Annotated in this window: 52 protein-coding genes and 1 tRNA gene (1 of these 53 running past the window's edge); 31 read left to right on the top strand and 22 right to left on the bottom strand. The window is 69.9% G+C overall.

What is annotated here, in order from left to right; translation table 11 throughout:
- The 5 genes from WG923_RS04955 to WG923_RS04935 all read left to right on the top strand — a co-directional run.
- Positions 1-1,107: the 3' portion of a sensor histidine kinase gene (locus WG923_RS04955; protein WP_340349835.1), read on the top strand. The gene continues 303 nt to the left of window position 1, outside the view; the window shows 1,107 of its 1,410 coding nt (coding positions 304-1,410); the start codon falls outside the window, past its left edge; the stop codon is at positions 1,105-1,107.
- A complete protein-coding gene (locus WG923_RS04950; RefSeq protein WP_340349834.1) occupies positions 1,108-1,539 on the top strand; it encodes an RNA-binding S4 domain-containing protein in 432 nt (143 codons plus the stop codon).
- A 233-nt stretch (positions 1,540-1,772) separates the two neighbouring features.
- Positions 1,773-2,726 carry a TAXI family TRAP transporter solute-binding subunit gene (locus WG923_RS04945; protein ID WP_340349833.1) on the top strand — a complete coding sequence of 318 codons (954 nt, stop codon included), beginning with the start codon at positions 1,773-1,775 and terminating at the stop codon, positions 2,724-2,726.
- 127 nt (positions 2,727-2,853) lie between these two features.
- The gene (locus WG923_RS04940; protein ID WP_340349832.1) at positions 2,854-5,076 is read left to right on the top strand and encodes a TRAP transporter permease; all 2,223 of its coding nucleotides are present in this window, start codon (positions 2,854-2,856) and stop codon (positions 5,074-5,076) included.
- Between the two features lie 109 nt (positions 5,077-5,185).
- A complete protein-coding gene (locus WG923_RS04935; RefSeq protein WP_340349831.1) occupies positions 5,186-5,371 on the top strand; it encodes a hypothetical protein in 186 nt (61 codons plus the stop codon).
- A gap of 42 nt (positions 5,372-5,413) precedes the next feature.
- On the opposite strand, the gene WG923_RS04930 is transcribed toward WG923_RS04935, so the two are convergent.
- The 3 genes from WG923_RS04930 to WG923_RS04920 form a co-directional block, all read right to left on the bottom strand.
- A complete protein-coding gene (locus WG923_RS04930) occupies positions 5,414-5,590 on the bottom strand; it encodes a hypothetical protein (RefSeq protein WP_340349830.1) in 177 nt (58 codons plus the stop codon).
- 96 nt (positions 5,591-5,686) lie between these two features.
- Positions 5,687-5,780 (bottom strand) — tRNA-Ser (locus WG923_RS04925).
- Between the two features lie 79 nt (positions 5,781-5,859).
- On the bottom strand, positions 5,860-7,128 hold the full coding sequence (locus tag WG923_RS04920) for an aspartate kinase (RefSeq protein WP_340349829.1): 1,269 nt from the start codon (positions 7,126-7,128) through the stop codon (positions 5,860-5,862).
- 545 nt (positions 7,129-7,673) lie between these two features.
- On the opposite strand from WG923_RS04920, the gene WG923_RS04915 reads away from it, so the two are divergent.
- Both WG923_RS04915 and WG923_RS04910 read left to right on the top strand, forming a co-directional pair.
- Entirely contained in the window at positions 7,674-10,307 is a 2,634-nt protein-coding gene (locus WG923_RS04915) for a cadherin-like domain-containing protein (RefSeq protein ID WP_340349828.1), read from the top strand.
- 159 nt (positions 10,308-10,466) lie between these two features.
- Positions 10,467-11,399, top strand: a complete 933-nt coding sequence (locus WG923_RS04910; RefSeq protein WP_340349827.1) for an SEL1-like repeat protein — start codon at positions 10,467-10,469, stop codon at positions 11,397-11,399.
- Between the two features lie 6 nt (positions 11,400-11,405).
- Here WG923_RS04910 and WG923_RS04905 read toward each other — a convergent pair whose 3' ends face one another.
- The 5 genes from WG923_RS04905 to cysS all read right to left on the bottom strand — a co-directional run bounded on the left by WG923_RS04905 (position 11,406) and on the right by cysS (position 16,527).
- On the bottom strand, positions 11,406-12,263 hold the full coding sequence (locus WG923_RS04905) for a DMT family transporter (RefSeq protein WP_340349826.1): 858 nt from the start codon (positions 12,261-12,263) through the stop codon (positions 11,406-11,408).
- A 190-nt stretch (positions 12,264-12,453) separates the two neighbouring features.
- Positions 12,454-13,443 carry a tRNA lysidine(34) synthetase TilS gene (gene tilS, locus WG923_RS04900; RefSeq protein ID WP_340349825.1) on the bottom strand — a complete coding sequence of 330 codons (990 nt, stop codon included), beginning with the start codon at positions 13,441-13,443 and terminating at the stop codon, positions 12,454-12,456.
- A complete protein-coding gene (locus tag WG923_RS04895) occupies positions 13,406-14,383 on the bottom strand; it encodes an acetyl-CoA carboxylase carboxyltransferase subunit alpha (protein WP_340349824.1) in 978 nt (325 codons plus the stop codon). The genes tilS and WG923_RS04895 overlap by 38 nt, the downstream gene beginning before the upstream one ends.
- Positions 14,384-14,420: 37 nt before the next feature.
- Entirely contained in the window at positions 14,421-15,071 is a 651-nt protein-coding gene (locus tag WG923_RS04890) for a DNA-3-methyladenine glycosylase family protein (RefSeq protein ID WP_340349823.1), read from the bottom strand.
- A 79-nt stretch (positions 15,072-15,150) separates the two neighbouring features.
- Positions 15,151-16,527, bottom strand: a complete 1,377-nt coding sequence (cysS, locus tag WG923_RS04885; RefSeq protein ID WP_340349822.1) for a cysteine--tRNA ligase — start codon at positions 16,525-16,527, stop codon at positions 15,151-15,153.
- Between the two features lie 155 nt (positions 16,528-16,682).
- On the opposite strand from cysS, the gene WG923_RS04880 reads away from it, so the two are divergent.
- The 6 genes from WG923_RS04880 to WG923_RS04855 all read left to right on the top strand — a co-directional run bounded on the left by WG923_RS04880 (position 16,683) and on the right by WG923_RS04855 (position 21,810).
- Positions 16,683-17,783 (top strand): nuclear transport factor 2 family protein, encoded by a 1,101-nt coding sequence (locus WG923_RS04880; protein WP_340349821.1) that lies wholly within the window; start codon positions 16,683-16,685, stop codon positions 17,781-17,783.
- Between the two features lie 33 nt (positions 17,784-17,816).
- On the top strand, positions 17,817-19,100 hold the full coding sequence (locus WG923_RS04875) for a L,D-transpeptidase family protein (RefSeq protein WP_445322898.1): 1,284 nt from the start codon (positions 17,817-17,819) through the stop codon (positions 19,098-19,100).
- Entirely contained in the window at positions 19,100-19,678 is a 579-nt protein-coding gene (locus WG923_RS04870; RefSeq protein WP_340349819.1) for a peptidylprolyl isomerase, read from the top strand. The genes WG923_RS04875 and WG923_RS04870 overlap by 1 nt, the downstream gene beginning before the upstream one ends.
- Positions 19,679-19,692: 14 nt before the next feature.
- Entirely contained in the window at positions 19,693-20,196 is a 504-nt protein-coding gene (locus WG923_RS04865; RefSeq protein WP_340349818.1) for a peptidylprolyl isomerase, read from the top strand.
- 64 nt (positions 20,197-20,260) lie between these two features.
- Positions 20,261-21,046 (top strand): UDP-2,3-diacylglucosamine diphosphatase, encoded by a 786-nt coding sequence (locus tag WG923_RS04860; protein WP_340349817.1) that lies wholly within the window; start codon positions 20,261-20,263, stop codon positions 21,044-21,046.
- The gene (locus tag WG923_RS04855) at positions 21,046-21,810 is read left to right on the top strand and encodes a M90 family metallopeptidase (RefSeq protein WP_340349816.1); all 765 of its coding nucleotides are present in this window, start codon (positions 21,046-21,048) and stop codon (positions 21,808-21,810) included. The genes WG923_RS04860 and WG923_RS04855 overlap by 1 nt, the downstream gene beginning before the upstream one ends.
- 112 nt (positions 21,811-21,922) lie before the next feature.
- Here the strand turns inward: WG923_RS04855 and WG923_RS04850 are convergent, their stop codons facing one another.
- A complete protein-coding gene (locus WG923_RS04850) occupies positions 21,923-24,700 on the bottom strand; it encodes a DUF349 domain-containing protein (RefSeq protein WP_340349815.1) in 2,778 nt (925 codons plus the stop codon).
- An 852-nt stretch (positions 24,701-25,552) separates the two neighbouring features.
- Between WG923_RS04850 and WG923_RS04845 the strand changes: the two genes are divergently transcribed.
- From WG923_RS04845 to nrdR, 3 genes are all read left to right on the top strand, one after another.
- A complete protein-coding gene (locus tag WG923_RS04845) occupies positions 25,553-26,371 on the top strand; it encodes a lytic transglycosylase domain-containing protein (protein WP_340349814.1) in 819 nt (272 codons plus the stop codon).
- A 241-nt stretch (positions 26,372-26,612) separates the two neighbouring features.
- A complete protein-coding gene (glyA, locus tag WG923_RS04840) occupies positions 26,613-27,857 on the top strand; it encodes a serine hydroxymethyltransferase (protein WP_340349813.1) in 1,245 nt (414 codons plus the stop codon).
- Positions 27,858-27,950: 93 nt separating this feature from the next.
- Positions 27,951-28,400, top strand: a complete 450-nt coding sequence (gene nrdR, locus WG923_RS04835; protein WP_340349812.1) for a transcriptional regulator NrdR — start codon at positions 27,951-27,953, stop codon at positions 28,398-28,400.
- A gap of 18 nt (positions 28,401-28,418) precedes the next feature.
- Here nrdR and WG923_RS04830 read toward each other — a convergent pair whose 3' ends face one another.
- From WG923_RS04830 to WG923_RS04795, 8 genes are all read right to left on the bottom strand, one after another.
- On the bottom strand, positions 28,419-29,051 hold the full coding sequence (locus tag WG923_RS04830) for a hypothetical protein (protein WP_340349811.1): 633 nt from the start codon (positions 29,049-29,051) through the stop codon (positions 28,419-28,421).
- A gap of 2 nt (positions 29,052-29,053) precedes the next feature.
- Positions 29,054-33,610, bottom strand: coding sequence for a PilC/PilY family type IV pilus protein (locus WG923_RS04825; protein WP_340349810.1), 4,557 nt, complete (start codon positions 33,608-33,610; stop codon positions 29,054-29,056).
- A gap of 25 nt (positions 33,611-33,635) precedes the next feature.
- Complete coding sequence (locus WG923_RS04820; protein WP_340349809.1) at positions 33,636-34,295, bottom strand: pilus assembly PilX family protein; 660 nt, start codon at positions 34,293-34,295, stop codon at positions 33,636-33,638.
- 5 nt (positions 34,296-34,300) lie between these two features.
- Positions 34,301-35,413, bottom strand: coding sequence for a PilW family protein (locus WG923_RS04815; protein ID WP_340349808.1), 1,113 nt, complete (start codon positions 35,411-35,413; stop codon positions 34,301-34,303).
- Positions 35,388-35,804, bottom strand: coding sequence for a type IV pilus modification PilV family protein (locus WG923_RS04810; RefSeq protein WP_340349807.1), 417 nt, complete (start codon positions 35,802-35,804; stop codon positions 35,388-35,390). The genes WG923_RS04815 and WG923_RS04810 overlap by 26 nt, the downstream gene beginning before the upstream one ends.
- Positions 35,805-35,815: 11 nt before the next feature.
- Positions 35,816-36,430 carry a GspH/FimT family pseudopilin gene (locus WG923_RS04805; protein WP_340349806.1) on the bottom strand — a complete coding sequence of 205 codons (615 nt, stop codon included), beginning with the start codon at positions 36,428-36,430 and terminating at the stop codon, positions 35,816-35,818.
- The gene (locus WG923_RS04800; RefSeq protein ID WP_340349805.1) at positions 36,424-36,894 is read right to left on the bottom strand and encodes a type IV pilin protein; all 471 of its coding nucleotides are present in this window, start codon (positions 36,892-36,894) and stop codon (positions 36,424-36,426) included. The genes WG923_RS04805 and WG923_RS04800 overlap by 7 nt, the downstream gene beginning before the upstream one ends.
- Positions 36,895-37,043: 149 nt before the next feature.
- Complete coding sequence (locus WG923_RS04795) at positions 37,044-37,589, bottom strand: GspH/FimT family pseudopilin (protein WP_340349804.1); 546 nt, start codon at positions 37,587-37,589, stop codon at positions 37,044-37,046.
- A 97-nt stretch (positions 37,590-37,686) separates the two neighbouring features.
- Between WG923_RS04795 and ribD the strand changes: the two genes are divergently transcribed.
- The 13 genes from ribD to sorU all read left to right on the top strand — a co-directional run bounded on the left by ribD (position 37,687) and on the right by sorU (position 47,901).
- Positions 37,687-38,796, top strand: a complete 1,110-nt coding sequence (gene ribD / locus WG923_RS04790) for a bifunctional diaminohydroxyphosphoribosylaminopyrimidine deaminase/5-amino-6-(5-phosphoribosylamino)uracil reductase RibD (RefSeq protein ID WP_340349803.1) — start codon at positions 37,687-37,689, stop codon at positions 38,794-38,796.
- A gap of 51 nt (positions 38,797-38,847) precedes the next feature.
- The gene (locus tag WG923_RS04785) at positions 38,848-39,477 is read left to right on the top strand and encodes a riboflavin synthase (protein WP_340349802.1); all 630 of its coding nucleotides are present in this window, start codon (positions 38,848-38,850) and stop codon (positions 39,475-39,477) included.
- The gene (gene ribBA / locus WG923_RS04780) at positions 39,474-40,604 is read left to right on the top strand and encodes a bifunctional 3,4-dihydroxy-2-butanone-4-phosphate synthase/GTP cyclohydrolase II (RefSeq protein ID WP_340349801.1); all 1,131 of its coding nucleotides are present in this window, start codon (positions 39,474-39,476) and stop codon (positions 40,602-40,604) included. Before WG923_RS04785 ends, ribBA begins: the two co-directional genes overlap by 4 nt.
- Positions 40,605-40,623: 19 nt before the next feature.
- Complete coding sequence (gene ribH, locus WG923_RS04775; protein ID WP_340349800.1) at positions 40,624-41,088, top strand: 6,7-dimethyl-8-ribityllumazine synthase; 465 nt, start codon at positions 40,624-40,626, stop codon at positions 41,086-41,088.
- Positions 41,085-41,564, top strand: a complete 480-nt coding sequence (nusB, locus tag WG923_RS04770) for a transcription antitermination factor NusB (RefSeq protein ID WP_340349799.1) — start codon at positions 41,085-41,087, stop codon at positions 41,562-41,564. The genes ribH and nusB overlap by 4 nt, the downstream gene beginning before the upstream one ends.
- A gap of 4 nt (positions 41,565-41,568) precedes the next feature.
- Positions 41,569-42,753, top strand: coding sequence for a pyridoxal phosphate-dependent aminotransferase (locus tag WG923_RS04765; protein WP_340349798.1), 1,185 nt, complete (start codon positions 41,569-41,571; stop codon positions 42,751-42,753).
- A complete protein-coding gene (gene ybgC, locus WG923_RS04760) occupies positions 42,750-43,160 on the top strand; it encodes a tol-pal system-associated acyl-CoA thioesterase (RefSeq protein ID WP_340349797.1) in 411 nt (136 codons plus the stop codon). Before WG923_RS04765 ends, ybgC begins: the two co-directional genes overlap by 4 nt.
- Positions 43,157-43,849, top strand: a complete 693-nt coding sequence (gene tolQ / locus WG923_RS04755; RefSeq protein ID WP_340349796.1) for a protein TolQ — start codon at positions 43,157-43,159, stop codon at positions 43,847-43,849. The genes ybgC and tolQ overlap by 4 nt, the downstream gene beginning before the upstream one ends.
- A gap of 88 nt (positions 43,850-43,937) precedes the next feature.
- Complete coding sequence (locus WG923_RS04750) at positions 43,938-44,363, top strand: biopolymer transporter ExbD (protein WP_340349795.1); 426 nt, start codon at positions 43,938-43,940, stop codon at positions 44,361-44,363.
- A 7-nt stretch (positions 44,364-44,370) separates the two neighbouring features.
- Complete coding sequence (tolA, locus tag WG923_RS04745; protein ID WP_340349794.1) at positions 44,371-45,258, top strand: cell envelope integrity protein TolA; 888 nt, start codon at positions 44,371-44,373, stop codon at positions 45,256-45,258.
- Between the two features lie 227 nt (positions 45,259-45,485).
- On the top strand, positions 45,486-46,199 hold the full coding sequence (locus WG923_RS04740; protein ID WP_340349793.1) for a TauD/TfdA dioxygenase family protein: 714 nt from the start codon (positions 45,486-45,488) through the stop codon (positions 46,197-46,199).
- A 197-nt stretch (positions 46,200-46,396) separates the two neighbouring features.
- Positions 46,397-47,605 (top strand): SorT family sulfite dehydrogenase catalytic subunit, encoded by a 1,209-nt coding sequence (gene sorT, locus WG923_RS04735; RefSeq protein WP_340349792.1) that lies wholly within the window; start codon positions 46,397-46,399, stop codon positions 47,603-47,605.
- Positions 47,605-47,901, top strand: a complete 297-nt coding sequence (gene sorU / locus WG923_RS04730) for a SorU family sulfite dehydrogenase c-type cytochrome subunit (protein WP_340349791.1) — start codon at positions 47,605-47,607, stop codon at positions 47,899-47,901. The genes sorT and sorU overlap by 1 nt, the downstream gene beginning before the upstream one ends.
- A gap of 133 nt (positions 47,902-48,034) precedes the next feature.
- On the opposite strand, the gene dnaE is transcribed toward sorU, so the two are convergent.
- From dnaE to WG923_RS04705, 5 genes are all read right to left on the bottom strand, one after another.
- Positions 48,035-51,496, bottom strand: coding sequence for a DNA polymerase III subunit alpha (gene dnaE / locus WG923_RS04725; RefSeq protein ID WP_340349790.1), 3,462 nt, complete (start codon positions 51,494-51,496; stop codon positions 48,035-48,037).
- Between the two features lie 114 nt (positions 51,497-51,610).
- Complete coding sequence (locus tag WG923_RS04720) at positions 51,611-52,507, bottom strand: pirin family protein (protein WP_340349789.1); 897 nt, start codon at positions 52,505-52,507, stop codon at positions 51,611-51,613.
- A 1-nt stretch (position 52,508) separates the two neighbouring features.
- A complete protein-coding gene (locus WG923_RS04715) occupies positions 52,509-53,075 on the bottom strand; it encodes a flavodoxin family protein (protein ID WP_340349788.1) in 567 nt (188 codons plus the stop codon).
- A gap of 4 nt (positions 53,076-53,079) precedes the next feature.
- Positions 53,080-53,487 carry a DoxX family protein gene (locus WG923_RS04710; RefSeq protein WP_340350077.1) on the bottom strand — a complete coding sequence of 136 codons (408 nt, stop codon included), beginning with the start codon at positions 53,485-53,487 and terminating at the stop codon, positions 53,080-53,082.
- A gap of 88 nt (positions 53,488-53,575) precedes the next feature.
- Entirely contained in the window at positions 53,576-54,280 is a 705-nt protein-coding gene (locus WG923_RS04705) for a pirin family protein (protein ID WP_340349787.1), read from the bottom strand.
- A gap of 103 nt (positions 54,281-54,383) precedes the next feature.
- On the opposite strand from WG923_RS04705, the gene WG923_RS04700 reads away from it, so the two are divergent.
- On the top strand, positions 54,384-55,331 hold the full coding sequence (locus WG923_RS04700; protein ID WP_340349786.1) for a LysR family transcriptional regulator: 948 nt from the start codon (positions 54,384-54,386) through the stop codon (positions 55,329-55,331).
- 7 nt (positions 55,332-55,338) lie between these two features.
- Positions 55,339-56,208, top strand: a complete 870-nt coding sequence (gene gluQRS / locus WG923_RS04695; protein WP_340349785.1) for a tRNA glutamyl-Q(34) synthetase GluQRS — start codon at positions 55,339-55,341, stop codon at positions 56,206-56,208.
- The last annotated feature ends 35 nt before the right edge of the window (positions 56,209-56,243 follow it).

The following is a 56,243-nucleotide window of genomic DNA, read 5'->3' as shown; positions in this document are numbered from 1 at the left end:
GGCTTCGAGGACCTGCCGTTCTGGCAGGGCCGGATCCCGCCGCAGCCGCCCTACGCCGCCCTGGTCAATTTCTACGACACCACCTTCCGCGACAACCGGGTCCGCGTGGCGGTGCTGCTGCAGCCGGTGGCCACGCCCGGCGGCCGCGGGATGGCCGTGATCCAGGTGGCCGAGACGCTGGAGCTGCGCCGGCGCCTCACGCGCCAGATCCTGTTCGATTTCCTGTGGCAGCAGGCCGGGCTGGTGGCGCTGATCGCGCTGGTGGTGGTGCTGGTCGTGCAGCGCGCCACGCGGCCGGTGCGGCGCCTCAGCCGCGAGCTGCAGGCGCGCCCCGCGGGGGACCTCACGCCGCTGCCTTCGGCGGGCGCGCCGCGCGAACTGCTGCCGCTGGTGGACGCCACCAACGAGGTGATGGCGCGGCTGGCGCACATGCTGGAGAACCAGAAGCGCTTCGTGCGCGACACCTCGCACCAGCTGCGCACGCCGCTGGCGGTGCTCAAGGCGCAGGTGCAGTCGGCGCTGCGCGGCGACGTCGAGCCGCGGCAGGCGCTCGCGGAGATCAACGACACGGTGGAGCGGGCCACCGTGCTGGCCAACCAGATGCTGTCGCTCGCCAAGGTGGAACAGCTGCGCGCGCAGAGCGAGCAGGAGGTGAACGATCTCGCCGGGGCCGTGCGCGCGATGGCGCTGGAACTGGCGCCGCTGATCGCCGACAAGGACATCGATTTCGACATCGAGACGGCTGCCGCGCCGGTGCGCGCGCACGAGTGGATGCTGCGCGAGCTCGCGCGCAACCTGCTGCACAACGCGGTGAAGCACACCCCGCGCGGCGGCACGCTCTCGGTGCGCGTGCTGGCCGGGCACCAGGGCGCGGCGCTGGTGGTGAGCGACAGCGGCCCCGGCCTCGCCGAGGAGCTGCTGCCCAGGCTGTTCCAGCCGTTTTCGGCCGGCGACGTGCGCAGCGGCTCCGGGCTGGGCCTGGCGATCTGCCAGGAGATCGTGCGGGCGCTCGGCGGCACGATCGAACTCGAAAACCGTGAAAAGGACAGGCGCACCGCCGGGCTGGACGCCACCGTGCGGCTGCCGCTGGCGCAGAATATTTCCTGAATGGAAAAACTGCGGATCGACAAGTGGCTGTGGGCGGCGCGCTTCTACAAGACGCGCAGCCTGGCGACGGAGGAAATCGACAAGGGCCGCGTGGCCATCAACGGCCAGGAAGTGAAGCCGGCACGCGAGGTGAAGGTGGGCGACACCGTCTCCATGCGGCGCGAGGGCCTCACGCGCACGGTGCTGGTGAAGGGCATCTCGGACGTGCGCGGCCCGGCGCCGGTGGCGCAGCAGCTCTATGAGGAGACGGCGGAGAGCCTCGCCGAGCGCGAGAAGGCGATGGACCAGCGCCGCTTCGCGCGCGAGCCCGCGCTGGCCATCGAGCATGGCCGCCCCACCAAGCGCGGCCGCCGCGACCTCGACGAGGCGCAGCGCGCCGGCTGGGGCGACCGCTGGAGCGCGTCGATCGACGACGACACGACGAAGCGCTGAGGTCTTTCTCCTTCCCCCTCCGGGGGAAGGGCGGGATGGGGGCGCTGCGGCGCGCGACAGGCCCCGCCCTCACCCCAGCCCTCTCCCGCAAGCGGGAGTGGGAGCGCCCCCACCCCAGCCCTCCCCCGGAGGGGGAGGGAGCAATGGCGCAACACCCGGTGCTTCCACTATGCGCGCGGCACATCGTCCGTGGTCTACTCCTGCCTCGTTGGGTTTTCATCGAGGAGAGTTCCATGAACATCAAGAAGTGGGCCGTCGGCCTGGCCGCAGTCCTGGCCTTCGCGGGCGCCGCGCACGCGCAGCAGTTCTTCCGCATCGGCACCGGCGGCACCGCCGGCACCTATTACCCCGTGGGCGGCATGATCGCCAACGCCGTGTCGCAGCCGGGCAAGATCGTCGCCACCGCGCAGGCCAGCAACGGGTCGCTCGCCAACGTCAACGCGATCGCGAGCGGCTCGCTCGAAGCCGGCCTGTCGCAGTCCGACGTCGCCACCTGGGCCTTCACCGGCACCGGCGCCTTCGAGGGCAAGCCCAAGGTGCCCGACCTGCGCCTGATCGCCAACCTGTACCCCGAAAGCATCCACCTCGTGGTGAAGAAGGGCTCCGGCATCCGGAGCGTGGCGGATCTCAAGGGCAAGCGCGTCGCGCTCGACGAGCCCGGCTCCGGCACGCTGATCGACGCGCGCATGGTGCTGGCCGCCTACGGCGTCAAGGAGTCCGACATCAAGCCGGACTACATCAAGCCGAACCAGGCCGGCGACAAGCTCAAGGACGGCTCGCTCGACGCCTTCTTCTTCGTCGGCGGCGCACCGGCCGGCGCGATCGCCGAACTCGCCTCCAGCGGCGTCGGCATCGAGCTGGTGCCGCTGGGCGGGCCGCAGGCGCAGGCACTGCTGAAGTCCAGCCCCTGGTTCGCCGTGGACCACATCCCCGCGGGCACCTACAAGGACGTGCCCGCCGTCGACACGCTGGCCGTGGGCGCGCAGCTCGTGACGAGCGTCAAGGTCCCCGCCGACACGGTCTACCAGATCACCAAGGCCATGTACAGCGAGTCCACGCAGAAGACGCTGGCCGCCGGCCATGCCAAGGGCAAGTTCATCACCAAGGAAAATGCGGTCAAGGGCGCCGGCATCCCGTTCCATCCGGGCGCCGAGAAGTTCTACAAGGAAGCCGGCCTGATCAAGTAAAGCAAGCCGTCATTCCCGCGGAGGCGGGAATCCACACGCGCTGCGCGCGTGCCCTGGGTCCCCGCCTGCGCGGGGACGACGGTGGAACAGGGAGGCGCGCCCTCCCTGTTTTCATTTGGAGCTACGGATGAACACGGCAAGCGCGCTCGACGAGCGCAAGCTGCAGGAGCTCGAACAGAGGTTCGACCCGGAGATGCGCTTTCGCGCCACGGTGCAGCCCGCCACCTGGATCGTGATGGCGCTGCTGATCGCGCTGTCGTGCTTCCACTACTGGACGGCCGGCTTCGGCCTGCTGCGCGAGACCACCCACCGCGGCGTGCACCTCGCCTTCGTGCTGGGGCTGATCTTCCTCGTCTTCCCGCGCACGAAGCGCCTGTACGGCGACGTGACGGCCAGCAGCTGGCACACCCCCGGCGGCGTGCCCTGGTACGACTGGCTGCTGGCGCTGGCCTGCGCCGCCAGCGTGCTGTACATCCCCTGGGTCTTCGACGACCTCGCGTTCCGCATCGGCAACCCGAGCCTGGCCGACGTCGTGTTCGGCTCCATCCTGTTCTTCACGCTGATCGAGGCGACGCGCCGCTCCATGGGCTGGCCGCTGCCCCTGATCGCGATCGGCTTCACGGTGTATGCGCTGGCGGGCCCCTTCTTCCCCGGCCTGTTGAAGCACGCGGGCGCAAGCTGGAGCCAGATGATCAACCACCAGTACCTCACCAGCCAGGGCATCTACGGCGTGGCGGTGGGCGTGGTGGCGACCTACGTCTTCCACTTCGTGCTGTTCGGGGTGATGGCCACGCGCATCGGCCTGGGCCAGCTTTTCCTCGACATCGCCTCCAGCATCGCCGGCCGCTACGCCGGCGGACCCGCCAAGGTGAGCGTGTTCGGCTCCGCGATGTTCGGCATGCTCTCGGGCTCCTCGGTCGCCAACGCGGTCACCGTGGGCTCGCTCACCATTCCGGCCATGATCCGCGTCGGCTACCGGCGCGAGTTCGCCGGCGCCGTGGAGGCCGCGTCGTCCACCGGCGGGCAGATCACGCCGCCGGTGCTGGGTGCCGCCGCCTTCCTGATGGTGGAGTTCCTCAACGTCCCCTACCAGACCATCATCGCCGCCGCGATCATTCCCGCGTTGATGCACTTCTTCGGCGTGTTCATGCAGGTGCACTTCGAGGCCAAGCGCCACGGCCTGCGCGGCCTCACCGAGGAGGAGATGCCCAAGCTGCGCGAGTCGCTCAGGCAGCGCTGGCCGACGCTGATCCCGCTGTTCCTGCTGGTGGGCATCCTGGTGTCGGGCCGCACGCCCTACCTCGCCGCGTTCACCGGCATCAGCTCCTGCGCGATCGTGGGCCTCACCACGAAGGGCAGCGGCAACCGCCCCGCCAACTGGGTGCTGTTCCTCGTGCTGCACGCGCTGCTGATGCTGATCGGCTTCGCGGAACTCGGGGGGGAGACGGACCGCATCAAGATCGCGCTGTTCGCGGCGGGTGTCGTCATCGCGATCGCGGGCTGGAAGCTCGCCGGCGTCACGGGCCGCATCGGCCATGGCGTGATGGTGGAGGCCTTCGAGACCGGCGCCAAGTACGCGCTGGCGGTGGGCGCCGCCGCGGCGACGGTGGGCATCGTGATCGGCGTGGTCACGCTCACGGGCGTCGGCTTCAAGATCAGCTTCATCATCACGGGCTGGGCGCAGACGATCGCCGAGGCGGTGTCCACCGTGCTGCCCGCCTTCATCGCCGACACGCGCAGCCTGACGCTGTTCGCCGCACTGGCGATGACGGCCGTGGTGTGCATCCTGATGGGATGCGGCATTCCCACGACGGCGAACTACATTATCATGGTCACGGTGGCCGCGCCCACCCTCGTGCAGCTGGGCGTGCAGCCGCTGGTGGCGCATTTCTTCGTCTTCTACTACGGCGTGCTGGCGGACATCACGCCGCCGGTGGCGCTGGCCGCCTATGCGGCCGCGGGCATGGCCGGCAGCGACCCGTTCAAGACCGGCAACACGGCGTTCCGCCTCGGCCTCGCCAAGGCGCTCGTACCCTTCGTGTTCGTGTTCTCGCCCTCGCTGCTGCTGGTGGCCAAGAGCTTCAACCTCTACGACTTCACGATCACGTTCGCGGGCTGCGTGCTGGGCATCTCGGTGCTGGCCGCCGCGTTGAGCCGCTTCTTCCTGGTCGAGATGAAGCGCTGGGAACAGCTGCTGTGCGTGGTGGCGGCGCTGCTGCTGATCGCGCCGGGCCTGTGGGTCAGCATCGCCGGCATCGCGCTGGTGGCGCCCGTGGTGCTGCGGCAGGTCGCCGCGCACCGGCGCGCGGCCGTGCCCCTTGCCGCCGGGCTGGATGTCAGATACCGCTGACCTGTCCTCACGCAGCACGCTGGCACGTCGCCATCGATCACGCCCCGATACTGCGTGCACTGCAGTCACACAGACAGACAGAACGCAGGCAGTACAGGGAAGAAGAACGATGAGCGACACAAGAACGACAGCGGCGATCCTGCAGCGGGTGCCCGCCATCCTGGCGGTGACGGCGAACTCCTATGGCCTGCCCTGGCAGGCCGACGGGGCGCGCAGGCCCGCGGCGGCAGGGGAGCGCCGGCGCAACGAACGAAACAGGGCGAGCGGGCAGGACAAGCCGGCCGCGCAGAGATAACAGGACGTTTCCGGGAGAGAAAGCCGCCTTCGGGCGGCTTTCCTATTTGGCGCGCCGCTCGCGCGCGCGGCGCACCTGCCGGCTCTCCGCGGCGCGGCGCTGCGCCTCCTCCTTGTGCCGGCGCTTCTCGCGCCACTTGCGCGACAGCAGGCGCGCCACCAGGAAGGTGAGCGCGGAGGTGAAGATCAGGACCAGCGTGCTGGCGAAATCGGTGGGCATGGGCGAAGGCAGTTTACCGAACGCGCCCCGCTTTCATTCCCGGCGATGCCGGAGAGGAGCACCCAAACAAAGGCCCGCGCGAGGCGGGCCTTGTTCTGGCGGAGCGACAGGGATTCGAACCCTGGATGCAGGTTTTTGCCCGCATACTCCCTTAGCAGGGGAGCACCTTCGGCCACTCGGTCACCGCTCCGGAGTCGGGAATCATAACGCAAACCGGGCCTGGGCCCCCGCCTGCGCGGGGGCGGCCGCGGACGCGCCGCGAGCGGCGCCTACCCGGCCGGCTGGTCGAGGTCGAACGCGCGGTGCAGCGCGCGCACCGCCAGTTCCATGTACTTCTCGTCGATCACCACCGAGGTCTTGATCTCGCTGGTGGAGATCATCTGGATGTTGATGCCTTCCTCGGCCAGCGACCGGAACATCTTCGACGCGATGCCGACATGGCTGCGCATGCCGATGCCGACGATGGACACCTTGCAGATGCGCGTGTCGCCCTCGACGCGGTCGGTGCCCAGCGCGGGCAGCACCTTGGTCTTGAGCACGTCCATCGTGCGCGCGTACTCGGTGCGGTGCACGGTGAAGCTGAAGTCCGTCTTGCCGTCGTGGCTGACGTTCTGGATGATCACGTCGACCTCGATGTTGGCCTCGGCCACGGCGCCGAGGATCTGGAAGGCGATGCCGGGCCGGTCGGGCACGCCCAGGATCGAAATCTTGGCCTCGTCGCGGTTGAACGCGATGCCGGATACGACGGCTTGTTCCATCTTCTCGTCTTCCTCAAAAGTGATCAGCGTGCCCGACCTGGCTTCTTCCTCGATGGGGATGTCCCATTCGGTGAAGCTGGAAAGCACGCGCAGCGGGACCTGGTACTTGCCCGCGAATTCGACCGAGCGGATCTGCAGGACCTTGGACCCCATCGAGGCCATCTCCAGCATTTCCTCGAAGCTGACCGTCGACAGGCGGCGCGCCTCCGGCACGACGCGCGGGTCGGTCGTGTAGACGCCGTCCACGTCGGTGTAGATCAGGCACTCGGCCGCCTTCAGCGCTGCCGCCACCGCCACCGCCGACGTGTCGCTGCCGCCGCGGCCCAGCGTGGTGATGTTGCCCTGCCCGTCCACGCCCTGGAAGCCGGTGATGATCACCACCTTGCCTTCGGCCAGGTCCTTGCGCACGCGCGTGTCCTCGATGGACTCGATGCGGGCCTTGGTGTAGGCGTCGTTGGTGTGGATCGGCACCTGCCAGCCCGCATAGCTGACGGCGGGAACGCCCTCGGCCTGCAGCGCCAGCGCGAGCAGGCCCACGGAGACCTGTTCGCCGGTGGAGGCCAGCATGTCCAGCTCGCGCTGCACGGCGGCGTCGGTGCGGGTGGGCTGCAGCTCCTTGGCGAGCCCGAGCAGGCGGTTGGTCTCGCCGCTCATGGCGCTGGGCACCACCACCATCTGGTGGCCGGCGCGCACCCACTTGGCCACGCGCTTGGCGACGTTGCGGATGCGCTCGGTGGAGCCCATCGACGTGCCGCCGTATTTGTGAACGATCAATGCCATCGGAACGGGAAGGAGAAGGGCCGCCAGGCAGCCGGGGGGAGTCGGGGCCGCGCGCGAGCGGGACCGCGCGCGGAGTCCGGGATTATACCTAGCGCGTCAGTGGCGCCCCTGCGCGACCCGCGCCCGCGCCTTGCCTGCGGCCCGATACGGGGCAGCGAGAGCCTGGATATTGACGGGACAGGACACTAGGTCCCCCGACTAATTCCTCCGGGCCGGCGCTTCCGGCACCTTCGTTCGGCATTCCCGGCACTTTCTCCGGACGAATGCTTTGGTTCAAAGCGGCACCTTCGTGGGGTGGGGCTTGCGACACCCATTGCGCCCCCAGTGTTGGGGCCGCAACCCACCCAGCTTCGGGGGATGACCGCCGCCAGCACGTTCGTGCCGGCTCCAAACGTACTCATTCGTATTCAGGTTCGCCTCTGCGCGCCGTGGCACGTTCGCTGCGATACAGGTTCTTGCAGGAACCACATTGGTGTTGCAAGTCGCGGCACCGAGAACCCGGGGAGTCGCACCTCCGGCCACCACGTCACGAAAGAGGAGTCCGTATGAAATCCAAGCTGCACGCGATATCCGCCGCAGTCCTGCTGGCGATGGCCACCGCCGCCCCGGCCCACGCCGGCCTCGAGCGGCTCGGCCCCGTCGACCGCTCGCCGAGCGTCGGCGGCTTCCCGTCCTGGTACCAGGACCACTCCGGCATCACGCTGGAGTTCTGCAGCCTGAGCACCCAGGCCGAATGGGACGGCGGCTGGTGCGTGCTGATCCAGCCGGACGGCCCCGCCGGCGGTCTGCCCGAAACCTTCCCGGACAACTTCTTCGACGAACACTTCTATTACGCGGCCGACAACACGCTACTCGATGCGGGCACCGGCCTGCGCGGCCGCCTGGTCCTGGCGCTCGAATCCGCCTTCGCCAACGGCGCGCCCGCGGAAGGCGACCAGATGGTGTTCACGCGCCACCGCCTCGACATCCGGCCGCTGCCCTTCGACGGCGACTACCGCGTGATCACGCCGTTCAGCGACACCACCTACTTCGACCAGAAGGTGGGCGACCGCATCTTCGACACGCTGGACATCGGCACCGCCTGCCCCACCACCTTCGAGTGCAGCCTGAGCGGCACCCTCGGCCCCTTCCTGCTGGCCTCCGCCACCGCCGGCGGCGCCGAGGTGCCCCCGATGCCCGACCTGCAGTCCTCGCCCCCCGGCACCGATCCGTTCTATGACCAGATGGTCGCCCTCGGCGCCGGCCCCACCGCCGCCCCCGGCACCGGCAAGAAGTACCTGGCCGACCCCGCCCGCGTGGGCACCGTCACCGGCAGCCCGCTGCCCGACTTCACCGCCTTCAACACCGACGGCACGAGCACCCTGCGCAACCACAACACCTTCCGCATCGAGGTGCGTCCCTCGACGCCGGACCGCAACGCGCCGGTCTTCTACACCGTCGACGGCGAATCCAACTTCACCCTGAACGGCCGCCTGATGACGGGCAACCTGCCCGGGCGCGTGGGCGGCGGGCGGGCCATCTACCGCGCCGATGCCACCGGCGCCGCCACCGACGTCGACGTCTTCACCACCGCATCGCCGACCGTGCAGGCGCGCATTCCGGCGCAGCCGGTGCAGGGCGTGGTCAAGCCGCTGCTCTCCTTCTATCCGCAGCCCTGCGGCGGCGCCATCACGGTCGACGCCAACGGCGCCATCACCGTCAACCCGCCGCCCTACAGCGCGCCGGCGGGCAGCCCGACGTCCATGGCGAACGACGACGGCAGCACCGATTACTGGGGCCAGGTCGCCGTGAGCGGCCCCCCGCCCAGCCATGTCTGCATCGTGGACACGACGGCGCGCAACGCCGCGGGCCAGCTCGAGCCGGCGTACTCGCTCAGGGCGGTGACCGACGACGTGGTGATCAAGACCGCGACGTACAACGGCCCGCAGGACGGCACCCTCGCCGTGACGGCCGAATCCAGCGACCCGACGGCCGTTCTCACGCTCGCCGGCTTCGGCACCACGCCCGGCGCCGATGGCACCTACACGGGCCGCGGCCCCGGCGCGGAACTGGCGGCCAACGCCGTCACCGTGAAGAGCATCAAGTCGCCCCCGACCCAGGTGCAGGTCGTCTCCTCCAAGGGCGGCGCGAACATGCACACGGTGCAGACGGCGCGCGGCATGTCCGTCGCCGCCGGCCAGGTGATCGCGGGCAACGACACCGGCACCGTGTTCGAGGACTGCGCCTCGACGCCGGCGACGAGCTGCGCGGCCGGCCAGTCGCTGACGATCGACCTGCTGGCCAACGACACCGTGCTGGTGGCCGGCCAGAGCCGCACGCTGCGCGAGCTGGTGCAGCAGGGCGCCACCGTGACGGTGAACGTGGTGCAGACCGCGCGCCTGGGCATCGCCACGGTGTCGGCCGACGGCATCCTGAGCTACGTGCCCAACGCCAACACCAGCGGCACCGACGGCGTCACCTACACGGTGTCGTACAACGGCGGCCCGGTGTCCGATCCGGCCACCGCGAGCATCACGGTGACGCCGGTGAACGATGCGCCGGTGGCGGGCAACACCACCGTCGGCGCGGTGCAGAACACCGCGATGACGATGAACCTGATCTCGAACGCGACCGATCCGGACGGCTTCGCCGACGTGAAGAACGCGGTGATCACCAGCTGGCCGCCGCAACTGGGCACCCAGCCGCTCCCGGTCAACGGCTCGATCACCTTCACGCCCACGACCACCGGCAACTTCACCTTCGGCTACAAGGTGGTGGACGCGGCCGGTGCGGAGTCGGCGAACACGGGCACGGGCACGGTCACGGTGATCGCCGGCGAGACGATCACGCTGACGCGGGTGCGCTTCGAGACCAACGGCCTGCGCTGGCGCGTGGACGGCACGGACACGATCCAGGCCAGCCAGACCATCTCGGTCACGTTCATGAACGGCACCCTGGCGACCGGCCCGAACGCCGGCCGGACCTGCGACGGCACCGACACCATCCCGGAATGCGTGGTGGGCACGACCGGCGTGACGACGACCAACACGTTCAGCCTCGACCAGAGGGCTGCGGCGGGCTCGTCGCAGGACATCCGGACGTCCAACCCGAAGTGGAGCTCGGTGCCGACGGTGGTGCGTGCGTGGTCCAGCAACCCGGTCCTCGGCGGCGGGGCGACGCTGACCATCCAGGCTCGCTGAGGCAGCCCGCCTGCGGCTGCGCTGCAGGCGATGCATGAGCCAGCCCGGCGCGGAAATTTCCGCGCCGGGCTGATTCATTTCTTGTCTCCAATGAAACCATTTCGACGTCGGATGCGTCCTACCCCGCTGTTGTCGCTTTTCGCAGGAAGGATCAGCTTGATGTTCAAACGTGGTGCCGCCGCCCTCTTCGCCGCCGCCGCAGCCCTGGTTCCCGCCCTCTCGCACGCCGATGCGTTCGATACGGGCATGAACACGCTGTGGGAAGTGCTGTGGCACCAGAGTGGCATCCCCACGCGGCTCGTCCGCTGGGAGCAGCCGGAACTCAAGGTGAGCATCAAGGGCACCAACCTCGCGGCCCACAAGGAACACACGCTGCAGGCCCTGCGGGACGTGGCGGCAGAGGCACGCATGCAGGTCACCGACGTCAGCGACCGGCCGGACGCCGCCCAGGTCGCCGACGTGCGCATCCAGATCACGCCGGACAACACGCTGTCGGACAACGAGCCCTGCGTGACGCAGTTGCACTTCAAGACCGAGACCAAGCTCGACTGGGTGGACATGCAGATGCGCGACGGCGACGCGCGCCGCTGCGCCTACCATGAGTCCATGCATGTCATGGGCGTGCGCGGCCACCCGGAAGGCCCCACGGTGCTGAGCTACTTCACCAGCCAGACCGAAGGCCTCCAGCCGCTGGACAAGGCCATGCTGCACGCCTGGTACTCGCCGCGCACGAGCGGCGGCATGACGCCGTTCGAATTCCTGCCGATCCTGTCCGACGCCCTGGTGGCGATCCTGCCGGACCGGCAGCAGGCCGCGCAGTCGCGCGACCGCTACCTCGCGCGCACGGTGGAAGAGATGCAGGCCTTCGCGGACGGCCGCGGCGACGTGCCGATGATCGTCAAGCGCTCCGGCAAGTGCACCGAGCAGGGCGTGCGCTTCGGCCGCATGGAGATGAGCTACTTCCTCGGCGTCGCGTACCAGAAGGGCGCGACCGTGCCCCAGGATCCGGCGCAGGCCACCCGCTGGCTCGAGCGCGCGGTGAACCTGGGCAGCCGCACCGCCCAGACCCGCCTGTCCGCCGGTGCGGGCTGATCGCCCTTAGCCGCGGCGCAGGACCAGCACGAGGCCGCCGACGATCGCCGCCGTGCCCGCCAGGGCCGGCAGCGTCATCGCGTGGCCGAAGAGGAGCCAGTCCAGCAGCGCCGTGCACGCGGGCACCAGGTAGAACAGGCTCGTCACGTTCACCAGGTTGCCGGCGGCGATCAGGCCGTACAGCAGCAGCGTGGCCGCCACCGAGATCACCAGCCCGAGCCAGCCGACCGACAGCGCGAGCGCCGCGGACCACTCCACGCGCACCGGCATCACCAGCGCCAGCAGCAAGAACAGCAGCAGGGCCACCGCGTACTGCAGCGGCATGACGTCCATGGGCGCCTGCTGCAGGCGCTTCTGCATCAGCGTGCCGGCGGTGATGCAGGCCAGCGCCGCGCAGGCGCACAGCAGCCCCGCCGGCGCGAGGCGCGCGCGCAGCAGGCCCTCCCCCAGCACCAGCACGAGCCCGCCCAGCGCCAGCGCGAGCCCCGCGAAGCGCGCCGGCCGCAGCGGCCGTTCGGTCGCCACCAGGGTCACCAGCGGCTGCAGGCCCATCAAGGTTGCCAGCAGCGCCGGCGTGACGCCGAAGTCGAGCGCCAGCAGGTAGCCGAGCGAATAGCCCCCGACCAGGACGAGGCCGGTGAGCGCCACGCGCGGCGCGGTTCCCGCCCGCGGCCGCCAGCGGCCGCGCAGCAGCGCGATCGCCGACAGCGCCGCGAGCGCCAGCGCGAAGCGCAGCACGAGGAAGGCCACGCTGCTGGCCTGCTGCAGGCCCCAGCGCGAGAACAGCGCGCCGCTGCTCCAGAGCAGGACGAACAGGGCCGTCGGGCCGAAAACGGCCCGCGCCCCGGAAAAACCGGTTTGCATGAAGACACCCATTCCTGGCGGGCACGCAAGCGGTGCCCGCCTTGCACACACGGAAGGCGACCCCGCCGCAAAGGCAGGATCAGCGAAGCCTCAGGCGAGGCCGGCCGGTGGCGCGAAGGGAGGCGGGTTGCAGGTGACCCGGCGGGTGTTCATGGCGCAATGATAGTGCGCCGCGGGCGCGGGGCGCCAGTCAGGCGGCAGGGCCGGCCTCGTACTGCAGCCGCTCGCCCTGGCGCTGCACGAAACCCGCGCCCACCTTGATGCGGATGCGGTGGCCGCGCGTCGTGCAGTCGGCCACCTGGTCCAGCAGTTCCTCGAGCTGCGCGGCGCTCGCACTGGCCGCATGCGCCTTGCGCAGCCAGTGCCGCAGCGCGTTGCCCTGGCGCGCGCGCGGCAGCCTCTGCAGCGCCGTGATCGCCGGCGTGCCGCCCATGCGCGCGAGGTCCTCCTCGGCCACCGTCTCCAGCAGTTCCTGCGCCTGCGCGGCGTGGCGCGACGAACGCGCAAAGGTCTCGCGGTACTGCGGAAAGCATTCCTCCAGGGCCGGCAGCAGCACGTGGCGGATGCGGTTGCGCGTGAACGCCGTGTCGGCGTTGCTCGGGTCCTCGACGAAGGCGATGCCCTGCTCGCCCAGCCACGCGCGGATCGCCTGCGCCGACAGCAGCAGCAGCGGGCGCACGAACACCATGCCCTCGCGCTGGAACACGGGCGGCATCGCGGCCAGCCCCGGCAGGCCGGCGCCGCGGCTCAGGGCCAGCAGCAGCGTCTCGACCTGGTCGTCGGCATGCTGCGCGAGCAGCACCGCCTGCAGCCCCGCCTCGCGCGCGCCGTTCGCCAGCGCCTGGTAGCGCGCGACGCGCGCCATCTCCTCGGGGCTCTCGCCGGGGGCATGGCCGGCGTGCACGTGCCGCACCTGCAGCGGGATGCCCAGATCGGCGCAGGTGGAGCGGCAATGCGCCTCGAACGCATCGGCCGCTTCCTGCAGCCCGTGATGCACGTGGATCGCCTGCACCTGCCCGGGCCAGCGCCGGGCGGCAGCGAGGAGGAGGACGGTGGAATCGGCGCCGCCGCTGTACGCGACGGCCAGCGGCAGGGGCAGCTGCAATCCCGCGAGCGCAGCCGCCGCGGGATTGCCCGGCGCTTCAGGCAGCTTCGGCCTTGGTGTCGGAGAAGCGGCCATAGCTTTGCAGCCGCTCGTACCGCCGCTCCAGCAGCTCGCGCACCTTCAGGTCCGACAGCTGGCGCCACGCGTCGTTCAGCGCGCGCTTGAGGAAGGCGGCCATCTGCTTGTGGTCGCGGTGGGCGCCGCCCACCGGCTCGTTGACGATCTTGTCGATCAGGCCGAGCGCCTTGAGGCGGTGCGCGGTGATGCCCATGGCGTCCGCCGCTTCCTGCGCCTTGTCCGAGGTCTTCCACAGGATGGACGCACAGCCTTCGGGGCTGATCACCGAATAGATCGAGTACTGCAGCATCAGCACCTGGTCGGCCACCGAGATCGCCAGCGCGCCGCCGGAGCCGCCCTCGCCGATGACGGTGGTGATGATCGGCACCTCGAGCTGCGCCATCTCGTAGATGTTGCGGCCGATGGCTTCCGACTGGCCGCGCTCCTCGGCGTCGATGCCGGGGAAGGCGCCGGGCGTGTCCACGAAGGTGAACACCGGCAGCTTGAACTTCTCGGCCGTCTTCATCAGGCGCAGCGCCTTGCGGTAGCCCTCGGGGCGCGTCATGCCGAAGTTGCGCACGGCCCGCTCCCGGGTGTCGCGGCCCTTCTGGTGGCCCAGCACCATGCAGGCATTGCCGTTGAACCGCGCCAGGCCGCCGACGATCGACTGGTCGTCGGAGAAGTGGCGGTCGCCGTGCATCTCCACGAAGTCCGTGAAGATCTCCTTGACGTAATCCAGCGTGTACGGCCGCTCCGGGTGGCGCGCGATCTTCGTGATCTGCCACGGCGAGAGCTGGCTGTAGATGTCCTTCGTCAGCTGCTGGCTCTTCTTGCCGAGCTGTTCGATTTCCTCGGAGATGTCGACCGCCGATTCGGTCTGCACGTAACGCAGCTCCTCGATCTTGGTCTCCAGCTCCGCGATCGGCTGCTCGAAGTCCAGGAAGGTCCGTTTCGCCAAGCGTTTGCTCCTAGTAGCGCCCTGCGCTGCCCCGCGGTCAATAGGCCACGGGCAGCGGGTCGAGCGATCTCCAAATATACCAAGTCGCGACCGAGCAATAGGGATTCCAGGCCGCGGCCACCTCGCGGGCGTCGCTGCGGCTCACCGGGTCGCCCGAGAAATAGTTCTTGCTGATGCCGGTGATGAGCCCCACGTCGTCCAGCGGCAGCACGTTGGGCCGCATGAGGTGGAAGATGAGGAACATTTCCGCGGTCCAGCGGCCGATGCCGCGGATGCCCACGAGCTCGTTGATGATGTCCTCGTCGCTCATCGCGCGCCATGCCTCGACATGGATCGCGCCGGAGTCGAAGTGCAGGGCCAGGTCGACGAGGTATTCGATCTTGCGCGCCGACAGGCCGGCGCCGCGCATGTCGTCCACCTTGAGCTTGAGCACGTTGGCGGGCGTCATGCGCTTGGGCAGGGCGGCCAGGCGTTCCCACACGCTCTGCGCCGCCTTCACGGAGATCTGCTGGCCCACGATGCTGCGCGCCAGCGTGGTGAAGGCGTCGCCGCGCGACTGCAGGCAGGCGTTGCCGAACTGCGGGATCAGCCGCTTCATCACGCGGTCGCGCCGGGTGAGGTACTTGCGTGCCTCGTCCCAGTACTCCGGGGTGACCATCCCCCCGGGCGCTTCGCCGGCCGTGCTCATGCTGCCCCCACGCTTGTCACTTCGTGTACTGCGCTGCCCCCCGAGGGGGCCTTCGCGCCTTGGGACGTCCCGGCGGCGCTCACGACTTGGCCTCCCAGGTGGTTCCGGTCGGCGAATCCTTCAGCACGATGCCCTGATCGAGCAGCGCCTGGCGGATGCGGTCGGCCTCGGCGAAATCCTTCGCCTTCTTGGCCGCGGCGCGGGCGTCGATCGACTGCTGGATGCTCGCGTCATCGAGCGTGGCGCCCGCGCGCAGGAAGGCCTTGGGGTCGCCCTGCAGGATGCCCAGCGTGCCGCCCAGGGCCTTGAGCAGCCCGGCGCGTTCGGCCGACTGCGTGCGGTTCACTTCCGCGGCCAGCTCGAACAGCACCGCCACCGCATCCGGCGTGCCGAAGTCGTTGTCCATCGCGGCCGCAAAGCGCGCGGCGGAAGGCTCGTTCCAGTCGATCGCGACCGGCGCCGGCGCCACGGAGTCGAGCGCGGTGTACAGGCGCCTGAGCGAGCCGCGGGCGTCCTCGAGGTGCACGTCGCTGTAATTGAGCGGACTGCGGTAGTGCGCGCGCACGATGAAGAAGCGGATCGTCTCGGCGTCGAACTGACCGAGCACCTCCCGGATCGTGAAGAAGTTGCCGAGCGACTTCGACATCTTCTGGTTGTCGATGTTCACGAAGCCGTTGTGCATCCACAGCTTCGCCAGCGGCACGCCGTTGGCGCCCTCGCTCTGCGCGATCTCGTTCTCGTGGTGGGGGAACTGCAGGTCCGCCCCGCCGCCGTGGATGTCGAAGGTGTTCCCCAGCAGCGCGCACGACATCGCGGAGCACTCGATGTGCCAGCCGGGGCGTCCGCGCCCGTACGGGCTGTCCCACTGCGCGTCGGCCGGCTCCCCGGGCTTGGCGGACTTCCACAGCACGAAGTCGAGCGGGTCCTCCTTGCCTTCGAGGACGGCCACGCGCTCGCCGGCGTGCAGTTCGTCGAGCGACTTGCCCGAGAGCTTGCCGTAGCCGGGGAAGCGCCGCACCGCGTAGTTCACGTCGCCGCCCTCGGCGCGGTACGCCAGGCCCTTGTCTTCCAGCTTGCGCACGATGTCCAGCATCTGCGGCACGTAATCGGTGGCGCGCGGGTCGTGGGTGGGCCGCTCGATCCCGAGGGCGTCGAAATCGCGGTACATCTCGCCGATCATGCGGTCCGTCAGCGAGCGGACCGTCTCGCCGTTCTCGACCGAGCGCCGGATGATCTTGTCCTCGATATCCGTGATGTTTCGCACGAACGTGACGCGATAGCCGGACGCCTTGAGCCAGCGCTGCACCACGTCGAAGGCGACGTTGGCGCGCGCGTGGCCCACGTGGCACAGGTCGTACACGGTCATTCCGCACACGTACATGCGCACGTGCCCGGGCTCGAGCGGCGAAAAGTCCTCCAGCGCACGCGTCAGCGTGTTGTAGATGCGCAGGCTCATTGGAATCTCGGGGGCGCCGCCGGCGCCAGGGCCGCGGGCGAATGGTGTTGTTCTGGGTGCAGAGCATTGAGCCGCGGCGCGGCCCCACGGCTACAATCGGCACGCAGTATATAGCCCCCTCCCGGGGCTGTCATGACGTTGGAACCAGGGTCCTCATGAAGCTTGCGCGCTCGGAATTTCGGAAATCACTCGGCCTGGCGGTGGTCACCGCCGCCCTGCTCATGGCAGGCATCGCGCACGCCGACGAGTACGGCGACGTCAACCAGCTCCTGCGTTCCGGCAAGCTGACCGAGGCGCTGTCCAGGGCCGACCAGTACTTGGCCGGCAAGCCCAAGGATCCGCAGATGCGCTTCCTCAAGGGCGTGGTGCTCACGGAGGCCGGCCGCACCGCGGAAGCGATCACCACCTTCCAGAAGCTCACCGAGGACTACCCGGAGCTGCCCGAGCCGTACAACAACCTCGCGGTGCTCTACGCCGGCTCGGCCCAGTTCGACAAGGCGCGCGCGGCGCTCGAGATGGCGATCCGCACCAATCCGAGCTACGCCACCGCGCACGAGAACCTGGGCGACGTCTACGCCAAGCTGGCCAGCCAGGCCTACAGCCGCGCGTTGCAACTGGATTCAAGCAATACAGCGGTGCAACCCAAGCTGGCGCTGATCCGCGAACTGTTCGCACCCGGCACGCGCCCGGCCGCTGCCGGGCCCGCCGGCGCCGCCCCGCGCGGCGGCGCCATCACGGCGGCCGCCACGCCCGCACCTGCGCCCCGCCCCGCCGCGCCGGCGGTGGCCGCCGCGCCCGCTGCGGCCGCAGCCCCCGCACCGCGCGCGCCTGCTCCGGCGGCTGCGCCCGCCGCGGCGCCTGCCGTGGTCGCGGCAGCGCCCGCGCCCGCACCTGCGGCGAGCCCCGCCGCCAGCGAGTCGCGCGCGGCCGTCGAAGCCGCGGTGAAGGCCTGGGCCAACGCCTGGGCCTCCAAGGACATGAACGCCTACCTCGCCGCGTACGGCAAGGAGTTCGATCCCCCCGGCAAGCTGTCGCGCCAGGCCTGGGAGCAGGAACGCCGCGCGCGCATCCTCGGCAAGTCGAAGATCGCGGTGCAGGTCACCGACATGAACGTCACCGTCAACGGCAACAAGGCCGTCGCGCGCTTCAAGCAGAACTACAGCGCCGACGCGCTGCACGTGAACAGCCGCAAGACGCTGGAACTCGTGAAGAGCGGCGAGCGCTGGGCGATCGTGCGCGAGAGCTCCGGCGGCTGAGCGCGGGCCCGCGTGCAGGCGAAGGTTGTGCAGTTGAACCTCACCCACCGCTCCCTCGGCGCCGCCAAGGCGCTCGTCGCCCTGTGCTGCGTCGCGGTGTGCCTCGGCACGGCGCACGCCAACTCCCAGCACAAGCCGCAGCGCGCCGCCGCGAAGCCCAAGGCCGCCAAGGCCGCGCCCGCGCGAGCGGCCCCGCCCAGGGTGCGTGACGGCGAGGCCGAAGCCCGCCTGATCGAGATCTACAAGCTCATCGGCCAGGCGCACACCCGCGCCGCGCTGGCCAAGGCCGAAGTGCTCGTGAGGGACCACCCGAATTTCAGCCTCGCGCAACTGGTCTACGGCGACCTGCTGACGGCGCAGCAGCGCCCGGTGCGGAATTTCGGCGATGTGCCGGACAGCGCGGTGCGCACCGGCGCGCAGGCCCTGGCGGAACTGCGCGAGGAATCGCAGCAGCGCATGCGCGCCCTGCGCGAGCGGCCGCCGGCGGGCGCCATCCCCGCGCAGTTCCTGCAGCTGTCGCCGCAGAACAAGCACGCGATCGCGATCGACGCCTCGCGCTCGCGCCTGTACCTGTACCAGAACGATGCCGCCGGCCCGAAGCTGATCGCCGACTACTACATCTCGGTGGGCAAGCTCGGGATCGAGAAGGCGGCCGAGGGCGACCTGCGCACGCCGCTGGGCGTCTACTTCGTCACCAGCAACCTCGACCCGAAGTCGCTCAAGGACTTCTACGGCGCCGGCGCGCTGCCGATCAACTACCCGAACCCGTACGACGCGCGCCGCGGCAAGACCGGCCGCGGCATCTGGCTGCACGGCACGCCGCCCGAGCAGTTCGCGCGCGCGCCCAAGGCCACCGACGGCTGCGTGGTGCTGGCGAACCCGGATCTGGAGCGCATCATCCGCACCGTCGAGGTCCGCACCACGCCGGTGGTGATCGCGCCCACGCTGCGCTGGGTGGCGCCCGCCGCGGCGCAGGCCGATGCGCGCCATTTCAACGACGTGCTGCAGGCGTGGCGCAACGCGAAGGCCAGCGGCGACGTGAACCGGCTGCTCGCGTTCTACACGCCCGATTTCGCGATCAACGGCAAGACGCTCGCCGAGGCGCAGCCGCTGCTGAAGGTGGAACTCGGCCGCATGCGCGGCAAGGACGTCGAGCTCAAGGACGTGTCGGTGCTGCGCTGGACCGATAGCGCCGACACCATGGTGGTAACCTTCGGCGAGGTGCCGATGGGCGCCCGCACGGGCGTGACCAAGAGGCAGTACTGGGTGCGGCTCGGGCCGCAATGGAAGATCTTCTTCGAAGGAGTGGTTGGTTGATGTCCTCGTTCACGCGCCGCGCCGCGGCTGTCCTCGTTCTCGCCTGCGCCACCGGCGCCGCCTGGTCGGCCGATGCGCCCCGGGTCAAGTTCAACACCTCCGCCGGCGACATCGTCATCGAGGTCTATCCGGACAAGGCGCCCAAGACGGTGGAGAACTTCCTGCAGTACGTGAAGGACCACCACTACGACGGCACGATCTTCCACCGCGTGATCAACAACTTCATGATCCAGGGCGGCGGCATGGACAGGAACATGGCCGAGAAGAAGACCCGCGCGCCGGTTCCGCACGAAGGCGCACAGGCGTTCCAGGCCGGCCTGAAGAACGAGCTGGGCACCGTCGCCATGGCGCGCACGGCGGACCCCAATTCCGCCACCGCGCAGTTCTACATCAACGTGGCCAACAACGCCTTCCTCGACCCGAAGCCGGGCAACCCGGGCTACACGGTGTTCGGCAAGGTGGTCGGCGGCATGGACGTGGTCAATGCGATCAAGGGCGTGCAGACCGGCCGCATGGGCATGCATGCCGACGTGCCGGCGACGCCGGTGGTGATCAATTCGGCCGAAATCGTCAAGTAAGGAGGGCCTTGCCCATGAATCCCAAGGTCGAACTGCATATCCAGGGCCAGGGCGTCGTCACGCTGGAGCTCGACGAGCAGAAGGCGCCAAGGACGGTCGCCAACTTCGTCGCCTACGTGAAGAAGGGCCACTACGACGGCACCATCTTCCACCGCGTCATCGACGGCTTCATGATCCAGGGCGGCGGCTTCGAGCCCGGCATGAAGCAGAAGCCGACCGACGCCACCATCCAGAACGAGGCCAACAACGGCCTGAAGAACGACAAGTACACCGTGGCGATGGCGCGGACCAACGATCCGCACTCGGCGTCGGCGCAGTTCTTCATCAACGTCGCCGACAACGACTTCCTGAACCACAAGTCGCCCACCGCGCAGGGCTGGGGCTACGCCGTGTTCGGCAAGGTCGTGGGCGGCAAGGAAGTGGTCGACAAGCTCGGGAAGGTGGGCACCGGCCGCAAGGGCTTCCACGACGACGTGCCGGTGCAGGACGTGGTGATCGACAAGGCGGTCGTGGTCTGAGCGCCGCCCCGCCGCCCGAAGGCACGCGCCCCCTCCGCTTGCGGAGCCTGGCGGAAGTCGTCCAGTGAACCCGACCGGGCCCGCGCCGGCCCCGCAGGCGCAGGAACTCGTGGCCGCGCCCCTGTGGCGCAGCGTCGAGTGCATTTCCGACCTGCACCTGCAGGCGGCGCAGCCGCGGACGTTCGAGGCCTGGCGGCGCTACATGGCGCAGACGAGCGCCGACGCCCTCTTCCTCCTCGGGGACCTGTTCGAGGCCTGGGTCGGCGACGACGTGCTCGAGGCCGGCGGCTTCGAGGCGCAATGCGCGCAGGTGCTGCACGCCGCCGCGCAGCGCGTCCCCCTCTTCTTCATGGTCGGCAACCGCGACTTCCTCGCCGGCGAACGCCTCGCGCAGGCGGCCGGCATGACGCTGCTGCAGGATCCGACCGTCTTCACCTTCGGCGAGCAGCGCTGGCTGCTGTCGCACGGCGACGCGCTGTGCGTGGGCGACACCGACTACCAGGCCTTTCGCGCGCAGGTGCGCGGCGCGGCGTGGCAGCGGGGCTTCCTGGCGCAGCCGCTGACGGTGCGGCAGGCCGTCGCGCGCGGGCTGCGGCAGGAGAGCGAGGCGCTGAAGGCGACGGACCGGGTCTACTCCGACGTCGACGCCGCCACGGCCCTGCAGTGGCTGGAGGCGGCGGACGCGCAGGTGCTCGTCCACGGCCACACGCACCGGCCCGCCGACCACGCGCTGGACGCGCGCCGTCGCCGTATCGTGCTGAGCGACTGGGATGCCGAGGCGATGCCGCCGCGCATGGAAGCGCTGCGCATCGCTCGCGACGGCACGCTGCAGCGCATCGGCCTGCGCTGATGTGGCAGTGGCTGCGGCGGCGCCGCAGCGCGCCGGAGATCCCGGACGCGCTGTGGGCCGCCACGCTCGGTCGCTACCCCTTCCTCGCCTCGCGCCCGCCCGAAGACATCGCGAAGCTGCGCAGCCTGGCCGCGGAATTCGTGGCCCGCAAGGAGTTCCACGGCGCCGGCGGGCTCGCGATCACCGACGAGATGGCGCTGGCGATCGCGGCGCAGGCGGTGCTGCCGGTGCTGCACCTGGGGCTGGCGTGGTATGACGATTTCGTCGGTATCGTGGTGCATCCCGACGAGGTGCTGGCGCGGCGCACGCAGACGGACGAGAGCGGCGTCGTGCACGACTGGGACGAGGTGCTGGCCGGCGAGGCGATGCACCGCGGGCCCGTGATGCTGAACTGGCACGACGTGGCGCACGCCGGCGCCTCGGCGGAGATCGGCTTCAACGTGGTGATCCACGAGTTCGTGCACAAGATCGACCTGCGCGACGGCGCGGCCGATGGCTGTCCGCCCCTGCCCTCGCGCGAGGCGCGCACGCGCTGGCTGCAGGCGCTGGAGCGCGAGTACCAGCGCTTTCGGGAGCAGGTGATCGTGGCCGAGCGCTTCGGAGGCGAGGAGCCCTGGCTCGATCCCTATGGCGCGACCTCGATCGACGAGTTCTTCGCCGTGGCGTGCGAGGCGTATTTCGTCAACCGGGAGCGGTTCGGGCGGGAGTTCGCCGAGCTCATGGCGCTGTTCGACGGGTTCTACCTGCCGGGGCGCAATCCGTAGGCCGGCGGTGAGCGCGCGCATTGCGCGCCGCGAACCCCAGCGATGCACGAGCGTCCCGAAGCGCTGGGGTTTCGCTATCGCTCCACCGCCAGCCTACCGGTCGCCCGTCGCCTCAACGCCGCAGCAACGCCTTCAGCGCATTCTGCAGCCGCCGCGCCGCCCCCGCCTCATAAGGCGTCGCCAGCACCTTGGCCACATCCGCGCCCCAGGTCTCCTGCGGGCCTGCCTCGTGGCGCTTCGTCAGCAGCTGCAGCTGCATGGCGCGCCGCGCGGTGATCTGCTCGCCGGGCGTCGGCACGTCGGACGCGATCTCCAGGCGCAGCAGCGTCTCCGACGGATCGCCGGCGGCGGCCTTGCCCAGCGCCTGGATCCAGGCCTGGCGCACCTGCGGGCCCACGGCCTTGCCCAGCTCCTGGTGGCTCGGCACCTGCTCGCCCGAACGCTGCTCCCAGGCGGTCATCAGCTGCGTCAACGCCTCGCCGTGCGCCTGCGCGGCCAGCTTGCGCAGCGCCGCCTGCGCATGTTCCTGCGCCTCGCGCTGGGCGCGGAAGGCGGCGTCGCCCAGGCGCGGGCCGCGGTCCTCGCGCTCGAAGCGGTCGCCGCGGTCGAAACGGTCCCCGCCGCGCGGCGGGCCGCGCCGGTCGTCGCGGCCCCCCGGGCCGCCGGGGCCGCCGGGGCGGCGCGCATCGAAGCGCCCGCCCGGCCTCGCGGCCGTGGCGACCTCCGGCCGGCGGGCGCCGGGGCGGTCGTCGCCGCGCATCGCGATCACCGGTTTCGGTGCGGGCTTGGGCGGCGCGGCGGCAGCGGCCTCGCTGCCCTCCGCGCCCTCGGCACCGGCTTCCGCCGTCGCCGTTTCGGCCGACCCCTCGCCACCGCGCTCGGCTGGCGCGGCCGCAGTGGCCGCAGTGGACGCAGTGGACGCAGGGGCCGCGGCGGGTTCCCCGCCGGACCGCAGCGCCTGCTCCAGGGCCTGCATCGCCGCGCGGATCTTCTGCGCGTCGCCGCTCGCGGTGGCTTCCTCCACCGCCTTCGAGGCTTCCAGCACCGCGCGGTCGCGCGCGCTCAGGGCCGCCGTCGCCTTCTCGCGCTCGGCGGTCTTGCGGTTGAAGGCCTCGTCGATCGGCTTGCGGAACGCATCCCACAGCTTCTGTTCCTGCTTGCGGTCCAGCGGCACGGTCTGCGCCTCGGCCTGCCAGCGCTGCTGCAGCGCCTTGACCGCGTCGATGCGCAGCATGGGCGCCTCGCCGAGCACCCTCGCCTCGTCGATCATGGCGTTGCGGCGCTCGACGCTTTCCTTCTGCGCGCGCTCCAGCGGGGCGGCAGCTTGCGAGATCGCCTCCTTCCACTGCGGCTGCAGTTCGGCGAAAGCCTTCTCGCTCAGGTGGCCGGCCTCGCGCCAGCGCTCGGAGAACTGGTGGATGGCGCGGTTGAAGCCCTTCCAGTCGCCGGTCTCGTTCTGCCCGTGTGCCGCGCCCCAGGCCTTCACTTCCTCGATCAGGGCCAGGCGCGCGGAGCGGTGTTCGGCGGCTTCGGACTTGACCTTGTCCAGCCACTCCTGCACCACCTTGTAGGCCTCGTTGCAGGCCTCGTCGAAGCGCTTCCACAGCGCGTGGTTGGGCGGGCCGCCCTGGTCGACCTGCTTCCACTGCTCGCGCAGGCCGCGCAGCGTCTCCTGCATCTTGCGGCCGCCGAAGCGGGGCTTGCGCACGACGGGCGCGGGCACCGGCGTCGCGGCGGGCGACTCGGCTTCGGCCTGCTCCGTGGCGGCGGCTTCGGTGTTCGCGGGGGCGGGCTCGGGTGTGACCGGCGCGGGCGCCGTCTCGAACAGGCCCTCGGCCTTGGCCACGAGTTCCTGCCGCAGCTGGTCGGCGCGCCAGCGCTGCCAGCCTTCGAGTTCGCCGGCGGCACCGAGCGCGGCATGCGCCTGCGCCTCGAGCTTGTCGTCGACGAGCTTGCCGTGTTCCTTGAGCGCGTTGCGCAGCGCGTTCGCCGCGCCGGCGCTGGCCTTGCCGTGGCCCTGCGCGACTTCCTGTTCCAGCTTGGCGAGCGCATCGCTCACGGCGTGGTTCGCCTTGGCCTTCAGCTCCGGATCGGCCTTCGGCCGGGGCGGCTTGGGTGGCGCACTCTCCAGTGGCAGGCCTCGCGCCTGGCGCAGTTCGTCGGCCCACACCGGCACCGGCGGCAGCGGGGCATTCGCGTCGTCGGCGGCTGCGGTGGCCTGCGCCAGCGCGGTCTGGAACGCATCCCACACCACCTGCAGCTGCGAGCGCGAGGCCTCCAGCAGCGGCGGGAACTTCGTGTCGACGCTGGCCCAGTTGGCGTCGTCCAGGAGGGCCTGCGCCTGCGCCTGCCACTGCGGCACGTCGGCGCGCAGCGCCTCGGCGGCCAGCTGGGCGTCCTTCCAGGACTTGGTGGACAGCACCTCGATGCGCTGCGCGAGCAGCACGGCGGCCTCCCGCTGGATCTGCACCCGGTTCTGCAGGTCCTCGATGCCCTTGACGCGCTCGGCGAGCTCCGACTTGACGCTGGCGAGCGGCTCGCGGCTCAGCGGCGCGCCGGCCTTGGCGGCATCGCGCTGCCAGGCGAGCGCATCGGCGATGTTCAGCCGCGGCTGGGAGAGCAGGTTGCGCGCCCGCTCGGACCATTCCGCGGCGATCGCTTCCTGCCCCTTGGCCCGCTTGATCTCGTCCAGGCGCTCGCGCAGCAGGCGCGCCGCGCCCTTGTCGCGCGCGCTCAGCTCGCGGAACACCTCCTGCATCTGCTCCGGGCTCGGCTCGGCGGCCAGCCACTCGCGCACGCGGGCGGCGCGCTCGCCGGAAGTGGGCGCGGAAAAGGCACCCCCGGTCAGCGCGTCCAGTGCCTGGGTGTCGTGGGTCTTCAAGCTGCTCACAATGGTTCTGTCGGAATGAATGGAAAGCCCCCGTGACGGGGGCAAGGGCCGTATTCTCGCCGCGAAACGCGCCGAAACGGACCGGGGTTGCGCAAATGGGGTGCCGCGCAGGGGCGCGACAAAAGGGAAAGCCCAAATGGAAAGCCCGGCCAGGCGCCTGAAGCTGCCTGCCGGGCTTGACGGTCCGACCCGATGTCGTTGCCGTCTGGGTCCGCAACGCGAACGGGATGTCCGCGTTGCGCCGGAAGCAAAGATTGCTTCCTCGAGGAAGCCGGGGCTGCCACGCAGTGGCCCTACCGGCTGACGCCTGATCGCTCAGGCCCCACCAAGGTACGCCGGGTCGGCCCGGATTGCAAATCGTCTTTTCAATGGCGAGGGCCGCTTCGATTGGGGACACCGACGCCAGATCGCCGCCTGGTAGACAAACGGCCGCCTGGCGGCCCCCTGGCCGACAAGCGGCGGCCGGGTTGTCAGCTTTTGCAACCTGCTCCTGATTTCGTAGCAGCCGTCCGGGTGTCAGGCGGGGCTGACAGCGGCCGGCGAGCCCGGACTACGGAACTTTCCTGCTGCTGAGCCCTACAGTATCAGTGTCTTATCACCTCAGAGGTATAAAGAATGCTTCAAACATCCTTGACCCTGCATTTAGCGCCTGCCTAGAATCCGCCCGTCCCCCACCCGTAGGGGGCAACCAGAAGACCCGCTGCCGAACCCGGCGAATCGGACTGGAACCGGATCCTCCCAATGAGGGCCACCGGTCCGATGGCGTACCAATCCAAACGAGGGGAACGAGAGTGCCCTGCCGCTTCACCAGGCGGCCGACGCTTTCGGCTCCGCGCGTAGAAAGGAAGTGCTATGACAGCGACAGGAAGACTGGGAAGACTCGCCCGCGGCGTGCAGACATTCTGCTGCGACGTCGCCGAGGGCTTCTTCGAGATCACGCACAACGGCTTCGCGGTGGTGGGGCTGGCAGTGGTGTTTTCCGTCATGACCTTGCTGGCCCGGCCCGACCTCCGTCAGGCCGGTGAAGCCCAGCTCGTGACCTGGCTGCATGCGCGCCAGGTGGAGACGCTCGGCCTCGTGCCCGAGCTCGATGCGATCGACCGCGCCACGGCGCTCAACCCCAAGGACCTGCCCAAGCAGCAGGCCGCGGTGGCCTACTGGCTCAGCAAGAAGTACCGGGTCGCCCCGGAGCCGCTGAGCGCGCTCGTGGCGGAGGCCTACGAGATCGGCGAGCGCACGAAGATCGATCCGACCCTGCTGCTGGCCGTGATGGCGGTGGAATCCGGCTTCAATCCCTTCGCGCAGAGCCCCGTGGGCGCGCAGGGCCTGATGCAGGTGATGACCGGCATCCACAGCGACAAGTACGAGAACTTCGGCGGCCGGCTGGCCGCCTTCGACCCGGTGACCAACCTGCGCGTGGGCGCCAAGGTCCTGCAGGAGTGCATCCAGCGGGCCGGCTCCGTGCAGGCGGGCCTGAAGTTCTACGTCGGCGCGGCGCTGCTGGCGGAAGACGGCGGCTATGCCGAAAAGGTGATGACCGAGCACGCCAGGCTGCAGCAGGTGGCCCACGGCCGGCCGGTGCCGATCGCCCCGCCGCCGACGCTGCGCACGATCGCCCCGAGCCCGGCGCCCTCCGTGCAGGACGCCGAGGCACCCGCCGTCATCTCCTAAGGTAAACTCGCCGGCGTGCGCGACTGGCGATAGGCGCGCCCTGCGGGGCGCGCTGACGTGGATTCTCCGGGGCCGAGGCCCCCCAACCACTGGGAAGCGTACCGCCGGCGATACACCGGGAAAGGCCGCTGCGCTCCTTCGGGGCGCCCGGCGTCCCCGGTCTGTCGCCGGTGCCCCGCCGTTCGCCTGGGCAGCCCTGCCTCTCGCACAGGGACCTTACGTCCACGGAACCGCCGCTCTCATGTACGACCGCCGAATCCTCATCCAAGACACCGATCCCGAGCTCTGGGCCGCCATCCAGGCGGAGAACCGCCGCCAGGAAGAGCACATCGAGCTGATCGCGAGCGAGAACTACGCCTCGCCCGCCGTCATGGCCGCCCAGGGCACCCAGCTGACGAACAAGTACGCCGAGGGCTACCCCGGCAAGCGCTACTACGGCGGCTGCGAGAACGTCGACATCGCCGAGCAGCTGGCGATCGACCGCATCAAGCAGATCTTCGGCGCCGACGCCGCCAACGTGCAGCCGCACTCGGGCGCGCAGGCCAACGAGGCCGTGTTCCTGGCGTTCCTCAAGCCCGGCGACACCATCATGGGCATGAGCCTGGCCGAGGGCGGCCACCTCACCCACGGCATGCCCCTGAACATGAGCGGCAAGTGGTTCAACGTCGTGAGCTACGGCCTGAACAAGGATGAAGCCATCGACTACGACGCGATGGAGCGCAAGGCCCGCGAGCACATGCCCAAGCTGATCATCGCCGGAGCCTCCGCCTATTCCCTGCGGATCGACTTCGAGCGTTTCGCCAGGGTGGCCAAGGACGTCGGCGCGATCTTCATGGTGGACATGGCCCACTACGCCGGCCTCATCGCCGCGGGCGTGTACCCCAACCCCGTGCCGCATGCCGACGTGGTGACCTCCACCACCCACAAGAGCCTGCGCGGCCCGCGTGGCGGCTTCATCCTGATGAAGGCGCAGCACGAGAAGGCCATCAACAGCGCGATCTTCCCCGGCCTGCAGGGCGGGCCGCTGATGCACGTGATCGCCGCCAAGGCCGTGGCCTTCAAGGAAGCGCTGGCACCCGAGTTCAAGGCCTACCAGCAGCAGGTGCTGCGCAACGCGCAGGTGGTGGCGGAAACGCTGGCCGGGCGGGGCCTGCGCATCGTCAGCGGCCGCACCGAAAGCCACGTGATGCTGGTGGACCTGCGCGGCAAGGGCATCACCGGCAAGGAAGCGGAAGGCGTGCTGGGCCAGGCGCACATCACCATCAACAAGAACGCGATCCCGAACGATCCGGAAAAGCCGATGGTCACCAGCGGCCTGCGCGTGGGCACGCCGGCCATGACCACGCGCGGCTTCCAGGAGGAGGAAGCGCGCCAGACGGCCAACCTGGTGGCCGACGTGCTCGACCACCCGCGCGACCCCGCCAACATCGAGCGGGTGCGCGAGCAGGTCAACGCCCTCACCCGCCGCTTCCCCGTCTACAAGTAGAGAAATGACAGCCCCCACGGTCGGCACTTCGTGTCCTCCCTGCCCCCCGAGGGGGCTCTCGCTTGCTTGGGGCGGCCCGGCGCTGCGCTCGGCATGAAATGCCCGTTCTGCGGCCATGCCGACACCCAGGTGGTGGAGACGCGCATGGCCGAGGACGGCGACTTCATCCGCCGGCGGCGCCAGTGCGCGCACTGCGAGAAGCGCTTCACCACCTACGAGCGGCCGGACGTCACCTTCCCCGCGGTGGTGAAGAAGGACGGCCGCCGCATCGAGTACGACCGCAGCAAGCTGCTCGGTTCGATGAACCTGGCGCTGCGCAAGCGCCCGGTGAGCACCGAGCAGATCGATGCCGCCGTGGAGCGCATGGAGGAAAAGCTGCTGAACCTGGGCGTGCGCGAGATCCCGAGCTCGCGCATCGGCGAGCTCGTCATGCGCGAGCTCAAGAAGCTGGACAAGGTGGCCTACGTCCGCTTCGCCAGCGTGTACCGCAGCTTCGAGGACGTCGACGAGTTCAAGACCGTCGTCGACGAGATCCGGCGCTGAGCGCGGGCGCCCCCGCCCCTAGGACCGGCGCCCGCCCCGCGCCTGGAATTCGACTTCCACGCGGATCTGCGAACGCACCGCGACCTGGTCCCGTTCGCCGGGGCTGAACTTCGCCGCCGCGAAGGTCTGGCGGATCGTGCGTTCGAACGAAGGATGCACGTCCGGGCTGTCGACGCGGATGCGCTGCACGCCGCCGTGCTCGTCGATGAACAGCGTGATGCGGACCTTCAGGTCCACCACCCCGGCCACGTCCTCGGGGAACGGGACGTCGACCACGCCGAGCGGGCGCGGCGGCACGGTGAGCTCGCCCCTGGGCAGGTAAGGCGCTTCGGCTGCCGGCGCGGCAGGCGCCTCCGGTGTCGCGGGAGCCGCCGTGGCCTGCACCACCGGCTGCGGCGGCACGGCACGCTGCTGCACCGGCTCGGGCGCCGGCGGCGCTCCGAGCGTGGCCTGCGCCGCCGCGGGCGGCTCGATGTCCGGCTGCGCCGGCGCGGACCACTGCACCGGCCGCACCAGGAAGGCCATTGGCGTTTCGCGCAAGGCCCCCCGCGGCGCGGGCTGCGGGCCCACCGTCGCGAACCACGCGAGCACCGCCCCGTGTCCGAGCAGGGCCAAGGCAACGGCCTGCCAGAAACCGGGGCGGCGGTCCAAGGTCAATCCAGCAGTTCGCGCCAGGAAGTGCGCCGCAGGTTCGCCGCCGCGCTCTCCGGGTCGCCCGGGAAGGTCGTCAGGTCACCGGTACTCTCCGTGACGATGCCTTCCACGGCCCCCGAGGTCAGTTGCACCACGGTCACGCCCTGGATCATCACGTCGCCCACATAGTTCGAAGTGGACGAGCCGGTGGCGATGTTGAACTTGTAGAGGAACGACTTCCCGCCCGCCGAACACGAGTCGCTGTTCGGGAGGTTCGAGCCGATGAACAGCGTCTGCAGCGCCAGCTGCGGGTCGACCGAGACGCGCTCGCCCGCGGGCAGGTCCACCCGCCAGCCGGCCTTCGTCATCCAGTCCACCGAGTTCGCCGAGCTGGTGCGGTCCGTGCCGCTGACCGTGATCGTCTGCGTCGCGAAATTGGTGTTGCTGCGCACCACGCCGTAGGAGGAATTGGTCAGCGGGTCCTTGATCGCGTAGATGCTCTGCACCCTGCTGTCCGTCAGGTCGGAGGTCCCCAGGTAGCGGCCGGTCGCGACGAAGACCACCGGGAACCGGCTGCCGTTGTAGTTGACTTCCGCGACGGTGGGAACCGTGCTCACGGGCTGGACGGCGCCCGTCGGTCCGGTGAGCCTCGCCAGCAGCAGGGCCGCGTTGTTGGGCTCCACCAGGCTGTCGATGTCGAAGCGCCAGAGGTTGCCGAGCATGTCGCCGCCGTAGAAGCGCCGCGCCGAGTTGGTGGTTTCCGTGTCGACCCAGTCGTTGATCTTCGCCAGGCCGCTGGGCGTGGAACTGCTGCCTGCCGGCGTCGTTCCGCTGCTGTAGGTCTGGAGGTCGACCAGCTGCGCGCCCGTATTCGCGTCGACGACGATCAGGTGGCCGTTGCCGTCGCCGGGGCTCACGTTGTTGTACCCCGAGGCGAAGACCACCACCCAGGTGCCGTTGGCGCGCTTCGTGATGATCGGGTTGCCGAAGGTCAGGCCCAGGTTGGCGTTCTGCGCGGTGCCGAACTCCCACAGCAGCTTCGGCGCCGCCGGGTTGGTCACGTCCAGCGCGTAGTAGCCGCGGCCGCCCGCGCTCAGGCCGCCCACCACGATGGTCTTCCAGGCGCCGCCCACGAAGATGTCGCCCATCTGCGGCGAGCCGTCGACGAAGTAGGAGTGGTTGTTGGCGTAGTTCGTGTCCGCCAGCTTGTACATGTTGCGGATCACGAAGGACGGGACGTAGGCCCACAGCTCGTTGCCCGTCGCCCGGTCGAAGGCGTGCAGCATGCCGTCGTTGGCCGCGGCCAGCACCACGGCCTGGCGGCTCGCCTGCGCGGCGACGAAGGCCTGGTAATCGTTCTCGTTGTACCGGAAGCCCGGCTTGCCGACGAACAGCGGCGAGGCGTTGATGATGTCGCCCAGCAGGTTGTCCCGCGTCCGGTAGTACGACAGGGTCTGGTCGCCGCGCAGGTAGTTCACCAGGTTGCGGCCGTCGTTCGCCGCCGTCGTGTCGGCCGCGCTGAGCTGGGCGCACTGCTGCGGGTTGCCGCTGCCGCTGGCACCGGTGCGCGAGCAGAAGTTGCTCATGTCGTAGCCGTCGGTGCTGAGGTTCCCGAAGGTGAAGGTGCGCAGCACGGAAGTGCCCGAAGGATTCGGGTAGTAGATCGTGCGGCTGTCCGCCGTCCGCGTGTCGAGCTGCGCCTTCGCCGACCACGTGACGGTGCTGGAGATCTGGCCGGTGGTCGGGTCGATCCGCCGCGACAGCACGTCGCCCACCCACTTCTGGGTGGTGAACTGGGCCACGTAGATGTCGTTGTCGCCCTGCACCGGTTGCAGCGAGCTGGTGGAAGCCGCCGAGGCCGAGCCCGTGATCGCCTTGATCGAATCGAGCGCCGAGTTCAGGCTGTTGGTGAGCGTCGTCGGGTCCCCGGCGCTGAAGTACTGGCCGCGCCCGTTCACCGCCGCGTGCCACAGGTCGTCGATGTTCTGCGGCTCGCCACCCGAGACGGTTTCCACCGGCGACGGCCAGTTCTTGCTGGTGTTGGTGATGTCGAAGTAATCGCCGGACAGCTGCGTGAGGTAGTTCGGGTCGTAGCGCAGCAGGCCGCTGGCGCCCAGGCCCAGCGTGAAGGTCGTCATGTGCTGCCAGTTCGCCGAGTCGCCGTAGGAGTGCGCGGCGTCGTTCTTGCTGCCCGGGACGTTGTTGTTGCAGACGTCGGCGCCCAGCGAACCCGTGCAGTTGCCCAGGCCGGCGTCGCGCAGGTCGGTCTGGTAGTAGTACATCGCCACGTCCGCCAGGGTGTTGGAGGTGCCGCCGGTGCTGCTGGTCACCGCGCTGACCGAGGCATGCGGGACGGGGCTTTCCGTCGTATCGGTGCTGTTGACCACGACGATGGCCGTGCCCAGGACCGTCGTCGGACCCGCGGTGGTGGGTGGGTTCACCACGAAGGTCGAGGTCGTCGTCGACGGCAGGTTCTGGGTGATCGCGGACGAGGAGGACGGACTGGAACGGCAGCTCGTTCCCACGTTGCCGGCCGCCGTGGTGACCCACGGCGAGAAGTCGGTCGTCGTGGTCGGCGCCGGCGTATTGACCTGGTGCGTTGTCACCGCCGTTCCGTTCGTGACGGTCGGCGTGCCGTCGACGCTCCTGCTGTTCAGCGTCCCCGCCACCGGACCGGTGTCATTGACCTGCGTGCCGTTCACGGTCTTGATCACGCGTGAGAACTGCGTGACGTCGGTCTTGGTGGTCGTGAAGGTCGAGGTGCTGTTCTGGGTGGTCGTGTCCGTGGCGAACGTCGTCGTCACGTTGACTGAGTCCCGTACCTGCGTCAGCGAACGCTGGACCGCTTGCGAGCCGCTGCAGCTGACGCCTCCCGGGCGGACGGTGTACGTGCCGCTTGCCGTCCCGTTGGTGCCCGACGAGGCGTAGGTGAACTGGGTCGGCGACAGTACCGTCACCGTCACTCCGTTCGTGTCGCGGAAGCTGTTGTTGAAGGTGCCGTTGTTGCTGGCGCTGATCTCGATGTTGTCTCCCGTCACCAGGTTGTGCCCTGCCGCCACGGTGACGGTCACGAGGTTGCCGCCCGTACGGGTCATCTTCGAGCCGTCGACGGTGAACGACGGCACCAGGACGAACGCCGTCTGTTGCTGGCCCGCCGTCGTGCTCCGCGGCGTCATCGTGGTGGTGCTCGTTGTCAGGGTGCTGGTGGTGACCGACGGCTGCGTCTTGGTCGAGACGGTCACCGTCGTGACCGTCCACGTCTCCGTGGTCGTGCGCGTCACGCTGCCGCCGTCGAACATCGGACGCAGCGTGCCGCCGCCATCCTGCTGGCCGACCTTGGTGGTCCCGTCCAGCTGCAGCGCGCCGTAGGTGCTGGTTTCGAAACCGGTGTTCCAGTAGCCGTCCGTCGAAAGCAGCGTGAAGTTGCGCTGGCACGAGTACTGCACCGGGTCCACCGTCTGGCCGGGCGCCTTGTTGGCGAAATACCGGCCCGCCTTGGCGAGCGCGCCCCGCAGCGGCGTGGTGATGGAGGGATCCGCGGCGTTCAGCTTCGTGTAGAAGCTCGCCTTCTGGGTCGCATCGAAATCGCGGATGTTCAGGAAACTCGTGCCTTCCGTCGCGTTCGTGGAGCTGATCGTGGTGAAGCCGACCCGGTAACGATCGTCGATGCCCTTGAAGGCCCAGGTCATCGCCGTCTTCATCATGTCCATCCGCGTGCGGTAGTACCGGTTCCAGTTCGCGTAGTTCTGGGCCTCGGCGGACGTGGAGCCGACGGCGTGCGGCACGAAGACGTTGCTGCCCGGCGTGGAGCCGATCGCGCTGCTGCACTCCCGGTAGAACGTGCTGCTGGTGATCAGGTTCGCGGTGGCATCGTACGAGTAGCCGAGCTTGCGCTGCGGCGACGTGCTGCTGTAGGTGAAATAGGTGTTGGCGACGCCCTTGCCGATCGACGCGGGACTCAGCGCGCCGGTACCGACCACGTCCCACACCCGGATGGTCATCGCGCCGGTGCTTCCGTTCCATGCGGTCACGACGCCGATGAAGAACTTGCTGGCGCTGCCGTAGACCGTCACTTCCTGGCTGCCGTCGGCCGCGTACGAGCCGCTGCTGAAACTGCCCGTCACCGTGACGTTCACGTTGACGTTGGGGCCCGTCGGCCACTGGGCCGCAGTGATGTTGTTGAGGCTCCTGATCGAGGTGAGCCCATTTTCCGTGCTCGTCGGATCCAGGAAGGCGGTGGTGCCGACGGCCTGCACGACACCCGTCGAACTGACCGGCGGGTTGTACGTGACCGTCGGGTCGTACGCCACGCCGTTGCACTGCGCCGCCCGGTAGCCGTAGACGCTGTGCGAGAAGCCGGCCTCGTCGGGCACGTAGTCCCGCCCCATGGACCCCGAGTCGTCCAGGATGAACATGATGTTCGGCTTGATCTGCCCGCTGGAGGACGTGAACAGCGGTGCGCCGGCGATGTCGGTGTTGGCGGCGATCGCGGCCGCGCTGCAGGCCGCGAGCAGCCAGGCGGCTGCAGAAGCGAAGCTGCGCAGTCGGCTGGTGAATTTCAGGTCGGCGGCTTTCATGGATGCCTTTCCGGCGGTCGTCCCGTCAGAAGTGGATGAGGGTTTCGGTGTAGCTGACGGTGTTGCGCGGTCCCTCGACCCGCACGATCACACGGAAATAAGGACTGGCGATGCTCGAGCTGATCCGGCCGCCGGGGTGCAGTGCGCCGCGGTCGACCGCCGTGGACGTGACGGCCACGGCGGGCCGCACGCACAGGTTCGTGCCGCTCGGGGCGCCCACGTTGTCGCACAGGCGCGTGATCACCCACTGCACCTTGTTGTTGTTCACCTTGGTGCCGGTGAAGGGCAGGACTTCGCAGTTCTCGAAGGTCCCCAGGGCGGCGCCGTTGCAGTCGCCGTCCCAGTTGACCAGCGGCAGCTTGTTGGCGCTCGACGTGTGCGTGCCGGCCGGATCCAGCTTGTCGATGCTGCTGGCGTAGTAGCCGCGGTCGGGGATGTTGGCGTCGAGCGTGGCGCCGCCGACGTTGGCCTGCAGCCAGGTCAGCGCCTCCTCGGTGGCGGACGACGCCGAAACCAGCGCGTCCTGCTTGAACCCCAGGTTGCCCATGATCAGCGTGCCGGTGTCGACGGAGCGCGTCAGCGCCACGGCGCCGAACGCGAGCACCACCAGCGCCATCAGCGTGAACAGCAGCGACACGCCGCTCTGCACCCGGCGCAGGGCGGGAAGGCGGCGGGGGCGCGGCATCTTCATCATGAATTCCACAGCAGGTTGCGCAGCGGGACGACCGTCTCGAAGACCTTGTAGCGGTAGTGCTTCCAGTCGGGCAGGGTGTCCAGCTTGATCGTCACGCACCGGCTGGTGCCGCAGGTCGCGCTGCCCGCCACCGTGGCGGCGCTGCCGACGTCCCAGCTGACGTTCGCCGGCGTGACCTCTTCCTTCTCGTATTGCGGGCTGCGCGCCACGAGCGCCAGCCGCACCGCCATCACCTGCTGCCACAGCGCGTTGGTGGTGGGCGTCACGTTGTCCCAGGTGTCGACGCTGCCGTCGGCGTTGGTGTCCTTGCCGTAGAAGGCCTGCAGCTGGACGATGTTCGGGTACAGCTCGGTCGCGGCCGGATAGGAAGGGGTGCCGAGCGCGTCCCCGGCGATGCTGAGGCTCCTCACCACCAGCGCGTTGTTCAGGACGCTGTAGGTGGAATCGATCGGCACGCCCAGGTTGATCAGGCCCCCGCCCTCGCCATAGCTGGCGGTGGGGGAGCCCGCATTGTTCCAGCCGCCGTCGTCCGTGCGCGCGACCTGCGGGACGCTGCCCGGGTTGTCGCTCACCCGGAACATCTCGCACGGCACGCCCGGCGGGGCGGAGACGGTCTGGGCCACGACCACCAGGTCGCCCTTGACGATGGTACGGACGCTGCCCACCGGCACGGCGGTGCCCGGCGGCGCATAGCCCGGCGCCACGATCCGCAACGGGATGGAAAACGAGGTCTTGCCGCTCGCCAGGATCCGGATCGCATCGGGCGCGCCGGAAGCTCCGTCCGTGATCGTCACGGGCGCCAGGCTGGCCGGGAAACCGGCGACTGCCGCCCCGGCGAACCTCGCCGTCAGCGTGCAGCCGACCACCGGGGGCACCGCGCCGAAGCCGTAGCCGGCGGACTGCAGTTGCCGCTGCAGGGTGTTCAGCGCCAGGGCGCCGTTCACCTGTGCGTCGGAGCCGGAGCTCGTGGACCGCTTCTGGCCCTCGGAGTTCACCAGCACGTGGGTGACGGCCAGGGTGGCGAGCAGCCCGATCAGCACCCCGATCATCAACTCGACCAGGGTGAAGCCTTGCTGGCCCGGCCTAGCGGATGGACGTCGCGACCACATACGTGTGCGTTCCTTCGGCGGGAGTGGACCAGGTGACGGTGATCGAGACCACGCCCGTCGCGGGCGTCGTCGCGATCTGCGCGGCGCCGCCGGGCAGGGTGGCGGCGACCTTGGACTTCCAGTCCATGCAGGGCTGGTAGGAGTCGCAGGCGCCCGAGGTGTCGTACTGGGCCAGGTTGGCGCGGTCGGCCCAGATGTTGCCCATCACCTGCGAGCTGAGGTAGTTGGCGTCGGCGCGGAACTTCGCGGTGCCCTGCGCGCGGGTCATCGCGACCTGCAGGCCCACCAGGCCGATCACGCCGAAGGCGAAGATCAGGATGCCGATCAGGGCCTCGATCAGCGCAATGCCCTGCTGGCCATTGCGAAGGCGGGAGGAATGCTTGGCCTTCATATGCGTCTCGCTCAAGGCATCTGGCAGGCGCGCGCGTCGTTGGCGTCGGCGGCGGTCGCCCGCGGATCGCACATCCGGATGCCGCCGGACGTCGAGATCTCGATGCGCAACGGCCGCACGTCCGTGCTGGCCGCATGCACGAGGTCGATCTTCGCCATGCCGCCGCCCACCCGCTGGCCGAAGCCGTTGAAGGACACGGAGCTGGCGGCGTTGCCGTCCTTGTCGACGGCGGTCACGGTGATGCCGTCGGCGGCCTTGCCCGGCCCGTAGATTTCCACGATGCGCGGCGTCACGGTCGGGGACGGGCTGACGGAGCAATGGGACGAGGGGTCGTCCAGGCTCACCACCCAGGCGGCCGAGCCGGTGGAGAGCGCGCAGGTGTCGTCCGGCAGGGTCGTGCTGGTGGGCGTCACCATCCAGAAGGTGACCACCTTGTTGCGCTTCATCGCCTCGGACCGCGCCTTCTGCAGGCCGGTCTGCGTCGTTTCCGTGAGGCCGCGGACGTGCGTGGCGCGGATCCAGTCCGTCATGCCCGGCAGACCGGTCGCCAGCAGGACACCCAGCACCGAGACCGTGACCGCGGCCTCGACGAGGTTGAATCCACGCTGGCGGGCCGCAATCAGCACTCGGTCCCCTTCATCAGCCAGCAGCTCTTGTCCACCGTCTGGCCCTTGAACCGGGTGGTCTTCTGGCGGTTGTTCTCGTCCACGGTGTACACGTGGCCGGTCGCGCGGCCGCCGGACCCGGTGGCGGTGATCGTGTACCCGTTGGTGGTAACCAGGCAGGCGTAGGTGAAGTACTTCGCGTTGGCGGGCACGAAGTTGCCCCAGGCGGGCGCGTTCGCGCCGTTGGCGCAGGCTCCGCCGTTGGTGGTGCCGTAGTTCTTGTAGTCCTGGAAGTACTGCTCCATCTTCACGCGGTAATCCGAGAGCGCGGCGAAGGCCTCCGGCAGCTGGCCGCGGCGCACGTAGTCGATGTAGCTCGGGTAGCCCACCCCGCCGAGGATGGCGATGAGGGCCACGGTGATCATCAGCTCGATCAGCGTGAAGCCGGCATGACGGTACGACCGGGCCCGGCGGGTCTGCGACAAGATGTCTCTCCAACGATGTGTCGAGGCGGATGCTACGCAGCGACCGGACCCCCTGCCACGCCGGTGCGCCCGGCGGTCAGGGTCGCGGGACAAGCGGTCCGGGGCTTTCGCACACGGCTTCGCCGCTGCCACGGCCCTGCAGCCAAGGATCAGCTACAGCTGTCCAGACGCACCTTCTGCACGCGCGGCCGGCCGGCGGCGTTGATGATGATCCGGCGGGCCTGCACCGCATCCACGGAGGCGCGGCAGACGGTGAATGATCCGGCCTGGAAGGCCCCCGACACCAGCCTGGTGACGCCGACGGGACCGTAGGACACGTAATGTGTCACAGGTCCGTTGCCCACGAGCCGCCAGCCGGGGGGCAGCCCGCGCAGCCCCTGGATCACCGGCTCGCCCGGCTCGCGCGTGCCGCTGTTGTTGGCGTCGTGGAAGACGATCCAGCCCTGCTCCCACCCCCCCGTTTCGGCGCACGCCTCGCCGTCGGCGGACTTGCACACCACCACCCGGGCGTTGCGCTTGATGGCCTCGCTGCGCGCCAGCATGAGCTGCTGCAGCACGTCGTTGGACACGGTCTGCAGCCGCAGGTCGTCCAGCAGCTCGGCGAAGCTGGGCACGCCGACGGCCAGCAGCACGCCGAGCACGGAGACGGTGACGAGCACTTCGACGAGGGTGAAGCCGCGGGCGGGGCGATCCATGGCCTGCACGATAGGAAGCGGCCCCGCCGGCCGCAGTGCGCTGTTGCGGCGCGCGCCGGTGAAGGAAGGCGCACGCGCTTTGTCGCAGAATCGCGCGATGCCGCAAGCAGATCGCTGGATGAATGAGGCCCTCGCGCTGGCGGCGCGGGCGGTCGGCCTGTCGGAGCCGAATCCGCGGGTGGGCTGCGTGATCGTGGCGGCCGACGGCGAGCGCGTCCTCGGCCAGGGCCACACGCAGCCGGCCGGCCAGGCGCATGCGGAAGTCATGGCGCTGCGCGACGCGGCCGCGCGCGGGGCGGACGTGCGCGGTGCCACGGCCTACGTCACGCTGGAGCCCTGCGCGCACCACGGCCGCACCGGGCCGTGCTGCGATGCGCTGGTCGCCGCGGGCCTGGGCCGCGTCGTCGCCTCGCTCACCGATCCCAATCCGCTGGTGGCCGGCCAGGGCTTCGCGCGGCTGCGCGCGGCCGGCGTGGCGGTGGAGACGGGGCCCGGCGCCCGCGCGTCGCGCGAGCTGAACATCGGCTTCTTCAGCCGCATGGTGCGCGGCCACCCCTGGGTGCGCCTGAAGATCGCCGCCTCCCTCGACGGCCAGACGGCGCTGGACAACGGCCGCAGCCAGTGGATCACCGGCGAGGCCGCCCGCGCCGACGGCCACGCCTGGCGCGCCCGCGCCGGCGCCCTGCTCACCGGCATCGGCACCGTGCTGGACGACGACCCGCGGCTGGACGTGCGCCTCGCACCGGTCGGCAGGCAGCCGCCGCTGGTGGTGGTCGACAGCCGGCTGCAGACACCGCCCGCGGCCGCCCTCTTCTGCGTGCCCGACCGCCCGGTGTGGATCTACGCCGCGCAGGCGGATGCGCAGGCGCAGGCGGCGCTCCAGGCGCGCGGCGCCCACGTCACCCTGCTCCCCGGTGCCGGCGGCAAGGTGGACCTGGCCGCGCTGCTGAAGGACCTGGCCGGGCGCGGCGTCAACGAGCTGCACGTGGAGGCCGGCTTCAAGCTCAACGGGTCGCTCCTGCGCGAGTCGCTGGTCGACGAGTTCCTCGTGTACCTCGCGCCCAGGCTGCTCGGAAGCGGGCGCGGCATGGTCGCCATCGGGCCGCTGGAGGACCTGGCGCAGGGCGTGGCGCTGGAGTTCGGGCCGATCGAGCGCGTCGGCGACGACCTGCGCGTGCTCGCCCGCGTCCCGGGCCGGGACTTCTAGGCCGGGTCGGCAGGGAAGCGGGCCTGCGCCGGGGCCTGTCACAATGGAGGGATGTTCACCGGCATCATCACCGGCGTCGGGCGTATCGCCGCCATCGACGACCTCGGATCTTCCCAGCAGCACGGCAAGCGGCTGACCATCACCGCACCGGCCGGCTACCTGGACGATGTGGGGCTGGGCGACAGCATCGCCCTGAACGGCGCCTGCATGACGGTGACCTCGCTGGATGCCAACGCCGGCCACTTCACGATCGAGATCTCCGCCGAATCGCTGGACAAGACCGCCGGCCTCGCGCAGCCCGGCCCCGTGAACCTGGAAAAGGCGCTGCGCGCGCAGGACCGCCTGGGCGGCCACCTCGTCTCCGGCCACGTCGACGGCGTCGGCGCGGTCACCAGGATGGCGCCGGTCGGCGAAAGCTGGGAACTGCGCATCCTGGCGCCGCAGGCGCTGGGCAAGTACCTCGCCTACAAGGGCTCGATCACCGTCAACGGCGTGAGCCTCACGGTCAACACGATCGAAGACCGCGCCGACGGCTGCGAGCTGAGCATCAACCTGATCCCGCACACCGTGGAAAACACCGCGCTGCACGCGCTCAAGGCCGGCAGCCGCGTCAACCTCGAAATCGACCTCATCGCCCGCTACGTCGAACGGATGCTGGGCGCCGGAAAGGCACTCCCATGAACGCACGCACGCCCGTGGCGCCCGTGGCCATCTCGAGCGTCGAGGAGATCGTCGCCGAGATGAAGGCCGGCCGCATGGTCATCCTCGTCGACGAGGAGGACCGCGAGAACGAAGGCGACCTCGTGCTGGCCGCCGAGCACGTCACGCCCGAGGCGATCAACTTCATGGCGCGCTTCGGCCGCGGCCTGGTCTGCCTGACACTCACGCGCGAGCGCTGCGAGCGGCTGCAGCTGCCGCCCATGGTGGCGCGCAACGGCACCAAGATGGGCACGGCCTTCACCGTTTCCATCGAGGCGGCCGAGGGCGTGACCACCGGCATCTCCGCCGCCGACCGCGCCCGCACCGTCCAGGCCGCCGTGGCGCGCGATGCCAAGGCGGACGACCTGGTGCAGCCGGGCCACATCTTCCCGCTGCAGGCCGTGGACGGCGGCGTGCTGATGCGCGCCGGCCATACCGAAGCCGGCTGCGACCTCGCCGCCATGGCGGGCCTCACGCCCGCCGCCGTGATCTGCGAGATCATGAAGGACGACGGCACCATGGCCCGCCTGCCGGACCTGCAGGTGTTCGCCGCGGAACACGGGCTGAAGATCGGCACCATCGCCGACCTGATCCACTACCGCAGCCGCAACGAATCGCTGGTGCGCAAGATCGGCGAGCGGCCCATCGCCACCGCCTTCGGCGAGTTCACCGCCCACGCGTGGCGCGACAAGCCGAGCCAGGGCCTGCACCTCGCGCTGGTCAAGGGCACGTGGCAGCCCGGGCAGGAGGTGCCGGTGCGGGTGCACGAGCCGCTGTCGGTGCTCGACGCGCTGGAGATCCGGCGCCCCATGCACTCGTGGAGCCTCGACCAGAGCCTCAGCCACATCGCGGCCACCGGCCACGGCGTGGCGGTGCTCCTGAATTGCGGCGAGACGGCGGACCAGTTGCTGGCGCAGTTCGAAGGCACGGCCAAGGCCTCGCATGCGCCCGAGCGCGGGCGCATGGACCTGCGCAGCTACGGCGTGGGCGCGCAGATCCTGCGCGAGCTGGGCGTGCAGCGCATGAATCTCATGGGCACGCCGCGGCGCATGCCCAGCATGGCCGGCTACGGCCTCGAAGTGGCGGGCTACATCCACCGCCCCGATTGAACGAATCCCGAGGGTTTTCATGTTTGGTGCAGACAAGGGCACGGCCGACCGGCTGGACGGCAAGGAACTGGTCATCGGCATCGTGCAGGCGCGCTTCAACCAGGGCGTGACGGACACGCTGGCGAAGGCCTGCCGCGACGAGCTGCTCGCGCGTGGCGTGCAGCAGAAGAACATCGACCACGTGCTGGTGCCGGGCGCGCTCGAAGTGCCCATCGCCCTGCAGGCGATGGCCGAGAAGGGCGGCTACGACGCCCTGGTGGCGCTGGGCTGCGTGATCCGCGGCGAGACCTACCACTTCGAGCTGGTGTCCAACGAATCGGCCGCGGGCGTGACGCGCGTGGCGCTGGACTACCAGTTGCCGATCGCCAACGCGATCCTCACCACCGAGAACCTGGAGCAGGCGCTCGCGCGGCAGGTCGAGAAGGGCCGCGACGCAGCGCTGGTCGCCATCGAGATGGCCAACCTGGTGGACGACCTCGGATGACCGCCGCTCCCGCCCGCAAGACTTCCACCAAGCCGCCCCGCAGCCGCGCCCGCGAATTCGCGGTGCAGGCGCTGTATCAGCACCTGGTGGGCAAGCAGGATGCCGAGTCCATCGACCAGTTCACGCGCGGCCTCTCGGGCTTCCACAAGGCCGATGCGGTGCACTACGACGCGCTGCTGCACGGCTGCATCCGCGAGGCGGCTGAACTCGATGCGCTGATCCTGCCCCTGCTCGATCGCCGGCTGGAGGAGATCTCGCCCATCGAGCACGCCGTGATGTGGATCGGCGCCTACGAGTTCCTGCACGCGCCCGACGTGCCCTGGCGCGTGGTGCTCAACGAATGCATCGAGCTGGCCAAGGAGTTCGGCGGCACCGACGGCCACAAGTACGTCAACGGCGTCCTGAACGGCCTGGCGCCCAGGCTGCGCGCGGTCGAAGTCGAGGCGGACCGCGCCACCGGCAAGGCGAGGCCCTGAAGCGATGAGACTCTCGAAGCGCGCCCAGCGCATCGAACCGTTCTACGTGATGGAGGTCGCCAAGGCGGCCTCGCAGCTGGCGCGCGAGGTCGCCCGCAGCGCCAGCCCGATGATCTTCCTGAACATCGGCGAGCCGGACTTCACCGCGCCGCCGCTGGTGCAGGAAGCGGCGGAAAGGGCGATCCGCGACGGCCGCACGCAGTACACCGACGCCATCGGCCTGCACGCGCTGCGCGAGCGCATCAGCGGCTGGTACCGCCAGCGCTTCGGCGTGCAGGTGCCGGCCAGCCGCATCGTGGTGACGGCCGGCGCCTCCGCCGCCCTGCAGCTCGCCTGCCTCGCGCTGATCGAGGCGGGCGACGAGATCCTGATGCCGGACCCGAGCTACCCGTGCAATAGGCAGTTCGTGAGCGCCGCCGACGGCGACGCCGTGCTGATCCCGACCACCGCCGCGGAGCGCTTCCAGCTCAGCGCTGCCAAGGTGGAGGAGCACTGGGGCGCGCGCACGCGCGGCGTGCTGCTCGCCTCGCCCTCCAACCCCACGGGCACCTCGATCCATCCGGACGAACTGCGCAGGATCCACGGCTTCGTGCGCGCGAAGGGCGGCATCACGCTGCTGGACGAGATCTACCTGGGCCTGTCCTACGACGACACCTTCGGCCACACGGCGCTCGCGCTGGACGACCAGGTGATCAGCATCAACAGCTTCTCGAAGTACTTCAACATGACCGGCTGGCGGCTCGGCTGGCTGGTGGTGCCGGAAGTGCTGGTGGCCCCGATCGAGCGCCTCGCGCAGAACCTGTTCATCTGCCCGAGCACCGTGGCGCAGCACGCCGCCCTGGCCTGCTTCGAGCCGGAGAGCATCGCCGAATACGAGCGCCGGCGCGCCGAGTTCCAGGCCCGCCGCGACTGGTTCATCCCGCAGCTGCAGGCGATGGGGCTGGCGGTGCCGGTGGTGCCCGACGGCGCCTTCTACGCGTGGGCCGATTGCGCCGTTGCGGCGCAGCGCCTGGGCGTGCAGGGCAGCTGGGATTTCGCTTTCGAGGTGATGCGGCGCGCCCACGTGGCGGTGACGCCCGGGCGCGATTTCGGCCATGCGGACACGGGCCGCTTCATCCGCCTTTCCACCGCCAATTCGATGGCGCAGCTGCAGGAAGCCGCCGCGCGGCTGAAGGGCCTGCTGGCATGAACGCCGCCGGGGTCTTCACCTGGCCGGTCCGCGTCTACTGGGAAGACACCGATGCGGGCGGCATCGTGTTCTACGCCAACTACCTGAAGTTCTTCGAGCGCGCACGCACCGAGTGGCTGCGCTCGCTGGGCATCGCCCAGGGTGCGCTGCGCGCGAGCGCCGGCGGCATCTTCATCGTCAGCGAGACTTCCGTGCGATATCTCGCACCGGCGAAGCTCGACGACGAACTTCTTGTTACGGCCGAGTTGAAAGACGTTGGCAAAGCCTCTCTGATAATCGGCCAGCAGGCCCTGCGCGGCGCGACGCTGCTGGCCGCCGGCACGATCCGCATCGGCTGGGTCGACGACAAGACACTGCGGCCGGGGCGCATCCCGCCCGCCATCCTGGGAGTCCTCGAGCGCGAATGAACCAAGACCTGTCGATCCTCCAACTCGTGCTGGGCGCCAGCTTCGTCGTGCAGCTGGTGATGCTGCTGCTGCTGATCGTTTCCGTGACGAGCTGGGCCGCCATCTTCGGCAAGCTGTTCGGCCTGCGCCGCGTCAACCGGAAGAACGAGGAATTCGAGCGCGACTTCTGGTCCGGCACCAGCCTCAACGACCTGTTCGCCGCGGCGGCGCAGAACGCCAAGCTCGCCGGCCCCATGGAGCGCATCTTCGCCTCCGGCATGCGCGAGTACCAGAAGCTGCGCGAGCGCCGCATCAGCGATGCGCCCACCCTGCTCGATGGCGCGCGGCGCGCGATGCGCGCGAGCTTCCAGCGCGAGCTCGACGTGGTGGAGATGCACCTGTCGTTCCTGGCCTCGGTCGCCTCCGTGTCGCCCTACGTCGGCCTGTTCGGCACGGTGTGGGGCATCATGCACGCCTTCAGCGGCCTGGGCGCCCTGCAGCAGGTGACGCTGGCCACCGTGGCGCCCGGCATCGCGGAGGCGCTGGTCGCCACCGCGCTGGGCCTGTTCGCCGCGATCCCCGCCGTGGTCGCCTACAACCGCTTCGCGCGCGACATCGACCGGGTGGCGATCAAGCTGGAGACCTTCATCGAGGAGTTCTCCAACATCCTGCAGCGCAACCTCGGCGCGCAGAGCGCATCGGGGCACTAGAAATGCCGGCCCCCACGCTCCTCACTTCGTGCAGTCGCTGCCCCCCGGGGGGGCGCAGGCCTCCTGCGGGCGGCCGGGCGGAGGCCTGATGCCGCATGTGGCCCACCGCGGCCGCGGCCGCCGCGCGCTCAACGAGATCAACATGGTCCCGTTCATCGACGTGATGCTGGTGCTGCTGATCATCTTCATGGTCACGGCACCGCTGATCACGCCCAGCCTGATCGACCTGCCCAGCGTCGGCAAGGCCGCGCGCAAGCCGGACAAGGTGGTGGAGGTGCTGGTCGGCAAGGACGAGGGCCTGCAACTGAAGAGCGGCGACAAGACCCAGTCCATGGTCCTCAAGGACATCGCGCCGGCCGTGCTGCAGGCGCAGTCCGGCCAGGCGCCGGGCAGCGTCGCGGTGGTGATCAGCGCCGACCGCAGCGTGAAGTACGAGACCGTGGTGAAGGTGATGGACACGCTGCAGCGCGCCGGCGTGCAGCGCGTCGGCCTGTCGGTGCAGGTCGCGCGTTAACGAGGCCATGGACACCAGCGCCGACCGCCTGGAATTCGCGCCGCCGAAGCAGGATGCGCTCTGGCGCGGGCTGGCGCTGGCGCTGCTCGCGCACGTGCTGCTGGTGGCCGGCCTCACGCACGGCCTGAAGTGGCAGCGCGAAAGCCAGAACGTGGCCGTCGAGGCGGAACTGTGGGCCGCCGTGCCGCAGGAAGCCGCGCCGCCCGAGCCCACGCCCGTGCGGCCGCCGCCACCGCCCCCGGCCCCGCCGCAGCCGGTGGTGAAGGCGCCGCCGGTGCCCGATCCGCAGGTGCAGCGCGACGCGCAGATCGCGCTGGAGCGCGAGAAGAAGCGCGAGCTCGAACGCGAGAAGCAGGAAGAACTCCAGCGCGAACGCGAGGAAAGACGCAAGCTCGAGGCGAAGAAGAAGCGCGAGGAGGAACTCGCCAGGAAGAAGGAACAGGCCAGGCAGGTCGCCGAGGCGAAGCGCAAGGAAGAAGAGAAGAAGCGCAAGGAGCAGGAAGCGAAGGAAGCGCGCGAGGCGCAGCGGGTGGCCAGGCTGCGCGAGGAGAACCTCGATCGCATGCGCGGCATGGCCGGCACCGGCGCGCCCTCCTCCACCGGCACGGCGGCGCGCGCCTCCGGTCCTTCCGCGGGCTGGGCGGCGCGCGTGAACGCGCGCGTGCGCCCCAACATCGTGTTCACCGAAACCGTCAGCGGCAATCCCGAGGCCGTCGTCGAAGTGCGGCTGGCACCGGACGGCACCATCGTCAGCCGGCGCCTGGCGAAGTCGAGCGGCGTGAAGGGCTGGGACGAAGCCGTGCTGCGCGCCCTGGACAAGACCGAGGTCCTGCCGCGCGACACCGACGGCAGCGTGCCGCGCAGCGGCGAGCTCGTGTTCAAGCCCAAGGGCTGAAGCCACGGGCGCGTTGCACGCGCGCACTGTCAGATCTGACAGGGTCCGGCTTAGGGATGCGCCCGACGTCCCCCGCAAGGCGCTCCAGGGAGGGGCGCGTCATTTCTGACAGGGCGGCTTGCAAGCAATCGTAAGGCCCCCGCCCGCGTGCTTGGCAGCCACCGCGATCTGCCCAACACTCCCGCCAAAGAGCGCGCGCCGCGACGCGCCCTCCGGGAGGAAGACGCATGGTCCACGAACCGCTCGCATCCAGCTTCGGCGCCCTGGTGGAGGGCGTCGGGCTCGCGGCCCTCGACGCCGCCGGCTTTCGCCAGCTCTATGCGCTGTGGCAGCGCCAGCACCTGCTGGTGCTGCGCGGGCACGGCCTCGACCGCGAGGGCTTCCAGGCCTTCGCCGCGCGCTTCGGCCAGGTCGACCCGCTACCGGACCTCGGCGCGGCGGAGACGACCTGGGGCGTGGAACTCGCGTGGGCGGAGCGCCCGCCCTTCGCCTGCCTCCTGCACGCGCGCAACGCGCCGGAAGAAGGCGGCGCGACATGGTTCGCGTGCCTGCCCGCCGCCCTGCGCGTGATCGCGCCGGACCTCGTCGCGCGCCTGCGCTGGCTCGCGATCCGGCACGGCCCGAACGTCCATCCGATGGTGATCATGCAGCCCGAGACCGGGGAGCACTCGCTGTTCCTCGGCACGCGGCGCGACTCGCGCATCATGGACGTGCCGGTCGCCGAATCCGAGCGCCTGCTGAACATCGCGTGGAGCTACGGCACGGCCGATGCCGTGAGCCTGTGCCACCACTGGCAGCGCGGCGACATCGTGCTGTGGAACAACCTGACCGTCATGCACCGGCACGACGCCGTGCCGGCGGGCAGCGCGCGCAAGCTGCAGCGCGTGCGCATCCACGGCCGCTACACACTGGCCGCGCCGATCCAGCAGGAAGCCGCATAAGGACCTGCGCCGAGGACTTCCAGTAGGCCGCCACGCCCGGCTGCCTGACGCCGCGCACGTCGCCCGGCGCGGTGCCGGCGCCCTGCCACCCGCCGGGCATGAAGTACGACACGGCGGCCGCGCAGTAACCCCCTTGCGCATCAGGGCCCCGTCGCTGCAGCATCGAAACCACAAGAAACCACCTCGAAGGAACAACGATGAAGACGCGTGCCATGGATCCGTCGCGCCGCGGCCTGCTGGCCGGCGGCGCCGCGCTGGCTGCCGCGGCCGTGGGCCGCGAGGCGCTGGCGCAGGCCCCGGCCGCCGCGCCCGCGAAGCCCGCCCTGCCGGCGTACGTGGCGTGGAAGAGTCCCGAGGCCGTGATCGTCCACACGGCGACCACGATCGAGACCAGGCGCAGCGCCTTCGGCACCAGCATCATCACCCCCGCGGACCGGCTGTACATCCGCAACAACCTGCCGGCACCGGACGTCTCCATCGTGGCGAACCGCGACGCCTGGGTCGTGAACGTGGAGGGCGTGCGCCAGCCGCGCGCGCTGACCGTCGCCGACCTGAAGACCATGGGCCTGGAAACCGTCGCCGCCGTGCTGCAATGCTCCGGCAACGGCCGCGGCTACTTCGCGAGCAAGCCGAGCGGCACCAAGTGGCAGGTCGGCGCGGCCGGTTGCGTGATCTGGAGCGGCGTGCCGGTGCGCAACGTGGTGGCGGCGCTGGGCGGGCTCGAGGGCGGCGCCCGCTTCATGACCGGCACCGGCGGCGAGACCATCCCGGCCGGCATCGATCCCAGGAGCGTGATGGTGGAACGTTCGGTGCCGCTGAAGGCGATGGAGGATGCGCTGCTGGCCTGGGAAATGAACGGCGAGCCGGTGCCGCACGCGCACGGCGGGCCGCTGCGCCTGGTGGTGCCGGGCTACAGCGGCGTCAACAACATCAAGTACGTCAAGCGCCTGGCGTTCACGCGCGAGGAAAGCGAGGCCGCGATCCAGAAGACCGGCTACCGCATCTCGCCGCCCGGCCAGAAGCACCAGCCCACCGAACCCTCGGTGTGGGAGATGGAGCTGAAGTCCTGGATCAACGGCCCGACGTCCGAAGCCGGCCCGGTCAAGGCGGGCCTGGTGCAGGTGCACGGCGTGGCCATGGGCGCGACGCGCGCGCTGCGCCGCATCGACGTCTCGGTGGACGGCGGCCAGACCTGGCAGGAAGCGCGCTTCGTGGGCCCGGACCTGGGGCGCTTCGCCTGGCGGCAGTTCGTGCTGCCGATCCGGCTGGCGCCCGGCGAATACCTGCTCGCCTCGCGCGCGCAGGACGCACAGTTCAACTGGCAGGCCGAAGCGACGCCCGACAACAGCGGCGGCTACCTGAACAGCGGCTGGCGCGCCCACGCAATCCCGCTGACGGTCGCCTGATGCCGTGGCGGCTGGCAGCGCTGGCGACCCTGTGCTGGGCCGCCGGCGCGCAGGCGGCGGACGACGAAGGCCGCCGCCTCTTCACGACCCTCACGCCGCCCTGCGCGCTGTGCCACACGCTGAAGGACGCCGGCGCCACCGGAGCGATCGGGCCATCGCTGGATGAACTCAAGCCGGATGCGGACCGGGTGCGCAAGGTGCTGAAAACCGGCAGCGGCCAGATGCCGGCGTTCACGCAGCTGACGGAGGCGCAGGTGGAGGCGCTTGCACGCTACGTGGAAGCGGCGACGCGGTGAGGAAACCAACATCCGGACGCAGAGGACGCGAAGGGTACGCAGAGGGCGCAAAAGAATCCATATGTTCTGGATGTTCTTTGCGTCCTCTGCGTACCCTTTGCGCCCTCTGCGTCCGGCAGTCCTCTCCCCCTAGCTAGCTCTCGTAAACCACCTGCGCCTGCCCCTGGTAAGCCTGCGCCATCCAGCTCGCCAGGGCCGCGTCGGTCGGGAAGAACTTGGCCTGCTCGCCCAGCTGCAGCTCCGCGACGGCCTCCTCGCGCAGCACCTGCAGGCGCACCGGCAGTCCGCGCAGCAGCTCGCCCTGCTCCGTCATCTCCCGCTTCGGCGGGAAGTCGCGCACCAGGCGCTGGATGTCGGGCACCGTGCCGTTGACGGCCACCTTCAGGTACTTGCCGAAGCGGCAGCGCGCCGTCGCCAGGTCCCAGATCTGCTGGATGTTCAGGCGGAAGCCGCCCGAGAAGCGATCCGGCTGCAGCCTGGCCTGCACCACGATCAGCTCGTCGTCCTTGAACCAGGCACGATGCGGGTTGAACACCGACTCGTCGGCCGCGGCCTCGATCGTGTCGGTCTTGTCGTCGAGCTTGAACAGGGCCAGCTTGCCGCGCTGGCCGTTGATGATGCGCAGGTCCGTCACGATGCCCGCCAGCATCAGGATGTCGCGCGTGTCCACCAGCTCCTCGATCTTCCTGCGGCAGAAGCGCCGCACCTCGCGCTCCACCTCGTCGAACAGGTGGCCCGAGAGGTAGAAGCCGATCGCCGTCTTCTCCTGCGACAGGCGCTCCTTCACGCCCCAGGGCGTGGCCTCCACGAGGTCCGGCTCCTGGTGGCTCGCACCGTGCGTGTCGCCCATGTCGAACAGGCCGCCCTGGTTGGCGTTGGCATCCTGCGCCGCCGCGAACTCGTAGGCGCGGTCGATCGAGGCGACCAGCGATGCGCGATTGAGCTGCAGCGTATCGAAGGCGCCGGCCTTGATCAGCGCCTCCACCGTGCGCTTGTTGATGCGCGAGCGGTCCACGCGGCAGCAGAAGTCGTAGATGCTCTTGAACGCCCCGCCCTCTTGCCGCGCAGCGACGATCGCCTCGATCGCCGACTGGCCCGTGCCCTTGATGGCGCCCAGGCCGTAGCGGATCACCTTGTCCGAGATCGGCTCGAAGCGCCAGGTGCCGCGGTTGACGTCCGGCGGCTCGAAGGTCATGCCGAAGTTCTTGACCGCGTCCTCGAACAACACCTTGAGCTTGTCGGTGTTGTCCATTTCGATGGTCATGTTGGCGCAGTAGAACTCCGCCGTGTAATGGACCTTCAGCCACGCGGTGTGGTACGCCAGCAGCGAGTAGGCGGCGGCGTGCGACTTGTTGAAGCCGTAGCCCGCGAACTTCTCCATCAGGTCGAAGACCTCGTCGGCCTTCTCGTTGCCGATGCCCTTCTTCGCCGCGCCCTCCCGGAAGATCTCCCGGTGCTGGGCCATCTCCTCGGCCTTCTTCTTGCCCATGGCCCGCCGCAGCAGGTCGGCGCCGCCGAGCGAGTAGCCGCCCAGCACCTGCGCCGTCTGCATCACCTGCTCCTGGTAGACCATGATCCCGTAGGTCTCGGAGAGCACCGGTTCGACCAGCGGATGCGGGTACTCCACCACCTCGCGGCCATGCTTGCGCGCGACGAAGGAGGGGATCAGGTCCATCGGGCCGGGACGGTACAGCGCGTTCAGCGCGATCAGGTCCTCCAGCCGCGTCGGCTTGGCGTCGCGCAGCATGCCCTGCATGCCGCGCGATTCGAACTGGAACACCGCCTCGGTCTTGCCGTCGGTGAACAGCTTGTAGGTCTGCGGGTCCTCCAGCGGCACCGCCTCGAAGGTGAAGTCCTGCTGGTTCGGGTGCCGCTGCACGATGAACTCGCGCGCCAGCTCCAGGATCGTCAGCGTCGCCAGGCCCAGGAAGTCGAACTTCACCAGGCCGGCTGCTTCCACGTCGTCCTTGTCGTACTGGCTCACCGCCGAATCGCTGCCGGGCTGCTGGTACAGCGGCGTGAAGTCGGTGAGCTTGCCCGGGGCGATCAGCACGCCGCCCGCGTGCATGCCGACGTTGCGCGTCATGCCTTCGAGCTTCTGCGCCAGGTCGAGCAGCGTGCGCACTTCCTCCTCGCGCTCGTAGCGCTCCTTGAGGATCGGCTCCTGCGCCAGCGCGTCGGCGATGGTGATGTGCGTGCCGGGCTTGTTGGGGATCAGCTTGCTGATGCCGTCGCAGAAGGTGTAGCTCATGTCCAGCACCCGGCCCACGTCGCGCACCGCCGCGCGCGCGGCCATGGTGCCGAAGGTGGCGATCTGCGAGACGGCGTCGCGGCCGTACTTCTCCTTCACGTACTCGATCACGCGGTCGCGGTTGCCCTGGCAGAAGTCGATGTCGAAGTCGGGCATCGACACGCGTTCCGGGTTCAGGAAGCGCTCGAACAGCAGGCTGTACTGCAGCGGGTCGAGGTCGGTGATCTTCAGGGCATACGCCACCAGCGAGCCGGCGCCGGAGCCGCGGCCCGGGCCCACCGGGCAGCCGTGGGTCTTGGCCCAGTTGATGAAGTCGCCCACGATCAGGAAGTAGCCGGGGAACCCCATCTTCAGGATGATCCCGAGCTCGAATTCGAGCCGTTCCTCGTAGCGGGGGCGCTGCTGCTCGCGTTCCGCTTCATTGGGGAACAGGTGCAGCAAGCGCTCCTTCAGCCCCTCGTGCGAGGCGTAGCGGAAGTACTCCTCGGCCGGCATGCCGTTGGGGGTGGGGAAGTTCGGCAGGCGCGGCTTGCCGAGTTCCAGCACCAGGTTGCAGCGGCGCGCGATCTCCAGCGTGTTGGTGATCGCGGAGGGGATGTCCTCGAACAGCGCCTCCATCTGCGCCTGGGTCTTGAAGTACTGCTCGCGCGTGAAGCGCCGCACCCGGCGCGGGTTGGCGAGGATCTCGCCTTCGGAGATGCAGACGCGCGCCTCGTGGGCCTCGTAGTCGTCTTCCTTGGTGAATTGCACCGGGTGGGTGGCCACCACGGGCAGCTTCAGGCGCGCGGCCAGCTGCACCGCGGCCGCGACGTGCGCCTCGTCGTCGGGGCGGCCGGCGCGCTGCAGTTCCAGGTAGAAGCGGTGCGGGAACAGGCTCGCGAGCTGCAGCGCCAGCTCGGAGGCGCGGCTTTCGTCGCCCTGCAGCAGCGCCTGGCCGATCGGGCCCGCCTGCGCGCCCGACAGCAGGATCAGCCCCTCGTTGAGTTCCTGCAGCCATTCGAGCCTGGCCACGGCCTGGGCGCGCACCACGTTGATCGTCCAGGCGCGGGCCAGCAGCTCGCACAGGTTGAGGTAGCCCTGGTGGTTCTGCACCAGCACGATCACGCGCGTGATCGCGTTCGCGTCGGTGCCCAGGCCCTGCAGCATCAGCTCGCAGCCGACCACGGGCTTGACGCCCTTGCCGCGGCCTTCCTTGTAGAACTTGATGGCCCCGAACATGTTGTTCAGGTCCGTGATGGCGAGCGCCGGCTGGGCGTCCGCGGCGGCGGCCTTCACGATCTCGTCGATGCGGTTGGTGCCGTCGACGACGGAAAACTCGGTGTGCAGGCGCAGGTGGACGAACATGCCGCCATTGTAGGAAACGGGTGTGGCGGGGCGGCTCTTGACAGGGGCCAAACGCTGGGGTTCGCGCGCTTTCGCGGCTCACCGCCAGCCTACGGGGCCCCGCCGCCTGTCACATTACGACCGCGGCTCGGGCGGCGTCTGCGGCGTCGGCGGCAGGGGGATGAACTCCGGGTCGCCGGCCACCGTCCCCATCCGCATCGCCTGCCAGTCCTCGCCCGCCTGCAGGATGCGCTCCTTGCGGCTGGAGACGAAGTTCCACCACATGTGCCGCGGCGCATCCAGCGCGTCGCCGCCCACCAGCACCAGCCGCGCACCGGCGCGCGTCGTGAGCAGGACGGAGGCGCCCGGCACGAGCACCGCCATGCGGCGTGCGGCCAGCGGCGCGCCGTCCACCTCCAGCTCGCCTTCGACCGCATGGATCGCCTGCTGCGCCTCCAGCGCCGGCAGTTCCATGCGACCGCCGGCGGGCAGCCACACGTCCAGGTACAGCGTGCGCGAGAGCGCCGGCACCGGCGAGCGCGCGCCGAAGGCCTCGCCCACCAGCACCCGCACCCGCGCGTCGCCGACGCTGCATTCCGGAATCGCATCGGCCGGCGTGTGCGAGAACGACGGCTCGGCCTCCTCGTGCGCGAGCGGCAGCGCCGTCCACAGCTGCAGGCCATGGTTCACGAACGCCACGTCGCGCAGGTGGTCCGGGCGGCGCTCCGAATGCACGATGCCGCGCCCCGCCGTCATCCAGTTGATGGCACCGGGCTCGATCAGCTGCGCGCTGCCGAGGCTGTCGCGATGCATCATCGCGCCCTCGAACAGGTAGGTCACCGTGGCCAGCCCGATGTGCGGATGCGGCCGCACGTCGTGGTTCACCCCCGGCAACTCCTGCGCCGGGCCGAAATGGTCGAAGAAGATGAAGGGCCCGACGCTGCGCTGGCGCGCATCGGGCAGCAGGCGCCGCACGAGGAAGCCGCCGCCGAGGTCCTTCTCGTGGCCGGTGAGCTGCTGGGCGATCGGCACGTCAGCCGCCCCTGCCCCGGGCCCAGCGCCCGGCGGCCGCGGCCACGCGCTGGCCGAACTGGCGGCCCGTCTGAAGGTCGCCGGGCAGCATTTCGGCCGCCGACGCATCCACCGGCGTCTGCGATGCGGCCCCCGCGAAGGTGCCGATCCAGTTCACGTCGTTGCGCTGCGCGGCCTTGTTGTTGGCCGGCATCATCCCGTTGCCCACCCACACGCCGCCATGCTGCATGGCCAGCGTGAAGAAGTAGAACATCGTGTTCGACTTGTCGCCGTTGATGCTGCCGCTGTTGGTGAAGCCGGCGAACAGCTTGTCCTTCCACGCCTGGCCGAACCACGGCTTGGAGGAGGCGTCGGCGAACTTCTTGAACTGCCAGCTCGGCCCGCCCATGTAGGTGGGCGAGCCGAACACGATCGCGTCGGCGGCCGCCAGCTGCTCCCAGCCGCCCTCGGGCAGGTTGCCCTCCGCGTCGATCACGAGCAGCCGGGCGGCTGCGCCTTCGGCCACCGCCTGCGCCAGGCGCTGGGTGTGGCCGTAGCCCGAATGGTACACGACGACGATATCCGCCATCCGCTCAGTCCCTGCGGCGGCCGTCGACGCTGAACATGCCGCCGCCGAACGCCGCGAAGGCGAGCAGGCCGCCGGCGATGGCCATGTTCTTGAAGAAGTTCATCTTCTGCGCCATCAGCTGCGCCTCGGGCACGGCCCAGTAGTTGTGGAAGATCGGCGTGATCACGAGCACGAAGATCGCCATCAGCAGCGCCACCCAGCGGGTCTTGAAGCCCACCAGCAGCAGCAGGCCCAGGCCCAGCTCGGTCGCGATCGCGATCGCGGCGCACACCTCGGGCAGCGGCACGCCCTTGGAGGAGATGTAGCCCACCAGCCCGGAGAAGCCGGCGATCTTGCCCCAGCCGGAGGGCACGAACAGCAGCGCGATCAGCGCGCGGCCGACGAGGGCCAGCGCGTTCTGCGCGGGCGTCATGGCCGCGGCATCGCTGTTCACCGCGAAACCGGAGTGGGAAGAGGTCAGGGTCGCCATGGGAAGCTCCTTGGGGGTGGGGGGAAAGAAATCAGTGCTCGGTCAGGTCGAACACCAGCACCTCGGCATCCTTGCCGTGGTCCAGCGCCAGCGCGGCTTCGCCGCGCAGCTTGGCGGCGTCGCCGGCGGCCAGGCGCGTGCCGTTGACGGACAGCTCGCCGCGCACCAGGTGCACGTACACCGGCCGCGCGGGATCGAGCGCGATGCTCGCGCTCTCCTCGCCGCTGAAGAGGCCGGCATACACGCGCGCATCGGCGTGGATCTGCACCGAGCCCTGTGCGCCGTCGGGAGAGGCGACCAGGCGCAGCTTGCCGCGCTTCTCGGCCTCGGCGAAGCCCTTCTGCTCGTAGCTCGGCTCGATGCCCTGCACGTTCGGCTCGATCCAGATCTGCAGGAAGTGCGTGGTCTGGTCCTCGGCGTGGTTGAACTCGCTGTGCATCACGCCGCGGCCCGCGCTCATGCGCTGCACGTCGCCGGGCGGGATCGCCTTGACGTTGCCGAGCGTGTCGCGGTGCGCCAGCTCGCCCGACAGCACGTAGCTGATGATCTCCATGTCGCGGTGGCCGTGCTGGCCGAAGCCGGTGCCGGGCGCGATGCGGTCCTCGTTGATCACCCGCAGGTTGCCGAAGCCCATGTGCTCCGGGTCGTAGTACCCCGCGAAGGAGAAGCTGTGGAACGACTTCAGCCAGCCGTGGTCGGCAAAGCCGCGTTCCTGGGATTTCCGCAAGGTGAGCATGTCCTGTTCCTTTGAATGAAATGGAATGTAGGGGCGCGTGCGCTCGGCGGGACCGGATTTCTTTTGATGGCATCATTCAAAAATCCTGACGACAATGGATGAGATGGCCACGCCGCGCGACGTTCTGACCCCGGACGCTTTCGGCCTCGTGCAGGCCGTGGTGGACCACGGCAGTTTCGCGGGGGCGGCGCGCGAACTGGGCCTGGTGCCCAGCGCCGTGACCTACCGCATCCGCCAGCTCGAGGACGCGCTGGACGTGCTGCTGTTCGACCGCAGCTCGCGCCAGGCGCGCCTGACGGCGGCGGGCAACGAGCTGCTCTGCGCCGGCCAGCAACTGCTGCAGGACATCGATGCGATGGCGCACCGCGTGCGGCGCGTCGCCACCGGCTGGGAAGCCGAATTCACGGTCGCGGTCGACAACGCGCTCTCGGGTTCCACCGTGATGGAGCTGGCCGAATCCTTCTATGGCCTGGAACCCACCACGCGGCTGCGGCTGCGCGACGAGGCACTGGGCGGCACGCTGGAAGCGCTGACCGCCGGCCGCGCGGACCTCGCGCTCGGCGTGCTGGTCGAGCCCGGCACCACGCCCGGCATCTCCAGCCACGAGCTGGGGGACCTGTGCTTCGTGTTCGCCGTCGCACCGCACCATCCGCTGGCCCGCGTCGAGGAGCCGATCGCCGACGAAGTGCTGATCAGGCATCGCGCGGTGGCCGTCTCCGATTCCGCGCAGCAGCGCAGCAACGCCCTCACCTACGGCCTGCTCGCCGGGCAGGACGTGCTGACGGTGCCCAGCATGCGCGCCAAGCTCGATGCGCAGTTGCGCGGCCTGGGCGGCGGCTTCCTGCCGGAGCCGCTGGTGCGCCCTTACCTCGAAGCGGGGCGGCTGGTGGCGCGCGAGATCCAGCGCGGCAGCCGGCGCACGATCCGCCTGAGCTACGCGTGGCACAACGCCAGTGCGCTCGGGCCGGGGCGCGCGCTGCAATGGTGGCTGGCGCAGCTCGAAAGCGCCACGACGCGCGCGGCGCTGCTGGAGCGCCACCGCCCGGGATGAAGGGCTGATGGCGTACCGCGGCCGCTTCGCGCCCTCGCCCAGCGGGCCGCTGCATGCGGGCTCGCTGGTGGCGGCCCTGGCGAGCTGGCTCGACGCGCGCGCGCATGGCGGCGCATGGCTGGTGCGCATCGAGGACGTCGACCGGCCCCGCAACGTGCCCGGCGCCGACGAGGAGATCCTGCGCCAGCTGGCGGCCTGCGGCCTCGTGCCCGATCGGCCGCCCACCTGGCAGTCGCAGCGCGAGGCGCTCTACCAGGCGGCGCTGGACCGCCTCGTGCGCGAAGGCAAGGCCTATCCCTGCGCCTGCTCGCGCAGGGACATCGCGCTGGCCTTGTTCGCGCAGGGGCGCGAGCGCACACGCCACGGCGAGCTGGTCTATCCCGGCACCTGCCGCGCGGGGCTGCACGGGCAGGAGGCGCGCGCCTGGCGCTTGCGCGTGCCGGAGGGCGTGGTGCCGTGGACGGATCGGCGCGTGGGCGTGCACCTGCAGAACGTGGCCGAGGAGGTCGGCGATTTCGTGCTCAAGCGCGCGGACGGCCTGTTCGCGTACCAGCTCGCGGTGGTGGTCGACGACGCGGACCAGGGCATCACGCACGTGGTGCGCGGCGAGGACCTGGTGGACAACACGCCGCGGCAGATCCTGCTGCAGCGCGCGCTCGGTGTGCCCACGCCGCAATACCTGCATGCGCCGCTGGTGCTGGGTCCGAATGGGGAGAAGCTGTCGAAGCAGAACGGGGCGGCGGCGGTGGAGGTGGCGCAGCCCGCGGCGGCCCTGGCCGCCGCCGCGCGGGTCCTGGGCATCACGGTCGATCCGCGGGTTGCCGTTCCCGAGCTGCTCGCGCAGGCCGTGCGGGCCTGGGGCGCGCGCTATCCGTAGGCTGGAGGTGGAGCGAAGCGAAACCCCAGCGCTGC

The organism is Ramlibacter sp. AN1133 (assembly GCF_037890035.1).
Lineage (GTDB): Bacteria > Pseudomonadota > Gammaproteobacteria > Burkholderiales > Burkholderiaceae_C > Ramlibacter.
Note: the sequence above shows the minus strand (reverse complement) of the source record. Positions and strands in the feature narration are given on the sequence as shown.

Bases quoted from the DNA above. Each gene is read 5' to 3' on its own strand.
- gluQRS (WP_340349785.1), top strand. From the start codon at position 55,339: ATGGCGTACCGCGGCCGCTTCGCGCCCTCGCCCAGCGGGCCGCTGCAT.
- sorT (WP_340349792.1), top strand. From the start codon at position 46,397: ATGAAGACGCGTGCCATGGATCCGTCGCGCCGCGGCCTGCTGGCCGGC.
- ybgC (WP_340349797.1), top strand. From the start codon at position 42,750: ATGAACGCCGCCGGGGTCTTCACCTGGCCGGTCCGCGTCTACTGGGAA.
- WG923_RS04810 (WP_340349807.1), bottom strand. From the start codon at position 35,804: ATGAAGGCCAAGCATTCCTCCCGCCTTCGCAATGGCCAGCAGGGCATT.
- WG923_RS04910 (WP_340349827.1), top strand. From the start codon at position 10,467: ATGTTCAAACGTGGTGCCGCCGCCCTCTTCGCCGCCGCCGCAGCCCTG.
- WG923_RS04930 (WP_340349830.1), bottom strand. From the start codon at position 5,590: ATGCCCACCGATTTCGCCAGCACGCTGGTCCTGATCTTCACCTCCGCG.
- WG923_RS04710 (WP_340350077.1), bottom strand. From the start codon at position 53,487: ATGACGCCCGCGCAGAACGCGCTGGCCCTCGTCGGCCGCGCGCTGATC.
- nusB (WP_340349799.1), top strand. From the start codon at position 41,085: ATGACCGCCGCTCCCGCCCGCAAGACTTCCACCAAGCCGCCCCGCAGC.
- dnaE (WP_340349790.1), bottom strand. From the start codon at position 51,496: ATGTTCGTCCACCTGCGCCTGCACACCGAGTTTTCCGTCGTCGACGGC.
- WG923_RS04785 (WP_340349802.1), top strand. From the start codon at position 38,848: ATGTTCACCGGCATCATCACCGGCGTCGGGCGTATCGCCGCCATCGAC.
- WG923_RS04880 (WP_340349821.1), top strand. From the start codon at position 16,683: ATGAAGCTTGCGCGCTCGGAATTTCGGAAATCACTCGGCCTGGCGGTG.
- WG923_RS04765 (WP_340349798.1), top strand. From the start codon at position 41,569: ATGAGACTCTCGAAGCGCGCCCAGCGCATCGAACCGTTCTACGTGATG.
- ribBA (WP_340349801.1), top strand. From the start codon at position 39,474: ATGAACGCACGCACGCCCGTGGCGCCCGTGGCCATCTCGAGCGTCGAG.
- ribH (WP_340349800.1), top strand. From the start codon at position 40,624: ATGTTTGGTGCAGACAAGGGCACGGCCGACCGGCTGGACGGCAAGGAA.
- WG923_RS04890 (WP_340349823.1), bottom strand. From the start codon at position 15,071: ATGAGCACGGCCGGCGAAGCGCCCGGGGGGATGGTCACCCCGGAGTAC.
- WG923_RS04825 (WP_340349810.1), bottom strand. From the start codon at position 33,610: ATGAAAGCCGCCGACCTGAAATTCACCAGCCGACTGCGCAGCTTCGCT.
- glyA (WP_340349813.1), top strand. From the start codon at position 26,613: ATGTACGACCGCCGAATCCTCATCCAAGACACCGATCCCGAGCTCTGG.
- WG923_RS04870 (WP_340349819.1), top strand. From the start codon at position 19,100: ATGTCCTCGTTCACGCGCCGCGCCGCGGCTGTCCTCGTTCTCGCCTGC.
- WG923_RS04905 (WP_340349826.1), bottom strand. From the start codon at position 12,263: ATGCAAACCGGTTTTTCCGGGGCGCGGGCCGTTTTCGGCCCGACGGCC.
- WG923_RS04915 (WP_340349828.1), top strand. From the start codon at position 7,674: ATGAAATCCAAGCTGCACGCGATATCCGCCGCAGTCCTGCTGGCGATG.
- WG923_RS04940 (WP_340349832.1), top strand. From the start codon at position 2,854: ATGAACACGGCAAGCGCGCTCGACGAGCGCAAGCTGCAGGAGCTCGAA.
- WG923_RS04715 (WP_340349788.1), bottom strand. From the start codon at position 53,075: ATGGCGGATATCGTCGTCGTGTACCATTCGGGCTACGGCCACACCCAG.
- WG923_RS04740 (WP_340349793.1), top strand. From the start codon at position 45,486: ATGGTCCACGAACCGCTCGCATCCAGCTTCGGCGCCCTGGTGGAGGGC.
- WG923_RS04935 (WP_340349831.1), top strand. From the start codon at position 5,186: ATGAGCGACACAAGAACGACAGCGGCGATCCTGCAGCGGGTGCCCGCC.
- nrdR (WP_340349812.1), top strand. From the start codon at position 27,951: ATGAAATGCCCGTTCTGCGGCCATGCCGACACCCAGGTGGTGGAGACG.
- WG923_RS04945 (WP_340349833.1), top strand. From the start codon at position 1,773: ATGAACATCAAGAAGTGGGCCGTCGGCCTGGCCGCAGTCCTGGCCTTC.
- tolQ (WP_340349796.1), top strand. From the start codon at position 43,157: ATGAACCAAGACCTGTCGATCCTCCAACTCGTGCTGGGCGCCAGCTTC.
- WG923_RS04815 (WP_340349808.1), bottom strand. From the start codon at position 35,413: ATGTGGTCGCGACGTCCATCCGCTAGGCCGGGCCAGCAAGGCTTCACC.
- tolA (WP_340349794.1), top strand. From the start codon at position 44,371: ATGGACACCAGCGCCGACCGCCTGGAATTCGCGCCGCCGAAGCAGGAT.
- ribD (WP_340349803.1), top strand. From the start codon at position 37,687: ATGCCGCAAGCAGATCGCTGGATGAATGAGGCCCTCGCGCTGGCGGCG.
- WG923_RS04700 (WP_340349786.1), top strand. From the start codon at position 54,384: ATGGCCACGCCGCGCGACGTTCTGACCCCGGACGCTTTCGGCCTCGTG.
- cysS (WP_340349822.1), bottom strand. From the start codon at position 16,527: ATGAGCCTGCGCATCTACAACACGCTGACGCGTGCGCTGGAGGACTTT.
- WG923_RS04920 (WP_340349829.1), bottom strand. From the start codon at position 7,128: ATGGCATTGATCGTTCACAAATACGGCGGCACGTCGATGGGCTCCACC.
- tilS (WP_340349825.1), bottom strand. From the start codon at position 13,443: ATGGCCGCTTCTCCGACACCAAGGCCGAAGCTGCCTGAAGCGCCGGGC.
- WG923_RS04820 (WP_340349809.1), bottom strand. From the start codon at position 34,295: ATGCCGCGCCCCCGCCGCCTTCCCGCCCTGCGCCGGGTGCAGAGCGGC.
- WG923_RS04705 (WP_340349787.1), bottom strand. From the start codon at position 54,280: ATGCTCACCTTGCGGAAATCCCAGGAACGCGGCTTTGCCGACCACGGC.
- WG923_RS04950 (WP_340349834.1), top strand. From the start codon at position 1,108: ATGGAAAAACTGCGGATCGACAAGTGGCTGTGGGCGGCGCGCTTCTAC.
- WG923_RS04845 (WP_340349814.1), top strand. From the start codon at position 25,553: ATGACAGCGACAGGAAGACTGGGAAGACTCGCCCGCGGCGTGCAGACA.
- WG923_RS04795 (WP_340349804.1), bottom strand. From the start codon at position 37,589: ATGGATCGCCCCGCCCGCGGCTTCACCCTCGTCGAAGTGCTCGTCACC.
- WG923_RS04865 (WP_340349818.1), top strand. From the start codon at position 19,693: ATGAATCCCAAGGTCGAACTGCATATCCAGGGCCAGGGCGTCGTCACG.
- WG923_RS04855 (WP_340349816.1), top strand. From the start codon at position 21,046: ATGTGGCAGTGGCTGCGGCGGCGCCGCAGCGCGCCGGAGATCCCGGAC.
- WG923_RS04750 (WP_340349795.1), top strand. From the start codon at position 43,938: ATGCCGCATGTGGCCCACCGCGGCCGCGGCCGCCGCGCGCTCAACGAG.
- sorU (WP_340349791.1), top strand. From the start codon at position 47,605: ATGCCGTGGCGGCTGGCAGCGCTGGCGACCCTGTGCTGGGCCGCCGGC.